The sequence below is a fragment of the Zunongwangia pacifica genome, assembly GCF_023499215.1.
Lineage (GTDB): Bacteria > Bacteroidota > Bacteroidia > Flavobacteriales > Flavobacteriaceae > Zunongwangia > Zunongwangia pacifica.
Genome location: NZ_JAKHSK010000026.1, coordinates 1 through 57,671 on the forward strand (window position 1 = coordinate 1; position 57,671 = coordinate 57,671).

At 36.3% G+C, this 57,671-nt stretch carries 61 protein-coding genes and 1 pseudogene (1 of these 62 running past the window's edge); 18 read left to right on the forward strand and 44 right to left on the reverse strand.

Translation table 11 applies throughout. The features are described from left to right. Positions 1–154 precede the first annotated feature (154 nt). From L1967_RS15740 to L1967_RS15770, 7 genes and pseudogenes are all read right to left on the reverse strand, one after another. Positions 155–856, reverse strand: coding sequence for a hypothetical protein (locus L1967_RS15740; RefSeq protein WP_249602463.1), 702 nt, complete (start codon positions 854–856; stop codon positions 155–157). A gap of 142 nt (positions 857–998) precedes the next feature. After that, positions 999–1,154, reverse strand: a complete 156-nt coding sequence (locus tag L1967_RS15745) for a lmo0937 family membrane protein (protein WP_249602464.1) — start codon at positions 1,152–1,154, stop codon at positions 999–1,001. A gap of 163 nt (positions 1,155–1,317) precedes the next feature. Next, a pseudogene (locus L1967_RS15750) lies at positions 1,318–2,865 on the reverse strand (cryptochrome/photolyase family protein). Beyond that, a complete protein-coding gene (locus L1967_RS15755; RefSeq protein ID WP_249602465.1) occupies positions 2,850–4,139 on the reverse strand; it encodes a DASH family cryptochrome in 1,290 nt (429 codons plus the stop codon). Before L1967_RS15755 ends, L1967_RS15750 begins: the two are co-directional and overlap by 16 nt. Next, positions 4,132–4,290: a DUF2256 domain-containing protein gene (locus L1967_RS15760; protein ID WP_249602466.1), complete on the reverse strand. Its 159-nt coding sequence runs from the start codon at positions 4,288–4,290 to the stop codon at positions 4,132–4,134. The genes L1967_RS15755 and L1967_RS15760 overlap by 8 nt, the downstream gene beginning before the upstream one ends. Further along, positions 4,287–4,943 (reverse strand): flavin reductase family protein, encoded by a 657-nt coding sequence (locus tag L1967_RS15765; RefSeq protein WP_249602467.1) that lies wholly within the window; start codon positions 4,941–4,943, stop codon positions 4,287–4,289. The genes L1967_RS15760 and L1967_RS15765 overlap by 4 nt, the downstream gene beginning before the upstream one ends. A 115-nt stretch (positions 4,944–5,058) precedes the next feature. Continuing rightward, complete coding sequence (locus tag L1967_RS15770) at positions 5,059–5,304, reverse strand: hypothetical protein (protein WP_249602468.1); 246 nt, start codon at positions 5,302–5,304, stop codon at positions 5,059–5,061. Between the two features lie 272 nt (positions 5,305–5,576). Here L1967_RS15770 and L1967_RS15775 point away from each other — a divergent pair, with 272 nt between their 5' ends. Further along, on the forward strand, positions 5,577–6,932 hold the full coding sequence (locus tag L1967_RS15775) for an FAD-dependent oxidoreductase (protein WP_249602469.1): 1,356 nt from the start codon (positions 5,577–5,579) through the stop codon (positions 6,930–6,932). Positions 6,933–6,944: 12 nt separating this feature from the next. Here the strand turns inward: L1967_RS15775 and L1967_RS15780 are convergent, their stop codons facing one another. The 5 genes from L1967_RS15780 to L1967_RS15800 form a co-directional block, all read right to left on the reverse strand. Then, positions 6,945–8,426 carry a potassium/proton antiporter gene (locus L1967_RS15780; RefSeq protein ID WP_249602470.1) on the reverse strand — a complete coding sequence of 494 codons (1,482 nt, stop codon included), beginning with the start codon at positions 8,424–8,426 and terminating at the stop codon, positions 6,945–6,947. Between the two features lie 140 nt (positions 8,427–8,566). Further along, the gene (gene msrA, locus L1967_RS15785; protein WP_249602471.1) at positions 8,567–9,229 is read right to left on the reverse strand and encodes a peptide-methionine (S)-S-oxide reductase MsrA; all 663 of its coding nucleotides are present in this window, start codon (positions 9,227–9,229) and stop codon (positions 8,567–8,569) included. Positions 9,230–9,236: 7 nt separating this feature from the next. Further along, complete coding sequence (locus tag L1967_RS15790) at positions 9,237–9,809, reverse strand: UBA domain-containing protein (RefSeq protein ID WP_249602472.1); 573 nt, start codon at positions 9,807–9,809, stop codon at positions 9,237–9,239. Positions 9,810–9,986: 177 nt separating this feature from the next. Next, positions 9,987–10,766 carry a zinc ribbon domain-containing protein gene (locus tag L1967_RS15795; protein WP_249602473.1) on the reverse strand — a complete coding sequence of 260 codons (780 nt, stop codon included), beginning with the start codon at positions 10,764–10,766 and terminating at the stop codon, positions 9,987–9,989. 2 nt (positions 10,767–10,768) lie between these two features. Next, positions 10,769–11,863, reverse strand: a complete 1,095-nt coding sequence (locus L1967_RS15800; protein ID WP_249602474.1) for a Nif3-like dinuclear metal center hexameric protein — start codon at positions 11,861–11,863, stop codon at positions 10,769–10,771. A gap of 191 nt (positions 11,864–12,054) precedes the next feature. Between L1967_RS15800 and lpxK the strand changes: the two genes are divergently transcribed. Then, entirely contained in the window at positions 12,055–13,056 is a 1,002-nt protein-coding gene (gene lpxK, locus L1967_RS15805; RefSeq protein WP_249602475.1) for a tetraacyldisaccharide 4'-kinase, read from the forward strand. A gap of 72 nt (positions 13,057–13,128) precedes the next feature. Here lpxK and L1967_RS15810 read toward each other — a convergent pair whose 3' ends face one another. The 6 genes from L1967_RS15810 to L1967_RS15835 form a co-directional block, all read right to left on the reverse strand. Then, complete coding sequence (locus tag L1967_RS15810; protein ID WP_249602476.1) at positions 13,129–15,360, reverse strand: tetratricopeptide repeat-containing hybrid sensor histidine kinase/response regulator; 2,232 nt, start codon at positions 15,358–15,360, stop codon at positions 13,129–13,131. Between the two features lie 43 nt (positions 15,361–15,403). Further along, positions 15,404–16,405, reverse strand: a complete 1,002-nt coding sequence (gap, locus tag L1967_RS15815; protein WP_249602477.1) for a type I glyceraldehyde-3-phosphate dehydrogenase — start codon at positions 16,403–16,405, stop codon at positions 15,404–15,406. Between the two features lie 4 nt (positions 16,406–16,409). Then, complete coding sequence (lipA, locus tag L1967_RS15820) at positions 16,410–17,288, reverse strand: lipoyl synthase (protein ID WP_249602478.1); 879 nt, start codon at positions 17,286–17,288, stop codon at positions 16,410–16,412. 75 nt (positions 17,289–17,363) lie between these two features. Further along, the gene (locus tag L1967_RS15825) at positions 17,364–17,933 is read right to left on the reverse strand and encodes an RNA polymerase sigma factor (RefSeq protein ID WP_249602479.1); all 570 of its coding nucleotides are present in this window, start codon (positions 17,931–17,933) and stop codon (positions 17,364–17,366) included. Further along, a complete protein-coding gene (locus L1967_RS15830; RefSeq protein WP_249602480.1) occupies positions 17,924–19,027 on the reverse strand; it encodes a glycosyltransferase in 1,104 nt (367 codons plus the stop codon). Before L1967_RS15830 ends, L1967_RS15825 begins: the two co-directional genes overlap by 10 nt. A gap of 6 nt (positions 19,028–19,033) precedes the next feature. Further along, positions 19,034–19,237, reverse strand: a complete 204-nt coding sequence (locus tag L1967_RS15835; RefSeq protein WP_249602481.1) for a membrane or secreted protein — start codon at positions 19,235–19,237, stop codon at positions 19,034–19,036. Positions 19,238–19,426: 189 nt separating this feature from the next. Here L1967_RS15835 and L1967_RS15840 point away from each other — a divergent pair, with 189 nt between their 5' ends. After that, entirely contained in the window at positions 19,427–19,951 is a 525-nt protein-coding gene (locus L1967_RS15840; RefSeq protein WP_249602482.1) for a fasciclin domain-containing protein, read from the forward strand. Here L1967_RS15840 and murB read toward each other — a convergent pair. The 3 genes from murB to L1967_RS15855 all read right to left on the reverse strand — a co-directional run bounded on the left by murB (position 19,948) and on the right by L1967_RS15855 (position 22,837). Beyond that, complete coding sequence (gene murB, locus L1967_RS15845; RefSeq protein WP_249602483.1) at positions 19,948–20,955, reverse strand: UDP-N-acetylmuramate dehydrogenase; 1,008 nt, start codon at positions 20,953–20,955, stop codon at positions 19,948–19,950. The two genes, L1967_RS15840 and murB, sit on opposite strands and share 4 nt — an antisense overlap. Positions 20,956–20,961: 6 nt before the next feature. Continuing rightward, a complete protein-coding gene (locus tag L1967_RS15850) occupies positions 20,962–22,155 on the reverse strand; it encodes a pyridoxal phosphate-dependent aminotransferase (RefSeq protein ID WP_249602484.1) in 1,194 nt (397 codons plus the stop codon). 265 nt (positions 22,156–22,420) lie between these two features. Further along, positions 22,421–22,837 (reverse strand): DUF1573 domain-containing protein, encoded by a 417-nt coding sequence (locus tag L1967_RS15855; RefSeq protein WP_249602485.1) that lies wholly within the window; start codon positions 22,835–22,837, stop codon positions 22,421–22,423. Positions 22,838–22,970: 133 nt separating this feature from the next. Between L1967_RS15855 and L1967_RS15860 the strand changes: the two genes are divergently transcribed. Continuing rightward, on the forward strand, positions 22,971–25,601 hold the full coding sequence (locus L1967_RS15860; protein ID WP_249602486.1) for a valine--tRNA ligase: 2,631 nt from the start codon (positions 22,971–22,973) through the stop codon (positions 25,599–25,601). Positions 25,602–25,950: 349 nt separating this feature from the next. Here L1967_RS15860 and L1967_RS15865 read toward each other — a convergent pair whose 3' ends face one another. The 6 genes from L1967_RS15865 to rsfS form a co-directional block, all read right to left on the reverse strand. Then, on the reverse strand, positions 25,951–26,226 hold the full coding sequence (locus L1967_RS15865) for an acyl-CoA-binding protein (protein WP_249602487.1): 276 nt from the start codon (positions 26,224–26,226) through the stop codon (positions 25,951–25,953). Between the two features lie 16 nt (positions 26,227–26,242). Then, the gene (locus L1967_RS15870) at positions 26,243–26,893 is read right to left on the reverse strand and encodes a phosphatidylserine decarboxylase family protein (RefSeq protein WP_249602488.1); all 651 of its coding nucleotides are present in this window, start codon (positions 26,891–26,893) and stop codon (positions 26,243–26,245) included. Next, positions 26,883–27,686, reverse strand: a complete 804-nt coding sequence (locus tag L1967_RS15875) for a phosphatidate cytidylyltransferase (RefSeq protein ID WP_249602489.1) — start codon at positions 27,684–27,686, stop codon at positions 26,883–26,885. The genes L1967_RS15870 and L1967_RS15875 overlap by 11 nt, the downstream gene beginning before the upstream one ends. A gap of 6 nt (positions 27,687–27,692) precedes the next feature. Further along, complete coding sequence (locus tag L1967_RS15880; protein WP_249602490.1) at positions 27,693–28,310, reverse strand: LUD domain-containing protein; 618 nt, start codon at positions 28,308–28,310, stop codon at positions 27,693–27,695. 99 nt (positions 28,311–28,409) lie between these two features. Next, the gene (gene ftsH / locus L1967_RS15885) at positions 28,410–30,455 is read right to left on the reverse strand and encodes an ATP-dependent zinc metalloprotease FtsH (RefSeq protein ID WP_249602491.1); all 2,046 of its coding nucleotides are present in this window, start codon (positions 30,453–30,455) and stop codon (positions 28,410–28,412) included. A 26-nt stretch (positions 30,456–30,481) separates the two neighbouring features. After that, complete coding sequence (gene rsfS, locus L1967_RS15890; protein WP_084841435.1) at positions 30,482–30,853, reverse strand: ribosome silencing factor; 372 nt, start codon at positions 30,851–30,853, stop codon at positions 30,482–30,484. A 93-nt stretch (positions 30,854–30,946) separates the two neighbouring features. Here rsfS and L1967_RS15895 point away from each other — a divergent pair, with 93 nt between their 5' ends. Next, the gene (locus L1967_RS15895) at positions 30,947–31,678 is read left to right on the forward strand and encodes a biotin--[acetyl-CoA-carboxylase] ligase (protein WP_249602492.1); all 732 of its coding nucleotides are present in this window, start codon (positions 30,947–30,949) and stop codon (positions 31,676–31,678) included. 60 nt (positions 31,679–31,738) lie between these two features. Here L1967_RS15895 and L1967_RS15900 read toward each other — a convergent pair whose 3' ends face one another. Both L1967_RS15900 and pyrE read right to left on the reverse strand, forming a co-directional pair. Continuing rightward, positions 31,739–32,128 (reverse strand): SRPBCC family protein, encoded by a 390-nt coding sequence (locus L1967_RS15900; RefSeq protein ID WP_249602493.1) that lies wholly within the window; start codon positions 32,126–32,128, stop codon positions 31,739–31,741. Position 32,129: 1 nt separating this feature from the next. Then, the gene (gene pyrE / locus L1967_RS15905) at positions 32,130–32,774 is read right to left on the reverse strand and encodes an orotate phosphoribosyltransferase (protein ID WP_249602494.1); all 645 of its coding nucleotides are present in this window, start codon (positions 32,772–32,774) and stop codon (positions 32,130–32,132) included. A 7-nt stretch (positions 32,775–32,781) separates the two neighbouring features. Here pyrE and L1967_RS15910 point away from each other — a divergent pair, with 7 nt between their 5' ends. Beyond that, the gene (locus tag L1967_RS15910) at positions 32,782–33,408 is read left to right on the forward strand and encodes an NUDIX hydrolase (protein WP_249602495.1); all 627 of its coding nucleotides are present in this window, start codon (positions 32,782–32,784) and stop codon (positions 33,406–33,408) included. Here L1967_RS15910 and L1967_RS15915 read toward each other — a convergent pair. Next, positions 33,392–35,143: a M14 family metallopeptidase gene (locus tag L1967_RS15915; RefSeq protein WP_249602496.1), complete on the reverse strand. Its 1,752-nt coding sequence runs from the start codon at positions 35,141–35,143 to the stop codon at positions 33,392–33,394. The genes L1967_RS15910 and L1967_RS15915 overlap by 17 nt on opposite strands. A 242-nt stretch (positions 35,144–35,385) precedes the next feature. On the opposite strand from L1967_RS15915, the gene L1967_RS15920 reads away from it, so the two are divergent. Together L1967_RS15920 and L1967_RS15925 are read left to right on the forward strand one after the other, a co-directional pair. Next, positions 35,386–36,678: a PQQ-dependent sugar dehydrogenase gene (locus tag L1967_RS15920; RefSeq protein ID WP_249602497.1), complete on the forward strand. Its 1,293-nt coding sequence runs from the start codon at positions 35,386–35,388 to the stop codon at positions 36,676–36,678. Positions 36,679–36,708: 30 nt separating this feature from the next. Next, positions 36,709–38,997: a TonB-dependent receptor gene (locus tag L1967_RS15925; protein ID WP_249602498.1), complete on the forward strand. Its 2,289-nt coding sequence runs from the start codon at positions 36,709–36,711 to the stop codon at positions 38,995–38,997. 155 nt (positions 38,998–39,152) lie between these two features. Here L1967_RS15925 and coaD read toward each other — a convergent pair whose 3' ends face one another. Next, positions 39,153–39,605 (reverse strand): pantetheine-phosphate adenylyltransferase, encoded by a 453-nt coding sequence (gene coaD / locus L1967_RS15930; protein ID WP_249602499.1) that lies wholly within the window; start codon positions 39,603–39,605, stop codon positions 39,153–39,155. Positions 39,606–39,728: 123 nt separating this feature from the next. Between coaD and L1967_RS15935 the strand changes: the two genes are divergently transcribed. Together L1967_RS15935 and L1967_RS15940 are read left to right on the forward strand one after the other, a co-directional pair. Beyond that, the gene (locus L1967_RS15935) at positions 39,729–40,517 is read left to right on the forward strand and encodes a hypothetical protein (protein ID WP_249602500.1); all 789 of its coding nucleotides are present in this window, start codon (positions 39,729–39,731) and stop codon (positions 40,515–40,517) included. Positions 40,518–40,522: 5 nt separating this feature from the next. Beyond that, positions 40,523–41,089, forward strand: a complete 567-nt coding sequence (locus L1967_RS15940; RefSeq protein WP_249602501.1) for a hypothetical protein — start codon at positions 40,523–40,525, stop codon at positions 41,087–41,089. Positions 41,090–41,093: 4 nt separating this feature from the next. On the opposite strand, the gene L1967_RS15945 is transcribed toward L1967_RS15940, so the two are convergent. Then, the gene (locus tag L1967_RS15945; RefSeq protein ID WP_249602502.1) at positions 41,094–42,068 is read right to left on the reverse strand and encodes a D-alanine--D-alanine ligase; all 975 of its coding nucleotides are present in this window, start codon (positions 42,066–42,068) and stop codon (positions 41,094–41,096) included. A 106-nt stretch (positions 42,069–42,174) separates the two neighbouring features. Between L1967_RS15945 and L1967_RS15950 the strand changes: the two genes are divergently transcribed. The 6 genes from L1967_RS15950 (at position 42,175) to L1967_RS15975 (ending at position 46,954) form a co-directional block, all read left to right on the forward strand. Next, positions 42,175–42,792, forward strand: coding sequence for a PASTA domain-containing protein (locus L1967_RS15950; RefSeq protein ID WP_249602503.1), 618 nt, complete (start codon positions 42,175–42,177; stop codon positions 42,790–42,792). After that, a complete protein-coding gene (locus L1967_RS15955; protein WP_249602504.1) occupies positions 42,792–43,850 on the forward strand; it encodes an RluA family pseudouridine synthase in 1,059 nt (352 codons plus the stop codon). Before L1967_RS15950 ends, L1967_RS15955 begins: the two co-directional genes overlap by 1 nt. A 349-nt stretch (positions 43,851–44,199) precedes the next feature. Continuing rightward, positions 44,200–44,961, forward strand: coding sequence for a peroxide stress protein YaaA (yaaA, locus tag L1967_RS15960; protein ID WP_249602505.1), 762 nt, complete (start codon positions 44,200–44,202; stop codon positions 44,959–44,961). Between the two features lie 7 nt (positions 44,962–44,968). Continuing rightward, positions 44,969–45,523, forward strand: a complete 555-nt coding sequence (locus L1967_RS15965; protein WP_249602506.1) for a hypothetical protein — start codon at positions 44,969–44,971, stop codon at positions 45,521–45,523. 94 nt (positions 45,524–45,617) lie between these two features. Then, a complete protein-coding gene (locus L1967_RS15970) occupies positions 45,618–46,283 on the forward strand; it encodes an HAD family hydrolase (protein ID WP_249602507.1) in 666 nt (221 codons plus the stop codon). Positions 46,284–46,294: 11 nt separating this feature from the next. Next, positions 46,295–46,954, forward strand: coding sequence for a uracil-DNA glycosylase family protein (locus L1967_RS15975; protein WP_249602525.1), 660 nt, complete (start codon positions 46,295–46,297; stop codon positions 46,952–46,954). 84 nt (positions 46,955–47,038) lie between these two features. Here the strand turns inward: L1967_RS15975 and L1967_RS15980 are convergent, their stop codons facing one another. The 12 genes from L1967_RS15980 to L1967_RS16035 form a co-directional block, all read right to left on the reverse strand. After that, positions 47,039–47,173, reverse strand: a complete 135-nt coding sequence (locus L1967_RS15980) for a 30S ribosomal protein THX (RefSeq protein WP_249602508.1) — start codon at positions 47,171–47,173, stop codon at positions 47,039–47,041. 2 nt (positions 47,174–47,175) lie between these two features. After that, positions 47,176–47,319, reverse strand: coding sequence for a hypothetical protein (locus L1967_RS15985; protein ID WP_249602509.1), 144 nt, complete (start codon positions 47,317–47,319; stop codon positions 47,176–47,178). A gap of 77 nt (positions 47,320–47,396) precedes the next feature. Next, complete coding sequence (gene trpA, locus L1967_RS15990) at positions 47,397–48,164, reverse strand: tryptophan synthase subunit alpha (RefSeq protein ID WP_249602510.1); 768 nt, start codon at positions 48,162–48,164, stop codon at positions 47,397–47,399. Positions 48,165–48,339: 175 nt separating this feature from the next. Continuing rightward, positions 48,340–49,521 carry a tryptophan synthase subunit beta gene (gene trpB / locus L1967_RS15995; RefSeq protein WP_249602511.1) on the reverse strand — a complete coding sequence of 394 codons (1,182 nt, stop codon included), beginning with the start codon at positions 49,519–49,521 and terminating at the stop codon, positions 48,340–48,342. 572 nt (positions 49,522–50,093) lie between these two features. Beyond that, complete coding sequence (locus L1967_RS16000) at positions 50,094–50,741, reverse strand: phosphoribosylanthranilate isomerase (RefSeq protein ID WP_476756504.1); 648 nt, start codon at positions 50,739–50,741, stop codon at positions 50,094–50,096. Between the two features lie 368 nt (positions 50,742–51,109). After that, on the reverse strand, positions 51,110–51,895 hold the full coding sequence (gene trpC / locus L1967_RS16005; protein ID WP_249602513.1) for an indole-3-glycerol phosphate synthase TrpC: 786 nt from the start codon (positions 51,893–51,895) through the stop codon (positions 51,110–51,112). A 7-nt stretch (positions 51,896–51,902) separates the two neighbouring features. Continuing rightward, positions 51,903–52,895 carry an anthranilate phosphoribosyltransferase gene (trpD, locus tag L1967_RS16010; protein ID WP_249602514.1) on the reverse strand — a complete coding sequence of 331 codons (993 nt, stop codon included), beginning with the start codon at positions 52,893–52,895 and terminating at the stop codon, positions 51,903–51,905. A gap of 53 nt (positions 52,896–52,948) precedes the next feature. Beyond that, positions 52,949–53,560, reverse strand: coding sequence for an anthranilate synthase component II (locus tag L1967_RS16015; RefSeq protein ID WP_249602515.1), 612 nt, complete (start codon positions 53,558–53,560; stop codon positions 52,949–52,951). Positions 53,561–53,675: 115 nt separating this feature from the next. Further along, positions 53,676–55,073, reverse strand: coding sequence for an anthranilate synthase component I family protein (locus tag L1967_RS16020; protein ID WP_249602516.1), 1,398 nt, complete (start codon positions 55,071–55,073; stop codon positions 53,676–53,678). Positions 55,074–55,320: 247 nt separating this feature from the next. Next, entirely contained in the window at positions 55,321–55,890 is a 570-nt protein-coding gene (locus L1967_RS16025; protein WP_249602517.1) for a YceI family protein, read from the reverse strand. A gap of 20 nt (positions 55,891–55,910) precedes the next feature. Then, positions 55,911–56,543: an NAD(P)H-dependent oxidoreductase gene (locus tag L1967_RS16030; protein ID WP_249602518.1), complete on the reverse strand. Its 633-nt coding sequence runs from the start codon at positions 56,541–56,543 to the stop codon at positions 55,911–55,913. Between the two features lie 105 nt (positions 56,544–56,648). Further along, complete coding sequence (locus L1967_RS16035) at positions 56,649–57,098, reverse strand: MarR family winged helix-turn-helix transcriptional regulator (protein ID WP_249602519.1); 450 nt, start codon at positions 57,096–57,098, stop codon at positions 56,649–56,651. Between the two features lie 153 nt (positions 57,099–57,251). Here L1967_RS16035 and L1967_RS16040 point away from each other — a divergent pair, with 153 nt between their 5' ends. Together L1967_RS16040 and L1967_RS16045 are read left to right on the forward strand one after the other, a co-directional pair. Continuing rightward, a complete protein-coding gene (locus L1967_RS16040; RefSeq protein WP_249602520.1) occupies positions 57,252–57,566 on the forward strand; it encodes a rhodanese-like domain-containing protein in 315 nt (104 codons plus the stop codon). Then, a protein-coding gene (locus L1967_RS16045) for a rhodanese-like domain-containing protein (protein WP_249602521.1) crosses the window boundary here: on the forward strand, positions 57,566–57,671 show its start. The gene runs 284 nt beyond the window's last position; the window shows 106 of its 390 coding nt (coding positions 1–106); its start codon is at positions 57,566–57,568; the stop codon falls past the right edge of the window. The genes L1967_RS16040 and L1967_RS16045 overlap by 1 nt, the downstream gene beginning before the upstream one ends.

Consider the following 57,671-nt stretch of genomic DNA (forward strand, 5'->3'; position numbering starts at 1 on the left):
GACAATGCCTGTTAGAAAATGGGGGATTATCCTCAATCAGTTCTTGACCATATATGAAGAAAGGGTTCAACTTTAAGTTATAAAATCAAACCCCTTTATTTAAAACTTACACACTTTACGGGATAGTGTCTTAATATTCTATAAATAATGCAGCTTATTTTATCACAATATCAGTAAAATAGAGTTGAAAGCTTCCATCCTTAGATTTGTGCATTTTGGCAATTGGGATGCCTTTAAATTCTTCGTAATCTTCCCAGGTCGTAGCCATTTGTCGATCACCGCCTGCAGCTTTATAAACCCATTCTTCGATCATGTGATCGTCACCATAGTAAATATCGTAAGTGTCTCCAGGCGTGTAACCACCATCTGCGCTATAAGACACTTCTAATTTATTCAGGGTATCACCGCTAATAGGCGCGGGTACTTCTTTTTCTTCCGTAAGTGTTGCATCGCTCCATACCAATTGATAAGGAAAAAGCAGCCAGTAAGAGTCATTTATAAACTTCTGGTCGATACTAACTTTACTTTCAGGAATCGAATCGTTTTGAGTGTAAGTTGCTGTACTGTCGTTTTCCGTTAAGCTAATTTCATTGGTCTTGGTATTCCATTTCCAGTGTCTGGAAGAGCGTAGCGTATCGTTTACTTTTACATTAAAGGTAAATTCAACTTCCGTAGCGTTTTTAAACTTATCAAGCCCATTGGCCATCGCTATGGTATTTCCAATGCCGTCTTTTTCTTCTGATGCAGCTACTTCAGTATTTTTAGTATTCATTTCAGAATTGCTTTTGTCACTTTCAGCATTTTTACAGGAAAGAATACTTAATGCAACTAAAAGGGGGAACAATGTTTTTTTCATAATTGAGTGTTTAGCCGTAAGTTTTAAAGGTACAAAACAATTAAATAGCTCGCAGAGCGAGCTTTAAATTTTATATTAAGATAATAGAAAAAGAAAACCTCCCGATTTTGGGAGGTTTTCAATAGATTCGATTTTATAAAAATTATAACCTGCGTCCTGTAAGTAGTCTATAAAGTAATAGAATTACCGCCAGTACAATTAGGATATGTATAATACTTCCTAAGTCTGGAAAGGCAAAATAACCTATAAGCCATCCAATAATTAATAGTACAATGATTAGCCAAATTATATCTCTCATTTTAGTTGGTTTTTAGTGACTTTTGATCACATTAGTTAATTGTTAGTTTTAATTTTTTGGTTTTGATAAGGCTTTAAAATCCATTATCAACCAGTTAGTTAAATCTAATTTATAGAATAGCCTGTCTGGCTAAAAACTATTTAACTCGTAATTAACTCGTTTGTTAAAAATCTGAGGGATTTTTAATAATTTGGGAGGCTCGTTCTTTAATTTTAGAGATTTCTTTAGCCTCTTTTTTTTCCAGTAAACTCATCATCATATTCATTCGCTGGTTGTTTTTAAAGAATTCTTTTTTATCGTCCAGAAAATTCCAGTATAGGCTATTAAAAGGGCAGGCATCCTCTTCGGTCTTTTTACTCACTTTGTAATGACAGCTTTTACAGTAGTTACTCATTTTATTAATATAACTTCCGCTGGATACATAAGGCTTTGTCGCTACAATGCCGCCATCAGCAAATTGGCTCATGCCACGGGTATTGGTGATTTCTACCCATTCGATCGCATCGATATAAATTCCCAAATACCAGGCATCAACTTCATCGGGATGGCATTGGGTAAGTAATGCATAGTTTCCTGTGATCATTAAGCGCTGAATATGATGTGCGTAAGCATTATCTAAACTTTGCGTGATGGCATGATGTAAACAATTCATTTTCGTGTTACCATCCCAGAAAAAAGGAGGCAATTTATTCTGATTATCCAGCTTGTTGCTTCTGCGATATCCTGGCATTTTTAGCCAGTAAATGCCCCGCATATATTCCCGCCAACCTAATATTTGCCGTACAAAACCTTCTACCTGAGAAATATCGATATCATCTTTATGATCGTAATAATAATTAACAACCGAATTGATCACCTCTTTTGGGCTTAGCATTTTTGTATTCATGCAGAAGGATAATCTGGAGTGGAAAAGGTAGGCCTCATCGGTATGCAATGCATCCTGAAAATCACCAAAATGCACCAGTAAATTTTTACAGAAATAATTTAGAACTGAAAGACTATCTTCTCGTGACGTTGGCCAATTAAAGCTTTTCGTATTGATGTTTCCTATGGTTTTAATGCCGGCTTTTTCAATCTCTTTTACCAGATTAAAAACATCTTTTCTAAAACCACGCTCATGCGGAATATCAGGTTTACCGGTCCATTTTTTTCGGTTCGATTTATCAAAATTCCATTTTCCACCTTCAGGATCATTTTTGGTGGCCATCATAATGTCATATTTCTTCCGCATATCGCGGTAAAAATATTCCATTGTCATTTGCTTTTTGCCTTTATAAAACTTTTCCAGATCATCACGGCTGGTTAGAAAATGTTCGGTATCATAAGCTTCAGATTCGATCGAAAGCGAGTCACAAATTTCCTTTAATTGTTCATCAAGACGATATTCATCGGGAAGCTGATATTCGAATTTTTCGATATCATTTTTTTTAATCAGCTGCTTTACATTTTCAACCAGATCCTGATTATTTTCTTAATCGTTAATATGATAATAAATCACCTCATGCTCTCTTTCCCTAAGATATTCAGCAAAATTTCGCATCGCTAAAAAGAAGCCCACTATTTTTTGAATATGATGTACGGTATAATCGGTTTCCTGGCGCATTTCCATCAAGATGTAAATGATATCGTCTTGCTCTTCTTTAAACCAACTATGCTGATGGTTTAATTGATCGCCTAAGATTAACCGTAATTTCTTTACTTTTTTAGCCATGTATGTACATATTCGTTGTCAGGATCGTAATGCGCTGCCTGTTTTTTGATGTTAAATTTTCGATCTCGGGGATCGTTACCCACGCCGCTATTGTACATCCAGTTGCCCCAGTTGCTATGCACATCGTAATCGATCAAAACACTTTCAAAATAAGCGGCACCTGCTCGCCAGTCTTGCTTTAATTCTTTTGCCCAAAAACTATTAACGTTTTGCCGACCACGATTACTCATAAATCCGGTAGCGGCGATTTCGTTCATATTCGCGTTTACAAACTCTTCGTTGGTTTCGCCATCGATCCAGTTTCGCAATTTTTCTTTGCTGAAGTTCCAATCCAGTTCTTTATCTAAAATTCCGCCCAAACAGAAGATCGAGTTTCCATGTTTTTGCGAGATGTATTTAAAAAAATCACGCCAGATCAGCTCAAAGATCAGCCAATACGTATCCTGATTTTTGGTGATTTCTTGCTCAAATTTTTTGACTTCGTGATAAATACTTATTGCAGAAATGCTTCCGTTGGCCAACCAGGCCGAAAGTTTAGAGCTGTAGTGTTTACCCAGCAATCCATTACGTGTTTCTTTGTAGTCTGAAAGCTTCTTCGTTTTCCAGAAGTAGTGGTCAATTCTTTTCCAGGCTTCAGCTTCGCCACCTTTAAACGGAAATGCAGATCTAGGATCTTGCTGAAAATCTTCCAATCTCAGATCCTTAAGATTGGGGATTTTTGAAGTGTTTTCTATAAGATTGCTTGCTGGTTTTTGCGGTGGAATTTCAATTTCTTTGCGAACCTGAACGTATTTTTCGCATTTCTTTCTGAATTCAGTATACACCTTTGGGATTTCACTAAAATCATCGTAAGGAATATCTTCTGGATGAAATAAAAATTGCGTGTAAAAAGACCGAAAATCGATAGTTGGAAGTTCCTTTTTTAACGTATCGATCACCTGTTTTTCTTCCGCAGTCCATTCTTCCTGAAAATAAATTGCTTCAATCTGGTGATTTTCTATAATTTTAGGAATAATTTCTTCCGGCTTTTTATGGAATGTGAGTAAGCTGATATTTAATTCCTCTAACTTCTTCCGAAGTGGAGCAATGCTTTCCATTAAAAATTTAGCTCGGAATTTACCGGTTTTTGGAAATCCGTATTTGGTTTCTTTAAATTTTCTGGGATCAAAACAGTACACTGCGATTACATTTTTATGCTTTTCGCAGGCCTCAAATAATGCCTTATTGTCTTTTACTCTTAAATTATTTTCAAACCAGATTAATCCTTTACCCATTAATTATTTTTTCACTTTTAGTTCTTCGGCATTTTTCACTACAATAAATTACATTTTCCCAATTTTTCGCCCATTTCTTACGCCAGCCAAATGGCCTTTTGCACACGGGGCAAATCTTTTCTGGTAAGTGCTTTTTCTTTACATTCCTCAATCTCTTGATTCATTTTTATCAAAAAAACTCTTAATCTCTTGTCCTGGTCTTGCGTAATGAAATCGGTCTAAAAGTGTTGGCAAAGCATAGCCGTCTAAACCATTGATGGTAACGGTACCGGCATCTTCTAATCGCAACCAGCCATCTGGCGTTTGGATGCTTTCATCAAAATAAACATGCTTAATCGCACCAATAACCAAAGCCGTTCCGTTTTCTTTGATCTCATATTCATTTACATATTCGCAGCCAATTTTAACCGCGCATTGTTTTACGTAAGGCGCAAAGAATTCATCTAGATATTCTTCTTCAAGTCCGGTTTTGGTGAATTCAGAGATTTCTTCGTCGTATTTCGCCGCGGTTTGATGTGCTTTGGCGATCATATCCTGATGAATATGATTTACCGTGAAATATTTAGTGTCTTTAATGTTTTTGTAGGTGTTTCGTGGTACGGTGGTTGGTCGGGTTATAAATCCAATAAGCGCGGGATCACTACCAAGATGGGTAACCGAACTAAAAACGGCGACATTGGCTCCTTTTTCTTTAGATTTTGTGGCGATAAGGTTGGCGCTTTTATATCCAGAGATGCTATTGATAAGGTTTAACCTAAAGATCTTTTCCATACCTTCAATATCGCTGGCGTTAACATGTTTCATGAGAAATTCTATTTTTGAAGTGATACTTTTATATTCAATAAAAAAGAGGCTAGTTTTTTAAACTAACCTCAATTTACAATTCTGTTTTTAGACGTGCTGTTAATGGATTTTTAAATTAATCCTGTAATTCTAATTGATTAATTTTCATTTCAAAAGCTTCGATGGCTTCATTCACGGTCTCGATATTATCTGAAGATCGCTGATGCGCATTTTCCATAGCTTTTTCTAATTCTTTATCAGGATGCTCAAATAAATCGGTGATTACATGATTTATCTTATCGATAATGCTTTCCTGACTGTTTTTAATGTCTTCCAGCTTGCTTAAAGTGGAACGCATATTATCAATTTTCTCTTGATCCATAATTTTTGAATTTTAATTAGTATTACTAAAAGTAGGATTTAGAACTCTTTAAAATCAATCAATTAACCAATTTTAGTAGGTTTTTAATGAAAGATTATGAATTGTTGCGTAATAACTCCCTTTGTAAAATCAGGCGTTTATTTAGTAATGCATAGCTTCCAAATGTTGCATAAATGCTAAAGAACAGGGTCTTTCGTAAAATATCTGTATTTTTGTATTCTAAATTGTATTTGTTTTTTTATAAAAGCAGATCGCGTACTTCAAAATAATTCATGCAACAATCCAAGAATATTGCAATCGTAGGTTCTGGCCTGGTAGGTTCTTTACTAGCTATTTATTTAAGAAAAGCCGGTCATCAGGTAACTATTTTTGATCGTAGACCAGATGTTAGGAAGGTCGAATTTTCGGGCAGATCCATAAATTTGGCGATGTCTAATCGTGGATGGAATGCGTTGCGAAGGATTGGTTTAGAAGACGAAATTAGGAAAATTGCCCTGCCTTTGGATAAGCGTGCCATGCACGTAAATGACAAGCCTCTTTATTTTCAGAAATATGGGAAAGAGGGCGAAGCGATCTATTCGATCTCACGCGGAATTTTAAACCGAAAAATGATCGACCTCGCTGAAGAGGCCGGTGCGGTTTTTAGATTTGAGGAGAAAGTGTGGGATATCGATCTAAAGCAAGCTAAAATTTATACCGGCGCTGCAGAAACAACACCGTGGACCGAGTATAAATTCGATCTTATTTTTGGTGCAGATGGAGCATTCTCCAGGGTTAGGCACAAAATGCAGCGACAAAGCAGGTTCAATTATTCGCAACATTTTATCGATGTGGCTTATAAAGAACTTACCATCCCTGCAAACCCTGATGGTTCGCATAAGCTGGATAACGCGTCTTTTCATATCTGGCCACGTGGTAAATTTATGCTAATTGCGATGCCTAATTTAGATGGGAGTTTTACCTGTACCTTATTTATGCCGTTTGAAGGTGAAGTGTCTTTTGAGAGTATCGATACCGAGGGGAAAGCTGAGCGCTTTTTTGAAGAATATTTTCCAGATATCAAAGAAGATATTGCTAACTTGAAGAAAGACTTTTTTAATCATCCTACCAGTGCTATGGTGACTATAAAATGTTTTCCCTGGCGCTACGATGATAAAATTGCTTTAATAGGCGACTCGGCGCATGCCATTGTGCCGTTTTACGGGCAGGGAATGAATGCTGGTTTTGAAGATATTTCAGTGCTTTTTGATAAGATGGAAGAATATGGTGATGACTGGGATAAAATATTTTCTGAATACCAAATGGCCCGCAAACCAAATGGAGATGCAATTGCTGAATTAAGCTACAGGAATTTTGTAGAAATGAGTAGCAAAACGGCAAATCCTAAATTTTTACTTCAGAAAAAAATAGAAAAGAAATTTGCTGAAAATCATCCTGAAGCCTGGGTACCCCTTTATTCTCGCGTAACTTTTTCGGATCATTCTTATGCTGAAGCTTTAAAAATAGGTGATAAGCAGGAAAAAATTATGGCAGAGATTTTAAAAATCCCAAATATTGAAGCCAAATGGGATAGTGCGGAAATTGAGGAAAAAATCCTGGAATTATTAGGAGAAGAAATCCCTGTTTAGGAGGCATAAATTTTAGACTTCTTCCATTTCACCTTTTACTTCTAAGGCATCATAAACATGTGTCATGGTGCGTTTATCTTCACTAAGAACGATAAGGATATCATCTGCTTCAATCTCTGTAGTTCCTTTTGGAGTAATAAATTGTTCGTTTCTAGAGATCATGGCGATGATCGCTTTTTTAGGGAAACCAATTTCTACAATTCGTTTTCCCACGGCCTTATTTTTGGGCGATATATGAATTTCCCGAATTATAGATTTAGCCCCATCAGATAAGAAAGTTTCTACCTGGCTTTTGGGTTTTACCTGATCGGGAAGCGCGACATGCAGCCATTTTGCCACTACAGATAGCGTTGTTCCCTGGATAATTACAGAACTTAGCGAAACAAAAAATACAATATTAAAAATGAAGTTGGCTTTATCTACACCGGCAAGTAATGGGTAGGTGGCAAATACAATGGGGACAGCACCACGCAGTCCCACCCAGCTTACATACCAACGCCTGCGCATTTTCATTTTAAAAAATGAAAGACTTATAAGAACACCAATTGGCCTGGCGATAAATATTAAGAATATAGAAATTACCAGTCCGATTCCCACAACCGGTACAATCTGGCTTGGATATACCAGTAGGCCTAAAGTAAGGAAAAGAACGATTTGCATGAGCCATGCAAGTCCATCAAACATTTGCATGATGGTTTTTTTACGGATAAGGTTTTGATTGCCCAGATAAACCCCACTTAAATAAACGGCTAAAAATCCGTTACCGCCCATAAAATTAGTTGCTGAAAAAACAATAAACATCAGCGCAATGGCCAGTACCGGATACAATCCGTCGAAATCTAATCTTATTTTATTGATGACGATTTTGCAAAGTTTCCCGAAAATAAAACCTAACAATCCACCAATTAATATCTGCTGGATAAAAAGGGGAATAATGCTCCAGATGCTTTGCTCAGGGTTTAACACTATGCCAAGAAAGGCAATGGTGAGAAAATAGGCCATGGGGTCGTTACTACCACTTTCTAACTCTAAGGTGGGTCGTAAATGTGATTTTAGAGCCAGATTTTTAGATCTTAAAATAGAGAAAACTGCCGCGGCATCTGTAGAAGAAACAATAGCACCTAGCAATAATCCTTCATAAATAGAAAAATCGGTAATAGCCCAAACAAAAGTTCCTACTCCAAGTGCCGTAAATAAAACGCCAAGCGTAGATAGTGAAATTCCCTGCCAAACAACAGGTTTTATACTTTTCCAGTTTGTATCTAATCCCCCTGAGAATAGAATAAAATTTAAGGATGCAATCCCAATGAATTGAGCGATTTCAGGGTCGTTAAAATAGATACCGCCAATGCCTTCACTTCCAGCTAAAATCCCTACAGAAAGGAATAAAACCAAAGTAGGAACACCAAATCTATAGGATGTTTTACCAGCAAGAATACTTATAAAAAGTAGTAGGGAACCTATTAAAAGAATGTTCTCTATGGTGATGCTCATGGGGTATTTCAAATTTTTTACTAAAATACACTTTTACGCGATAATTGATGTTGAAATGATTAGATGCTTATGCTTAAAGTTGAAAAAAAAGCAGCCCGAAGTTAGACAATTTCGGGCTGCTTTTTTAGTATCTTTCGATTTTAATGAGCTCCTTCTTTTAAAAGCTCTGGGAATTTTTTCTTGAACCTGTTAATCCTTGGAATAGATACTTTTTGGATGTATGGATTTTCTGGATGATACTTTTCATAATCCTGATGATAATCCTCGGCTACCCAGAATTTCTGAAATGGTAAAATTTCAGCTGCAATAGGCTTATCATAGTTTTTAGCTACCTGGGCTTTTACGTTCTCTATAATTTGTTTTTGTTCTTCATTTTGATAGAAAATTATAGAACGATACTGTGAACCATGATCGGGTCCCTGCCCGTTAACTTGAGTAGGGTTTTGGGATCCAAAATAGACTTTCACCAAAGTTTCAAAGCTCACCACATCTGGATCATAAATAACTTCTACACTTTCAGCATGACCGGTTCTCCCGGTATTGCTTTGTTCGTAAGTAGGGTTTTTAGTATGACCGCCAGAATATCCAGAAATTGCTTCATCTACACCTTTTACGCTTTCGTAAACAGCTTCAACACACCAAAAGCAACCACTGGCAAAATAAGCTTTAGCCATGCCATTTTCTAAAGGAACTTCAACAGGTTTGGCATTTGCGATTTCAGGTTTTGTAGCTGGTTTGTTTTGGGCATTATTTCCGCAGGCAAAACATATTAAACATACGGTAGTTAAAAAAAATGATCTCATATTATAATTAACTTTTTGTGAAATTTCCTTCTAAGGTTTTTTTTCCGAAAATGGCATAATCTGTTGCGATTTGGCCATCTATCTTAAAACCTAACCAATCAAGTTCCAGGCCATTATTTGTAGCTTTAAGGCTTGCAATGGCATCTTCTTTAGAGAAATCTTCCCAGGGTAAATCTCTATTCTTATTTCTTGAAGAAGGACTTACATAAAAGGCATCGTAACCATTAACAGTTTTCTTAAACCTAACATTGATATACATACGATCGGGTTGAAGGCAAAACTCTGAATTTCCGGTAAGGCTTACTTCTATGCAGTAACAATTGCAGGCTTCATCTAATTCTCCCTGCTTAGTATATCTTCCTGAAATTTCACCGGCACTGCTATTGGTTTTAGAAGTGTCTACAGATTCTTCAAGGTTGTCGATATTATCGTAGCGATTAATATCACTTTCTTTATCTGCTGCTGCTTCGTTACTTTCTACTGGAGCAATGTCATTAGGCTCAACTTCAGATTTGTCACTGTTGGTATTTTTACAGGAAAAAGCTATAAAAATGAATAGGAGTAAAATTGTTTTTTTCATTATAAAGTAAGTGCTAGTTATAAAGTAAAGTTAGCTTTTTAAGCACTTAAAATTGTGAAATCCTTGTTAATCAATGTTATTACTGGGGTATTGCTGATTTTTGGGTATAAAAAAACTGCTTAAAAATATCCAATATCTTTAAGCAGTTTTATGAAATTTTGATCAGTTTCTAAGCGATTACATGCTTTGGAAAAGTTGATCCATTTTTTCTTTTTCTTCTTTCGCTAAGTCTTCATCAACAAGGATACGACCACTGTGCTCATCGGTAATGATTTTCTTTCTACCGGCAATTTCCATAATCACCTGTGGCGGAATGGTAAAGTAAGAACCTCCAGAAGCACCACGCTCTACCGGTACAATTGCCAATCCATTCTTTACATTACTACGAATACGCTTATACGCCTTTACTAAACGCGCATCGATTTCTTCTTCGTACTGTTCAGATCGGTCAATAAGTGCCTGCTCTTCTTTTTCTGTTTCAGCAAGTATCGCATCAAGCTCACCTTTTTTGTGATCTAAATGCGCCTGGCGATCTTTTAAACGTTCTTTAGTTTGTTCGATCACCTGTTTCTTTTGCTCAATCTGAACTTTATATTCTTTGATGTGTTTTTCAGCAAGTTCGATTTCCAATTCCTGATATTCAACTTCTTTTGTTAAGGCATTGAATTCTCGGTTGTTACGAACATTTTTTTGCTGCTCAGAATATTTTTTAATAGTGGTTTTAGACTCGTCGATAAGATTTTTCTTATTCTTGATATCGTTGTTAATCACTTCGATATCACCGTCTAATTTTTGTAAACGTTTATTCAATCCGGCTACTTCATCTTCTAAATCCTGTACCTCTAAAGGAAGTTCGCCTCTCACGTTTCGAATTTCATCAATTCTGGAATCTACCAACTGAAGATCGTATAAAGCTCTTAACTTCTCTTCTACAGTAAGATCATTTTTCTTTGCCATACTTAAATATACTTGATAGGATTGCTATTTGTCTCTGCTAAAATAAGTGCAAAATTACTAAATTTTTTCGTTAAAAAAGAATATAGTAAATTTTTTGTAAATTGTTCGCTTTCATAGTGTCCAATATCTGCTAACACTATATTTTTCTCGGCTTTATAGAAGTCGTGATATTTTAAATCTGCCGTGATGTACACATCTGCTCCGGCTCTTTTTGCATTTTCGATGGCAAAAGCGCCACTTCCACCCAAAACGGCCACCTTTTTAATCGGTTTTTCTAATAATTCTGAATGGCGTATACAGCCAGTTTTAAAAGTCGATTTTATCGCTTTTAGAAAGGCTTTTTCTTCCTGCGGTTCTTCCAGCTCGCCAATCATTCCCATCCCAAGATGCTGATTACTATTTTCCAGGCTGGTAATCTCGTAAGCAACTTCTTCGTAAGGGTGCGAGGTAAATAGGGCATTTAAAATTTTACCTTCTAAATGAGAGGGGAACGTAATCCCAATTTGGGTTTCTTCTTCATAATGAAGATTTCCGCGTTCTCCAATTACAGGATTAGAGGATTCGTTTCCTTTAAAACTTCCCTGCCCATTTACATTAAAACTACAGTGATCATAGTTTCCAATACTTCCGCCGCCTGCATCAAAGATTGCTTTTCGAACTTTTTCAGCATCATTCTTGGGTACAAAAGTGAGTAGCTTTTTGATACTTTTTTTCTTCGGAATTAATATTTGCCGGTTTATGAGTCCGATTTTTTCGCAAATCATATCATTAACTCCTTTATACTGGTTGTCTAATGCAGTATGAATAGCGTAAATAGCGATGTCATTTTTTATCGCTTTTAAAACCACACGTTCCACATAATTTTTTCCCGTAATTTTCTTAAGTCCGGAAAATATAATGGGATGGAAGCTTACAATAAGATTACAATTCTTTGCGATAGCCTCGTCTACGGTTGCTTCAAGCGTATCTAAGGTGATAAGCGCTCCGGTAACTGTGGTATTTTTGCCACCAACCAAAAGTCCCACATTATCAAAGTCTTCCGCATAATTTAATGGAGCAAATTCCTCAATTTCTTTTATGATATCCTGAATAATCATATTTTTAAATTTTAAATGCCTTAATACAGGTTTTTTGCTAATTCTATAAAAATTTAGGTTGTTGTTAAAAACAATGTATTATTGGTGAAATTAGCGGTTGCTATTTAATGGACTTTCTCGATGTAAAAGCTGTTTTTAATAGTGAAACCTAAAAATTAGATGTCAAAGATAGATATTATAGCCTGCCTTATATGAATTTACTACGAAAATTCCTTTTGCCTTTTGCCTTTCTCTATGGTATAATTGTATGGTTTAGAAATAAATTTTTTGATGCAGGCATTTTAAAAAGTACCAGTTATAACTTCCCGGTGATCTGCGTAGGAAATATTAGCACCGGCGGTACTGGGAAATCACCAATGATCGAATATTTACTGCGGAAATTAGACTACAAAAACATGGCTGTTTTAAGTAGGGGCTATAAGCGATCTACTGATGGTTTTTTATTGCTTAAAGGGGATGAAAAAGCTATTGAGACAGGGGATGAGCCTTTACAATTCAAGAATAAATTTCCAGCGGTAATGGTTGCTGTAGATGCCGATCGTAGAAATGGTATCGCTGAATTGCGAAAAAAACATGCAAAAATTGTTCTTTTAGACGACGCCTTTCAGCATCGAAAAGTAAAAGCGGGTTTTAATATTTTGCTTACCGCTTATGGCGATCTTTATGCTAACGATTTTTTATTGCCTACGGGGAATCTTCGTGAAACCTATTCGGGTGCCGATAGGGCGCAAGTCATTATCGTTACTAAATGTCCCCCAAATATTCCCCTTAAAGAGAGAGAACATATAAGATTTAAGCTTCAGATTAAACAATATCAGAATTTGTTTTTTTCGACCATTCAATATGCTGAAACCATTTCAGATGGTACAACACAATATTATTTTAGTGATTTGTGTGATAACTGCACGGTGGTAACGGGGATCGCTAAGCCGGCCCCTTTTATTCAGCATTTAGAAAAACAAAATATACAATTTGAGCATCAAAAATTTCCAGATCATCACAATTTTACAGAAACAGAAATAAACCTATTGAATACTAAAGCATGCATTCTTACGACCGAGAAAGATTTTATGCGGCTAAAAGATAAAATTACGGTTCCGCTTTATTATCTGCCTATAGAAACGTCTTTTGTAGAAAATGAAGCATATTTTTTAAGCAGGATAAATAAGTTTATAACTGAATTTAAGCAGTAGGACCAAATAAAAGTCGAGAAACTTTTAGAGATCTTATGTGCCCCAACCTAAAGGATAGCTGTAGGTCTGGCTTTATGCTTGGGGCTCCTGTTTTGCTAAATACTTGTTGATCTTTGCAAAGAATTCCTCGGTTTTATAGGGTTTAGGGATAATATCATTAAATCCATTAAGATAAAATTCATCCAGATTTTCATCTAAGGTTACCGCAGTTAAGGCAATAATCGGTATCTCTTTATTGAATTTTCTAATCTCTTTTGTGGCTTCGATACCACTAATGCCAGGCATGTGAATATCCATTAAGATCAGGTTAAAATCTCCTTCTTTTACCATTTCGATCGCGGTAGTACCATTATCGGCCACTTTACAAATTGCTTTATGTTTCTCAATAATTTTTTTAGTGATCATTTGGTTAATCTTATTGTCTTCTACCACCAAAATCTCTTTACCTTCTAAATAATCCTCTTTTTCAGCAGGTAATTCTTCTTTTTGTTCTTTTGCAAATGTAGCAGGCTCTATAACCAAGAATTTTAAATCGAAAGAGAATTTAGAGCCTTTGCCTAAATCACTTTCCAGCGTGATTTCGCTTTCCATTAAACTCAGCAGGTTTTTAACAATAGAAAGTCCTAGGCCGGTGCCACCAAACTTGCGATTAATTTGTGTAGAGCCCTGGGTGAAATTCTCAAAAATCTCCTTTTGTTTTTCTTTTGAAATTCCTTCGCCATTATCTTCAATTTCAAAATGAAGAAGCACTTCGTCTTCTACTTGTTTTAACAGCCCAACTTTTATCCAGATATCTCCGTCTTCAGTGAATTTGATAGAGTTTCCGATGAGATTGATTAAAATTTGCGATAGTTTTAGCGGATCTCCCTTTAATTTCTTCGGAATTGTTTTTTCGAAATTGAAATGTATTTTAATATTCTTATCGTCGGCAGAATTTTTAAGGGCTACCAGGACATCTGAAATTCTTTTCTTCAGATCGAAGGAAGAATTTATAATTTCAACTTTATTGGCTTCAAGTTTATTAAGGTCTAAAATATTATTGATTAAACTCAATAAATATTCCCCTGAGAATTTTAAAGAATTAAGATGCTCTTTTTGATTAGGAGTGGGGTTCTCTTCTAATAATAAATGCGTTAATCCTGTAACGGCGTAAAGCGGAGTTCTAAGCTCGTGCGTTATGGTGCTTAAAAACTGAGCTTTAGCGGTGGTAGCTCTTTCAGCATTTTCTTTAGCCAAAGTAAGTTCACGGTTTTTCTTTTGTAGTAATCCGTTGGCCCTAGCTCTAAGATTATTGTTTTTATATAACGATAGAGTTAGTAAAGATAGAATAGTGATTAGGGCTACACTCAAAATAGTAGTAAGCTTATTTACTTTTAAAGAACGTTCGTTTTCTTCTTTTTGGGCAGAGAGTTCCTGTATCTCACTTCGGAGCGCATCAAGGCCATATTTGCCATAATGATCTTCTGCTAATACTTCTTTGTTAATATCAAAGATCTTGTCTCTCTCCTTATTCGAAAGTTTTAAATATTGCAGGGATTCAGTACTATTGCCTTTAGATTCGTAGATCTGGCTAAGAATTTCGTAGCAGCTCATGGTCATACCATTAAACTGGTTTTGCTTAGAGATGGTTAAAGAAGCATTTGCATACTTAATGGCCTCATCAGGATTTTTCCTTAAAAGTTCTGTTTTGGCTAAATAATAATTGAGCCGGGCGCATTCGTAAGGATTGGCAATGGAATCTAAATTCTTCTGGGATTCTTTTAAATAAAGAAAGGCTTTATCGGGTTGCTCTTCTAGATTTAAGGATAAAATAGCGCGTTGCAGGTTTAAGAGCGCAAGGTAATCGGGTATGTTTTTCTCTTTAGATTTTTTATAATGACTCTCGGATAGATTTAAATAATCCATGGCACGCTGCCGTTCTTGTTGAGAAATAAGGATTTTAGAGAAACTAAGATAACTGTAAGCAAGACCTGTCTCATCCTTAATTTCCCTTTGGATGGCGATAGCTCTATTTAGTGAGGTTGTAGCATCACTATAGTTGTGACGAATGTAATCGAGCTTGGAGGATATGCTGCTAGCTAAAGCAATATACCTCTTATGATTACTATCCTTAGCTAATTCTAATGATCGGTTAAGTTCATTTTTGGCTTTGTCGAATTCATATCTATTTATAGAAAGTTCTGCACTCGTTAATAGACTATCAATTTGACGGGTAATTTCTTCTCTGTTCTTATTTTGGGCACTAGATGAAAAAATTAAAAAGCATGAAAAAAGCAGGAAAAACGTAAGCTTTAACTTATTCATTTTACAGCTAAACGGCTTAAAATTGGAACTAAAGATACTTAAATTAATAGAAAGTTGAAATTAAATCTATTAATCTGCTGGAATACCCAATTTCATTATCGTACCAGCCAATAAGCTTGATTAATTTACCACCAATTACCGAGGTCATTTCAGCATCAAAAATGCAGGAATTGGTGTTTCCAGAGATGTCCTTTGATACAATGGGATCTTCGGTATAACTTAAGATTCCTTTTAAATTTGTTTCAGCCGCTGTTTTGAAAATTGTATTAACTTCAGTTATGGAAGTTGGTTTAGAAACATTAATGGTCATATCGGTTAAGGAACCGTTGGGAACGGGTACTCGTATACCACAACCGCCAATAACGGCACTTAGATCTGGGAATATACCGGTTAATGCCTTCGCGGCACCGGTAGTTGTAGGAATGATAGACTGAGTTGCAGCACGGCTGCGCCTTAAATCGCGATGTGGCTGGTCATGTAAACTTTGATCTGAAGTAAATGAATGTACTGTGGTGATGTAAGCCTGTTCTACCTTAAAGTTATCATGAATCAGCTTTAGCATAGGAGCAGCATTATTCGTAGTACAGGATGCATTTGAAATAATGTCTTCACTGCCGTCCAAAATATGGTCATTAACACCAAGAACTACCATTTTAATGCTTTCGTCTTGTGGCGGAACAGATAAAATAATCTTTCTTACACTTCCGCCTAAATGATTTTGAAGTTCTGGCCGGGTCTTGAATTTTCCGGTAGCTTCAACCACTACATCTGCTTTAGTGGAATTCCAATCGATTTTAGAAGGGTGGTTTTGGTTAAAAACCGTGGTCTTTTTTCCGTTAACTACGAGCTTGTTTTCTTCCGCAGAAATTTCAGCATTAAAGATTCCATGGATGCTATCGTATTTTAATAAATGGGCCAATGTTTTTGCATCAGCCAGGTCGTTGATAGCGACTACATTTATTTGAGGATGGTCAACAAGTAACCTGAACAAATTTCGACCAATGCGGCCAAAACCGTTTATTCCAAGATTAATGATTTTAGGCATTTTCTTAGTTAATGTGCTTTTGCGCTTTGTAAGAAGATCTTACCAGTGCACTACTTTCTACATGTCTAAATCCAAGATCTAAACCAATAGCTTCGTACTTTTTAAATTGATCTGGTGTGATAAATTGCTTAACCGGTAAGTGGCGTTTACTTGGTTGTAAATACTGTCCAATAGTTACCACGTCTACGTTAGCTTCTTTAAGATCATGAAGGGTTTGGATCACTTCTTCTTCTGTCTCACCAAGACCAAGCATAATTCCCGATTTTGTACGGTTTATGCCTTGCTCTTTTAAATAACGTAAAACTTCTAAAGAGCGATCATATTTTGCCTGGATTCTAACTTCGCGGGTTAATCTACGAACAGTTTCCATATTGTGAGAAACAACTTCAGGAGCTACTTCTACGATACGATCTATATTTCTGGTATTTCCCTGGAAATCCGGGATAAGTGTTTCCAGCGTAGTTTCAGGGTTCATTCGGCGAATCGCTTTTACCGTCTCGGCCCAAATGATCGATCCCATATCTTTTAAGTCATCACGGTCTACACTTGTTACCACCGCATGCTTAATTTTCATTAATTTAATAGAGCGTGCTACTTTTTCGGGCTCGTCCCAATCTACGGTTTCCGGTCTGCCGGTTTTTACACCACAAAAACCACATGAACGGGTACAAATATTGCCCAAAATCATAAAAGTTGCGGTTCCTTCACTCCAGCATTCCCCCATATTTGGGCAACTCCCCGAGGTACAGATCGTGTGTAGATCGTATTTATCTACAAGACTACGTAATTCGGTATATTTTTTACCTGTAGGAAGCTTAACTCTAAGCCATTTTGGTTTTCCTTTAGGTGTTGTTTTTGTGGGTGTAAGTGTCTCTGTACTCATAGCAAAAATCTCTTGTTCAAAGATACAATATTATGTCTAATTGCATAATTAGACGCAAGTAGTTTAAAAACTTAACTAGCTTTTACGATCTTCGATAATTTCTGAAAGTAATTTTTTGGCTCTTAGTAATTTAACCTTCACATTATTCATAGGTTCTCCCAAAGATTCTGAAATTTCTTTATAAGATTTTTCCTGAAAAAACCGAAGATTTAAAACTTCCTGATAATGCGGTTTTAATTTTTTGATATCCTGAAGGAGTTGCGCCAGGTTCTGTTCGGTAATTAGTTTGTCTTCGATTGAGGGGGTTTCGTCTACAATCGTATTTACTTTATCAGTCGATTCAGAGATGGTATTTATACGTAACTGGCTATTTTTCTTACGGAGGATGTCTACATGAATATTTTTAGAAATCGCGATAAGCCAGGTGCTAAAGGAATAGTTTTCATCAAAAGTCTCTAATCTTTTAAAAGCTTTAGAGAAGGTTTGGATCGTAATATCTTCAGCTTCGTATTCATTCTGCGTTTTTTTTAGCTGAAATCCATATACATCGTTCCAAAATTGATCAAGCAAATAATTGAAGGCCGACTGACTTCCTTTTTTTGCCTCTTGGATTTTTTGTAATAATAACTCTTGATTTATTTCCAATGTGAGGGTTTTGAAATGATGTTGGCTATAAATATACCTAATTGCGAAATGATTAAAAAGGGTTCTAAAACCGGAAATAACCAAATTATATCTTTTTCATCTAACTTTTTAGCCGACTGAAAATATACGGTTCCTTCAATAACTAAAGTAAGCCCTAAAACACCTAAAGTGAATGGCCAGTAGATTCTGAAAATCAATGAAATAATAAGTAAAATCCAAAATAATAATCTGCTGGCATAAAATAATCCCAGTAAAAATTTATGCTTCGATTTATAGAATTTCGCTACAGAAGCATGTCTTCTTTTTTGCCTAAACCATGCAGAAATACTGGTTTTAGGAACACTCCTGGTGATACTTTCTTTATGATCGCAAAGCGCTACGTTTTTAGTTGTAGCGGCTTCGTTTACAAAAAGATCATCGTCGCCAGATCGAATTTGTAAGTGAGAGGCAAAACCGTTTAATTTATAAAACTGGCTAGAGGTATACGCAAGGTTTCTACCTACTCCCATATAAGGATTGCCAAGTTTTGCGTAAGAAAAGTATTGGATAGCTGTTAAGAGCGTTTCAAAACGAATTAACTTATTGATAAAAGATTTTTTATACTGAAAGTATCCCCCATAGCCTAAAATAATAGATTTTTCTTCTGAAAATCCTGAAGCCATATGCCTAAGCCAATGAATGGATTGAGGAGCGCAATCGGCATCGGTGAAAATTAAATGCTCATTTTGGGCTTTTTTGATTCCCAGCGTGAGCGCATACTTTTTATTGGCCCAAAAAGCTTCGTTGTTTACAACATTTACGATTTTGATTCGGGGGTCCAGTTGCTTGAATTCTTCAATAATATCTAAGGTATGATCCGTAGAAGCATCATTAATAACGATAACCTCGAAATCTGGATAATCCTGCTCTAAGATGGATGGCAGAAAGTTTTGAATGTTTTCAGCTTCATTTTTTGCGCAAACAATCACCGAAACCGGAAATGTTACTGGTTTAGCCTCAGAAGATTTTGCTCCCGAAAAACTAAAAAAAGCTAAAAAATAACCAATATTAATTGCCGCGAATAGAAGAAAAAGGGCAAATAGAACTGTTGCCATTCAGCATTAATTGGACTGTTGCTTTGGATTTTTACATTTCTCGTCGGGCATCTTTCCGCAGAAACTGCAAGGCTCACCTTCTTTATTTAAAAATGGACTCTGGCTGGCACAGGTTCCTGCAAACTCGCCATCTTTCTTTCCCCATATTTTAATTGCAATACCTGCAAAGGCTAATCCTAATAAAACTGCTGTGATAATAAATAGCTCCATAATTAAATCTTGTAGTGCAAAAATACGAATTATTCGCTCTTTTTTAAAATAAGTCGAAGGTTTAGTAATTGCTTTACATTCTTTAACGAACTTTTACAGTAACAGGGTTTTAAGTGTCTGTATTTTAGAAGGATGAAAAAGATATTATTGATTTTTTTAATCCTTTTTTTACTGTTGAGCTGTGATAAAATGAAAAAACAGCAGCAACGAAATATGATTGATGAGGTAAAAGTAGAGGATAGTTTGCTTAGTGTTCGAAATGCACAGCGAATAAAAGCACTTGCAGAATCACGCAGTATTGCCATTATTGCGATGGAAGATGTTACGCTTTCTAATTTTAACAGGATACTTCAAAATGGGGATTTAGCGGCCACTTTACTAAAGGGACGCGGGCCTTACACGGTTTTTGCCCCAGAAGATGAAGCTTTTGGAGAGATAAATTATGCGGAATTCGACGAATATGAGGCAGCAAGCTTTTCTAAGTTATTTATACTGAATACATCACTGCCGTATGAAAAATTAAAAGCGGGAATTATAGAAAATCAGCATCCATTATTGCTGGAAAATATGGAAGGGTCTACATTGAAGTTTGTGGAAAAAGAGGGTGAAATTTATATAATATCGACTTCAGATAAATTGCTGAAAGTGAGTCTGCCCATTAAAGCTTCAAACGGATTTTTATACAAAATTAAAGGAGTTGCAAAGCGTAATTAAATGATATTTACCTCGGGTTCTAAATCGATCCCGAATTTTTCTTTTACAACTTCCCTAACCTTTATAGAAAGCATTAAAATGTCACTTCCGCTGGCATTACCATAATTCACTAAAACTAGGGCTTGTTTTTTATGTACGCCGGCATCGCCATCACGATAGCCTTTTAATCCGGCTTTATCGATAAGCCAGCCTGCAGGAATTTTTACTTCGGTATCGCTAATTGGGTAATGAGGTATTTCAGGGAAGTCACGATGTAGATTTTTAAACGCTTCCGAAGAAATTACAGGATTTTTAAAAAAACTTCCGGAATTACCAATCTCAGACGGATTAGGTAGTTTACTTTCGCGAATTCGAATCACTGCATTTGAAATATCTTTGATCGTTGGATTTTCGATCTCCTGTAATTCAGATCTTATAGCACCATAGTCCATTTTAAGCTGATGGTTTTTGGTGCTTAGTTTAAAATTTACACTGGTGATAATGTATTGTGCTTTCAGTTTATTTTTAAAAACTGAATTTCTATACCCAAATTCGCAATCTCCAAGCGTAAAAGTTCGACTTTCTAAAGTCTGAATATTGATGGCTTCGCAAGACACAAAACTATCTTTAAGTTCTACGCCATAAGCGCCAATATTCTGGATAGGAGAGGTGCCTACATTTCCAGGAATGAGGGAAAGGTTTTCTAGGCCGCCAAAATGCTGTTCCAGCGTCCATAAAACAAACTCATGCCAGTTTTCGCCGGCATGAGCTTTTACAATTGCATAATCGTCTTTTTCTTCAATAACTTCTTTTCCTTTTAGATCGATTTGGAGTACCGTTTTATGGATATCTCCCGTAAGTAGCATGTTGCTACCACCACCAAGGATAAAAAGTTCTTCAGCATAGGTTTTCCTTAAAATCTTCTTTAAATCTTCAATAGATTTGATTTTGATGAATTTACTGGCTCTAGCATCAATCCCAAAGGTATTATAGGGTTTTAAAGAGACATTGTGGATTACCTTCATGATCCTCTATTTACTGCTATATTGTTTAATGGCTACTTCTAAGATTTTCAATGCACGTTCAAGATTTTCTCTTTTTAACACATAAGCAATGCGAACCTGGTTTAATCCTGTATTTGGAGTAGAATAAAAACCGGCAGCGGGAGCCACCATTACGGTTTCACCTTCGAATTCAAAATCTTCTAAAAGCCATTGCGCAAAATCATCTGCACTTTCTATGGGAAGTTCTGCGATACAATAAAAGGCTCCTTTAGGTTTTGCTACTTTTACACCTTCAATTTTTTCAAGACCTTCAACAAGAATGTTTCTGCGTAAAGTATATTCCTCATTTACTTCTTCAAAATATTCCAATGGGGTATCTAAGGCAGCTTCACTGGCAATTTGTGCTAAAGTTGGCGGGCTAAGTCTTGCCTGCGCAAACTTCATTGCTGTAGTGATTACTTCTTTGTTTTTAGAAACCAAACAACCAATACGTGCACCACACATGCTAAAACGCTTAGAAACCGAATCTACCATAATCGCGTTATTCGCTAGCCCGGGAATGCTCATAATGCTATTATGTTTTACTCCGTCGTAAGTGAATTCACGGTACACCTCATCTGCTACTACAAAAAGATCATGCTTTAAAGCAAGATCGGCAATTTGCTGTACTTCTTCTTTGGTGTAAAGGTATCCTGTTGGATTGCCAGGGTTACATAGAAGGATTGCTTTTGTTTTTTCTGTGATTAGTTTTTCGAATTCTGATATTGGAGGTAATGCAAAATTATTTTCAATAGAAGATTCTATGGGTACGATGGTTACTCCGCTTGAAGTCGCAAAACCATTATAGTTGGCATAAAAGGGTTCAGGAATAATAACTTCGTCGCCCGGGTCGGTGATGGTTCCCATGGCGAATAAAAGTGCTTCAGAACCTCCGGTAGTTACAATAATATCTTCGGCAGTGACATGAATGTCATTTCTTTCGTAATATTTAGCCAGTTTTTCGCGGTAACTTGCAAAACCTGCAGAATGGCTATAGGATAAAACTTCAATACTGTTATCCCTCACAGCCTGCATGGCAACTTCAGGAGTTTTAATATCGGGTTGTCCAATATTTAACTGGTAGATCTTTTTACCTTGTTTGGCCGCAGCTTCTGCAAACGGAACTAATTTCCTTATCGGAGATTCGGGCATGCTAAGCCCTTTTTGAGAAATTGAAGGCATTCTTGTGCATTTTATATTCGTTGCAAAAATGCAAAATTAAAGTAAGAATCTAAGGAAGCTTTTATCGAAATTTGACTCGATAATCGAGATTAAATGTTCAGGTGCCGTTAGTATAGCTATAGAGATACCTTGAAATAAAATAATTTTTTAAGAACGGTCTCATGGGCTTGCCTTTAGGCAGTTTACTTTTAAGCACAGTATTTTATATAGCACAAAAAAACTCCCGAATTTCGGGAGTTTTATAAGTTGTTTGTTATTCTTCTACTCATTTGGTGTCGGTATCACCATCATCGGTTTTGGCAGGTTCATCGTCTAGAACTCTACCTTTTATTTTTAATGCTTTGGTAGGCTCCTCTGCATTAGAATATACCGTAACCGTTTTTCTGATGGGGCCAACACGTCGGGTATCATATTTTACCTCAATTTTACCAGATGCTCCCGGTTTAATAGGTCCATCTGGTTTTTTAGGAATGGTACAGCCACAGCTAGAAGTTACGTTAGTAATTACCAGATCGATATCACCGGTATTTGTAAATTCGAAAACACGAACGCCGTCGCTTCCTTTTTTAATATCACCATAATCTATCGTTTCAGACTTAAACTGCATTTTGGCAGTCTTTTGTGCCATAGCAGAATTAAATCCTACAAAGGCTAAAATGGCAATTAATGCTAGTTTTTTCATAATTCAAAAAATTTCGGAACAGTAAAGGTACGCTGAATTGCAAGAGTTTCAAAAATTATATTCAATTCAACTTCTTTTAAATTCCTTCACTTATAATTACTTTTGCTTTTATTTTTCAAAAATCAGACCAAATATGGCAATCGCTTCACAATACAGCGCAAATAAAGTAGAAGATAAATGGTATAAATACTGGATGGATCATAAATATTTCCATTCAGAAGTAGACGAAAGAGAACCGTATACCATTGTAATCCCGCCACCAAATGTAACAGGAGTACTTCATATGGGGCATATGCTTAACAACACAATTCAGGACGTATTGGTGCGAAGAGCCCGTTTAAAGGGGTTTAACGCCTGTTGGGTGCCGGGTACAGACCATGCTTCTATCGCTACTGAAGCAAAAGTTGTGGCAAAACTAAAAAATGAAGGGATTGATAAAAGTGACCTGTCCCGTGAAGAATTTTTAGAACATGCCTGGGAATGGACGCATAAACATGGCGGAATTATTCTGGAACAGCTTAAAAAATTGGGGGCTTCTTGTGATTGGGATCGTACAAAGTTTACGATGGACGACAATATGTCTGCTTCTGTAATTAAAGTTTTTGTTGATCTGTATGAAAAAGGACTGATTTATCGCGGATTTAGAATGGTAAACTGGGATCCTGAAGCGAAAACAACACTGTCTGACGAAGAGGTGATCTACCAGGAAAAAAAAGGACATTTATATTACCTGAATTATAAGATTGAAGGGAGTGATGAGGTAGTGACCATTGCCACAACCCGTCCTGAGACTATTCTTGGGGATACCGCGATTTGCATAAATCCTAACGACGATCGTTTTACACACCTTAAAGGTAAAAAAGCAATTGTGCCAATTTGTGGAAGGGTAATCCCAATTATCGAAGATGAATATGTAGATCCTGAATTTGGTACAGGTTGCTTAAAAGTGACTCCCGCGCACGACGAGAATGATAAAATGCTTGGCGATAAGCACAATCTTGAAATTATCGACATTTTTAATGATGATGCTACACTTAATGATTTTGGGATGCATTACGCCGGAAAAGATCGTTTTGCGGTAAGAAAAGAAATTGTAGCTGAATTAAAAGAATCTGGTGTTTTAGTTAAAACCGAAGATCATACCAATAAAGTAGGAACCAGTGAGCGTACCGGTGCGGTAATTGAGCCAAAACTAAGCGATCAGTGGTTTTTAAAAATGAAGGATCTGGCACAACCGGCGATTGATGCTGTGGTTGGTGACGATATAAATTTGGTTCCTGAGAAGTTTTTAAGTACTTACCGCCACTGGATGGAAAATGTACGCGACTGGAATATTTCACGTCAGTTATGGTGGGGACATCAAATCCCGGCGTATTATTATGGCGATGGCACTAACGACTTTGTAGTTGCCGAAACTCTTGAAAATGCAGTGAAAAAAGCCCAGGAAAAAACAGGAAACCCGGCATTAACGGCAGATGATCTTACGCAAGATAAAGATGCATTAGATACCTGGTTTTCTTCGTGGTTATGGCCAATGAGTGTTTTTAACGGGATATTAGAGCCAGAAAATAAAGAAATTCAATATTACTATCCAACCAATGATTTGGTAACCGCGCCAGAAATTTTGTTCTTCTGGGTAGCAAGAATGATTATCGCAGGTTACGAATATCGCGGGGAGCGACCATTTAGAAATGTGTACCTAACCGGGATTGTGCGTGATAAGCAACGTCGCAAGATGTCTAAATCTTTAGGGAACTCACCAGATCCGCTAGGATTAATCGATCAATACGGTGCTGATGGGGTTCGTGTTGGGATGTTGCTAAGTTCTCCTGCGGGGAACGATCTAATGTTCGATGAAGACCTTTGTAAGCAGGGCAGTGCGTTTGCCAATAAGATATGGAATGCATTCCGTTTGGTGATGGGATGGGAAGTTTCTGCGGAAATTGAGCAGCCGGAAACCTCTAAAATTGCCATCGACTGGTATAAAGCGAAATTCCAGAAGAGTTTGGCTGAAATTGAAGATCATTATTCTAAATATCGAATTAGTGATGCGTTGATGGGAACCTATAAACTCATTTGGGACGATTACTGTAGCTGGTTTTTAGAAATGGTGAAACCAGCTTATGGCCAGCCAATCGATAAGAAAACATTTGATGCGGTAATCGCTATTTTAGAAGATAATTTAAGGATTCTTCATCCTTTTATGCCTTTTGTTACTGAAGAAATTTGGCAAACCATTAGTAATAGAACGCCAGAAGAAGCTTTAATCGTAGAAAAATGGCCAGAGCAGGTTTCCTATGATGAAAACATCATTAATGAATTTGTTTTTGCTTCTGAAGTAATATCAGGAGTAAGAAAGATTAGAAAAGATAAGAATATTGCCTTTAAAAATGAAATTGATCTGAAGGTTCAGAATAACGATAATGTTTCAGACTCGTTTGATAAAGTAATTGCCAAAATGGGGAATATCGCTAATCTTGACTATGTAAATGAACAGGTAGAAGGAGCTTTATCTTTCCGTGTAAAGTCTAATGATTATTTTATTCCGGTTGGTGGAGCAATAGATGTGGAAGCTGAAATTGCCAAACTAGAGGAAGAATTAAAATATACCGAAGGTTTCTTAAAATCAGTAAATAAAAAGCTTTCTAACGAGCGTTTTGTGAACAATGCGCCAGAGAAAGTTGTAGCGGTTGAAAAAGCCAAGCAAGCAGATGCTGAAGCTAAAATTGACGCTTTAAAAGTGAGCTTAGCGAGTTTGAAATAGAATTATAGATCAAATAAAAATTGAGCCTCACGATTAAGTGGGGCTTTTTTATTGGCACCGGCAAAGGGTGTGATACCTCAAAGCTTGCCTTGAAATTAAAAATTTATTTCCAAAGAATGCATTATGAGCTAGCCCCGACGTTTTTTACTTGATTCTTTTTTGAGAATACAGATTGCGGTAGGTCTAGAATCAAGAAGATGGAATAGAGAGTAGAGGTGATAATTTAACTGCTGAAATAAAGAAGCTAAAAATCAGTAAAGAATGCAGTTTAAATAAAATCTAAAATTGTTGAGAGAATTTTTCCCAGCTAATGATTTAAAATATTCAGAATTCTAATTTCCCCTTAAACCTATTCAGGAACTTTACCAATGTGTTCTTCAACAAGCTCGATATATTTTTCTTCAGCTTCCTTTCGGCTTAAGCTTTTAACCTGTACAAGGGCATTCACTTTAAACGCACTGCGAAGATCTCCACTTTCAGAAGGCGGGATATAAAAACCATTTTGTTCTGTAGCTCTTTTGTAGTAAGAGTAAAAATGCAGCAATATATCTGGAGGGAATTTTTTATCTGTTTTGCTGGCCATTTCATAAGCTTTTAAAAAGCGTTCCCTGGTCTTTTCAGGCATAACTAAAAAATAAAGATTAAACTTCAGCAATAACGGTTATTCCGCCCTTTACCTTTTCATTTAATGAAACTTTAACCGGAGTGCCAACAGGTAAAAATACATCTACGCGGGATCCAAATTTTATAAATCCGCTATCACTTCCCTGTACTACTTCTTTACCTTCCTGGGCATAATTTACAATTCGCTTGGCAAGTGCTCCAGCTATTTGACGATAAAGTACTGGTCCTGTTACAGCATTTTCTACTACAACGGTGGTTCTTTCGTTTTCTTCACTCGATTTTGGATGCCATGCCACCAAAAATTTTCCGGGGTGATATTTACTGTACTTCACAATTCCACCAACGGGATGACGGGTAACATGTACATTTAAAGGAGACATGAAAATACTTATCTGTAATCTTTTTTCCTGAAAATATTCTTTTTCAAAAACTTCTTCAATAGCAACTACCTTACCGTCTACCGGCGCAACCACATGATCGTCGTTTAACGCTGTTCTTCTTGATGGATTTCTAAAAAACTGAACAATAAGGATAAAGAAGACTATAGAAACTAAAAGGATGGCAAATTTTAACCAATATTGGTTAATTAAGGAGTAAGATCCAATATTTATTACCAACAGAGAAACTGCGGTAATAGCCATGATTTTGTATCCTTCTTTATGAAACATAATTTACAAGGTATAAGTAAGCATATATAAAAGGGGCAGCAAAAATAATACTATCTAGTCTATCAAACAAGCCTCCATGGCCGGGCATCAGGTTACCACTGTCTTTAACACCTGCCTGTCGCTTAAATTTTGATTGGATAAGATCACCTAATGTTCCAAAAACACTAATAAAAATGGCTAAGCCTATCCAGTCTTTATAGCTTAAGAAATCGGTGTAAATCGAAATGAAATAACTCACGATAGCGGTAAAAATTATTCCGCCAATAAAACCTTCAATAGTTTTATTTGGTGAAATTCTTTCAAATAATTTACGCTTTCCAAAGTTTTTACCTATAATATACGCAAAAGTATCGTTAGTCCAAATTAAACCAAAAATTCCTACGACAAGTTTTGGTTTAAACTCGCCTTCAATAGTTGGGATTAACGTAAGGAAGATGACCGAAGAAATAAGATAAAATATGATAATGATATATTTTTTCTTTTCGAAAACCGGAATCTTACGAATAACCAGTAGATCTTTTACAAGAAATAAATTCACAAATATGGTCACTGCCAATAGGAGCAGGGTTGCATTTTGATCGAATTTTAGAAAACTGAAAAGATAAAAAAGTAAAGCCTGTACAGCATATAATGCATAACTTTTAAGATGTAAAAGTTTTTGCATTTCGATAAGGCAAATAAGCCCTAAAATATAAAAAAGGCCAATAAAGATTAACTCTGAAGAAAGGATAGATGCTACTAAAATAGAAATATAAAGTAGCCCTGATATGGTTCTTATAATCGCTTCCCTCATAAAATATTAAAGATCTTCCAGAAGAAGTAAATATAAATTTTTGCTACTGCTACCGTAGCTCATAAAATCACTTTCTTTCTGTGGTTCAAAGTTTTTAATGGTCGTAATGTTTGAGGGAATACGCTGTTTATTCTTAAATTTTATACCCCGTAAGCCTTCTCCAATAGTGTCTATAAGCTGACTTGTAGAAGACAATATTATAAAGTCTGATGGTAATTCTCTTAACTTTCTTTCTTTAATCTGGTTGCTGGAAATTAAAATCGATCCATCATTGGCTACCAGATATTCACAAGTTGAAAGAAAAAAAGAAGCCCCCGCTGATGAATTGAAATCTAAGTTAAAACCATCAAATTTATTTTTTAGATTTTCATCAAAGCAACAGCATTGTTTTTCGTACCAGTCGTTTTCTAATAAAATATTATCAAATGCTTCCTGTACTTCTTCCTCGTCTTCACAATACAAAAATTTCCCCCCGTTGTTTTTAAAATTAAGCATAAAACGCTCATCTGTAGGAAGTTTTACGTCTGGCATATACTTCCCACGATCAGCATTATCAGGAATATTTTCCTGACTTTTATCTGATTTAGACTTGTTAGGGTTCAAGAATCTCCTAAATAGATTCATATAGTTTTGGGTGTGGTTCTAAATATCATTTTAACCAAAGGTAAAAAATCTTAATTTAACGCTTACGTAAATTAAGATTTTTTAGCATTAGTCCAAATTTTATTTGTCTAGGGAAGCGTTGCCTTTTAGGTCTTCGCTTTCTGGTTCTTTAGGGGTGCTTTGGTTAGAAGTAGGAGCTGATTGTTCACTTTCTCTAACCTCACTTAGATGGTGCCCATCTTTTTTTGCAAAGGGACGCTCACCAAAGATATTTTGTAAATCGTCTTTAAAGATAACTTCTTTATCCAATAAGATTTCTGCTAGTTGCGTAAGCTTATCTTTATTTTGAGTGAGAAGATCGATAGCTCGTTGATATTGACTTTCAATTAAGTTTGAAATTTCTTTATCAATAAGCTCTGAAGTTTTTTCACTGTATGGCTTGGTAAAGTTATATTCACTTTGCCCTGAAGAATCATAATAGGTTAAATTCCCTACTTGATCGTTAAGGCCGTAAATGGTTACCATAGCTTTTGCCTGTTTAGTCACTTTTTCAAGATCACTAAGTGCTCCTGTAGAAATTTTGTCGAAAATAACTTTTTCAGCAGCACGACCTCCAAGGGCAGCACACATTTCATCCAGCATTTGTTCCGGTCTCACGATTAAGCGCTCTTCGGGTAAATACCATGCTGCTCCCAAGGATTGTCCACGAGGAACGATTGTTACTTTTACCAGTGGCGCAGCATGCTCTAGCATCCAACTTACCGTAGCGTGCCCAGCTTCGTGAAAAGCGATTGCTTTTTTCTCATCTGGAGTGATAATTTTATTTTTCTTTTCAAGACCTCCTACGATACGGTCTACCGCATCTAAGAAATCTTGTTTTCCAACGGCTTTGTTTCCTTTTCTAGCGGCAATAAGAGCAGCTTCGTTACATACGTTAGCAATATCCGCTCCAGAGAATCCGGGAGTCTGTTTGGCAAGAAATTCAGTATCAAGCTCGTCAGCTACTTTTTTAAGTGGCTTTAAATGAACTTCAAAAATTTCTCTTCTTTCATTAAGGTCTGGTAAATCTACATAGATCTGTCGATCAAAACGACCAGCACGCATTAAGGCTTTATCCAATACATCGGCACGGTTGGTTGCAGCAATTACAATTACGTTAGTATTTGTGCCAAAACCATCCATTTCGGTTAATAACTGGTTTAATGTATTTTCACGTTCGTCGTTAGATCCAGAGAAGTTGCTTTTTCCACGAGCACGACCAATGGCATCGATCTCATCAATAAAAATGATCGATGGCGATTTTTCTTTAGCTTGTTTAAACAAGTCTCTTACCCTGGAAGCACCAACTCCCACAAACATTTCAACAAAATCTGATCCTGAAAGTGAAAAGAACGGTACTTTCGCTTCGCCGGCAACAGCTTTTGCTAATAAGGTTTTACCAGTTCCGGGAGGGCCAACAAGCAAGGCTCCTTTTGGAATTTTACCACCAAGACTGGTGTATTTTTCGGGTTGCTTTAAGAAATCTACTATTTCCTGAACTTCTTCTTTTGCACCTTCAAGACCGGCAACATTTTTAAAAGAAGTTTTTACATCGGTATTCTGATCAAATAATTTGGCTTTAGATTTACCAATATTGAAAATCTGTCCGCCAGCACCACCAGCACCACCAGAACTCATTTTTCTCATGATAAAAATCCAAATACCAATAATAAGTACAAAGGGTAATAAGGTAATTAAAATATCCCCAAGGTAATTTGGATCGTCATCAAAAGTTAAATTGGCCTTTACATTGTTTTTCTTTTCGATTTCTTCAATGTCGGTTTCAAATTTTTCTAAACTACCAATATTAAAACTATAATCTGGGGAAGTACCAGTGCTTAAAAAGTCACTATCACCAGATGATTTTTTATGTGCAGGTTTTTCTTTAGCTTCATTTGTAAGATAAACGTGAGCAACCCTTTCATTGATTACCTCAGTTTTTTTAACATCACCTTCAGAAAGGTATTTCATATAATCTGAAGGAGTGATTTTAGCAGGCCCGCCAAATCCGCTTCCGCCAAAAAAGTTGATTCCTAAAAAGATTAAAATGATGAGGGCATATATCCAGTATGCGCTAAACTTAGGTTTCTTAGGATCTAATTTTTTATTTGATTGCTGTTTCGCCATTATTGGTCTTTCTTTCTTCTAAATAATTAATACTTTGTCTCGATAGAGGTTATTTTAGCATCACCCCAAAGACTTTCGATGTCGTAAAACTCTCTAATATGTTTTTGAAATACATGAACTACTACATTCACATAATCCATTAAAACCCACTCAGCATTCTCGCTGCCTTCGATATGCCAGGGCTTATCTTTTAAAGCTTTACTAACGGATTTTTGAACGGAATTAACGATGGCGTTAACCTGAGTGTTAGAAGTACCGTTGCAGATAACAAAATAATCACAAACTGTATTATCAATCTCTCTTAAATCGAGGATGTCTATATCATTTCCTTTTACGTCTTCAATTCCCTTAATGATATGCGCTATAAGTTGATCGCTGTTTGTTTCTTTTTTCGTCATTAAATTTATTTATTTGTGCAAAGTTATGTTTTTTTGGCTTTTTATAGACCTACTTAACACAACATTTAGCGACAATCTTTTCTTTATTATTATATGCGTATAATCAAAGTTGATGCCATCCCCTCTACAAATGACTTCGTAAAGCAATATTATACGGGGAATTCTAGCTTCGAACCGGTTTGTGTTTCTGCCCGTTTTCAAACTAAAGGAAAAGGGCAAAGAGGGGGTTTTTGGAAGGTAACGAAAGGCAAAAATCTAACATTCAGCTTACTTTATCCTAAAATTAAGGTAACGGCTAATCAACACTTTTTATTGAGTGCTGTGGTTTCTTTAGCTGTAATAAATGTACTACAGAAATTTGATATCCCTAAATTAAGTGTAAAATGGCCTAACGACATAATGTCAGGTAATTTTAAGATTTGTGGGATTTTAATTGAAAATATCCTTAAACAAGCTGACATCGCTGCCAGTATTATTGGGATCGGGTTAAATGTAAATCAGGACGATTTTGGCGATTTAAAGCAGGCTTCTTCATTAAAATTACAAACCGGAAATGATTTTGATCTGGATGAAATCTTAAATGCAATTTTAGAAGAACTTTCTGTACGCCTAAATGCCCTGTCTGAAGGAAAAAAGAGCCTTGTTTTAGAGGAATATGCTGCGCTAATGTTTAAAAAAGGTGTGGTCTCTGCGTTTCAATACCCAAACGGGGACTATTTTAATGGGATTATTCGTGGAGTGACTACCAAAGGACTTTTAAATGTTGAAATTGAAGATGCCGTGTTTAAAACCTTCGATTTAAAAGAAGTCAAATTGATGTATTAAAAAAGCTGTTTTAAAATATTCAATTTCAAAACAGCTTCTAAATTTATCGAATATCAAAATCTATAATTTCGAAATGTTTTCACTTAGATTATTGATGAACTTTTGCAACGGACTTTTTACCATCATCGCCATCATGGCATTAAATTCACCATTAAATAAAAACTGAACTTCACTTCCTGCCGCGGCTTCATGAATATGAATGCTAAGGGTAAAAGGAAATTTATCTGATCCAGAACCTAAAACTACCAGATTTGGTTCGTCTGTATTTACAATTTTAAGAACGATTTCTGGCATTCCTTTTAGCTGAAAAAGAAATTTCTCTGAAGATAAAACCTCAAATTTCTCTTTGCTGCTAGGCATAATTTGCTCGTAGTTCTCTACATTGGTCAGGAAATTATACATTTCCTGCTGGCTTTTACTGGCAGTTACTTTTGGGCTTTCTAAATTCATTTTATTCCGGGTTCCATTTTGCCGGATCTTTTCTCCAGCTTTTTAGTAGTTCTACTTCAGATTCTTTAATGTAACTGGTGCGTTTTGCCGTCTCGATTAAATAATCGTAATTGCTTAGTGTGTGCACCTCAAGATCTGCGTTTTTAATATTTTCTTTGGCAATATCAAATCCGTAAGAAAATATGGCTAACATTCCTTTTACATTGGCGCCGCTATCGCGTAATGCTTTAACAGCGTTTAAGCTACTTCCGCCTGTGCTTATTAAATCTTCGATTACAACAACGGTTTGTCCAGCTTCAAGATTTCCTTCAATCTGGTTTTTTCTTCCGTGAGATTTTGCTTCAGGCCTCACGTATACAAAAGGAAGACTTAGATACTCTGCCACCAGCATCCCAATACCAATAGCACCGGTAGCTACAGCAGCGATAACATCTGGTTTTCCATAAATTTCTTCCACCTGTTTCGCAAAATTTTCGCGTATAAAGTTTCTAATCAAAGGATAAGATAACACGATGCGATTGTCGCAGTAAATAGGAGACTTCCACCCGCTGGCCCATGTAAAAGGCTCTTGTGGTTCTAATTTAATTGCTTTAATTTGCAATAATACTTCAGCAGTTTTTATTGCTGTTTCTTTATTTAAAATCATACTGCAAATGTATAAAGTTTTTGTGAATGATACCCCGATAATTCTTTCTACAAAAAAAGATTTGGGAGGCGAATATAAAACCTATTCCATCAAAACCGTAAGGTTAAAACGTTTAATTAGAAAGATTGTAAAAGGAAAAATTACTCATGTAAATCTTTATCATAGAAAAGAAGAAAAGCTTTTAAAATTTCTGCGGAAGAAAATAAGAGTGGTTATAGCCGGTGGTGGTAAGGTTTATAATAAAAATGGCGAGATTCTTTTTATCTACCGAAATAAAAAATGGGATCTGCCCAAAGGAAAAATAGAAAGAGGCGAAACCATAGAAGAATGTGCAATTCGTGAAGTTGCTGAAGAAACTGCGATTACCGGTTTGCAAATTACCGGTTTCTTAAGAACGACTTTTCATATTTTTAAGCGAAGGGGCAAATATCGCTTAAAGGAAACGCATTGGTATAACATGACGAGTGATTATGAAGGAGAATTGATTCCGCAGGAAAAAGAGGGGATCCAAAAGGTAAAATGGAAAAATCCTGAAAAGGCCGAAAAAGCCCTTAAAAATTCTTACGCCAATATTAAATTACTATTTGAAGAAGACGAAATTACAGTTCCTAAAACCACTAGCGTGGAATCCTGAATATGGGATAACGAAGGTGCGCACTTTCGTAATATTTTGAATGTTTATGGATCCAGTCTAATTGTGCATACCAGTTTTTAGCAAAATCTGGATCGCTGGTTTTCTTTTCTTCAAAAGCAGCCTTTAAATCTGGATTTTCAGCTAGAAGCTCTTTAGCAATATCTTCAAAAACGTAGGGTGAGAAATGCTCTTTTTGCTGAAGTACAGTGTCAAAATAATTCCAGTTAAAGAAAGAATCCTCAGCAGCGGGCTCTAACATTTCAAGAAGGTATCGAACGCCATCCTGAAAAGTACTAACGTAATAATCTCCTTTTCTAAATCTTATAGAATCCATACTTACAGAAACTTCAGTCTTGCTGTGCATATAATGTCCTTCGTAAGCTGAATTTCCTGTTTCGTAATTTTCTATTTTATATTGCTGTACATATAAAGTGGTGTCTTTTTTAAAGGCCTCCATTTTAATGTTATTTAGTTTTAGCAGCTCAATAACATTCCACCAGCCTTGCGGAATCACATAAGCTCTTGGGATATCTATACGGTCTTCAGCAACAAAATTGTTGAAATATTCGATGTCTTTTGTAAAAGGTTTGCTGCGATCGTATTTTAAACGCTCAGCACCGGTAACCTCACTAGGGATCATATCACCTTCATATCCTTTGAATTTACGGATGCTTGGGTTTTCCATATCGGGCTTATAATGGATAGGGTACCAGCGTTTGGTAAGGTACTTTTTATTTTCAGCAGCTCTTAATTCTTTAATTTTTTCAGATTGATTATCGGTAATATCGACCAAAGAGCGCATTAACTCGTAGGTTCCCAAAACACGTTTGTCGTAAGGTTTTAACATGTGCGTTTCTACCATCATCCCTAAGGTATTCCAGAGTGTGGTATAACCGGTAGAGTATCTTGGATAATCTATAAATTGCGAAAATCCATTATCGGGGACCTCATTAAAAACATTCACGTAAGGTGTGATGTCAAGTTTTTTTGATTTCAGGGAATCCTCTAAAGCAGGCATCATGGTTTCATCAAGATATTTGCCCATATCACCGCCAAGTCTGTTATGCTGAGTAAAAAGATGCGTTAATACGTATTGATAGTCGGCACCATTACTAACATGATTGTCAATAAAAACTTCAGGATCCAGATAATGATATATTTTATAAAAAGCCTTCGCATTTTTAGTATCGGCTTTCGCAAAATCACGATTTAGATCGTAGTTGCGGGCATTACCTCTAAATCCGTATGCTTTTGGTCCATTTTGATTGGTTCTTGAAGATGAGTTTCTGTTTAAAGCACCGCCAATATTATAAATCGGGATAGTAGCGATAACCACATTTTTTGGAACTTTTATCGAATCCTGCGCCATATCCCTAAACATCATCATCGTTGCATCGATACCGTCACTTTCCCCGGGATGGATACCGTTTAAGATGAGTAAAATACTTTTGTTTTCTTTGATTTTGCCAATGTTAAATTGTGCATCTGGATTAAAAATGGCCAGGTGTAAAGGTTCACCGCTATCTGTGGTGTCAAATGTTTTTAGTTGTACAGAAGGATATACTTTAGCAAGATCTTCGTAAAACTGTATAACGTTTGGATAGGTATCGGTTTCAGTTCCGTTAGAAATTTCAAAACGAGTGGTAAAATCATATTCGTCCTGAAGCTGATATTTTGAAAAATCGCAGGAACCAAAAGCAATAATGATAAAGCCTAAGAAAAGAATTCTTTTCATAAATACTAACTAACAAGAAAAATAGGTTGTAAACATACTTAAAATATGCTAAAGCCACTAACTTCACATGCTAATAATAGATTCTTGTAAGATAATACGCTGTCTTATTTTACGATTTTTATTTCCTCTTTTTTCACAAAACATTTTGTATTGGTCCTTTTGGTTGTTAAACTATACATAATCCTTCTTTATGATTTTTCTTACCTGTTATTTCAGATTATTTTAGAAAGAAAAGCTAAGAAATGAGAAAGAAATTATTTTTAAACGCAGGTTTATCGCTACTTACAGGTATTTCTGGTATTGCACAAATGCAAGAAGATTTACCAGAGAAAATGAAGCAGGAACTGGCAAAACAGCCACCTGTAAAAGTTGAAACTGCGGTGGGAACATTAGAGTTACCTTCACCGTTTTCAACCAAATCTGTAGAGAATAATAGTAAAATTGTTCCTTGGCCCGCAGGCCAAATGCCTACGGCGCCGGGAGGTTTTAAAGTTACCAAATTTGCAGAAGAGCTGGATCATCCAAGAAGATCGTATGTAGCACCTAGCGGGAAAGATATTTTTGTAGTAGAAAGTGATGATGCTAAGAAAAGTGCCAATCGAATCACGCTGTTTAGAGATGTAAATAAGGATGGGAAACCAGAAGAGCGTTTTGTTTTTGCTGAAAATCTAAATCAGCCTTACGGAATGTTGATTTTGGATAATTATTTTTATGTGGCGAATGTAGATGCCATTAAAAGATGGCCATACCAAGAAGGAATGACCGCCCTAGAAGGAAAAGGAGAACTCATTAAAGAGCTTCCCGCCGGCGGTTATAACCATCACTGGACGCGTAATTTAATTGCCAGTAAAGATGGTAAGAAATTGTTAGTTACTGTAGGATCTTCCAGTAATGCCGGGGAACATGGGATGGATAAAGAAGAGCGAAGAGCCAATATTTTAATGATGGATCCCGATGGTAGTAACGAAATTGTGTATGCCGCAGGATTACGTAACCCTGTAGGTATGGATTATAATGCCATTACCGGCGAACTTTGGACAGCGGTTAACGAACGTGATAAACTTGGGGACAATTTAGTGCCAGATTATGTGACCAGTGTAAAACAAGGTGGTTGGTATGGTTGGCCATATTCCTATTACGGTGATATCAAAGATCCAAGATGGCATAAAGAACCACATAACGAAATGGTAGAAAAAGCCATTATTCCAGATGTTCCGGTAGGATCACATACGGCTTCTTTGGGAATAACTTTTTACGATAAAGATCAATTTCCTGCCAAATATAAAAACGGCGCATTTATAGGGCAGCATGGTTCCTGGAACCGCTCTAATTTTTCAGGTTATAAAGTAGTGTTTATCCCTTTTGACGAGAAAGGAAAACCGCAACAACCCGAAGATTTCTTAACCGGTTTTATTGCCAGTGAAGATGGTAGTAAAGTTTATGGCCGTCCTGTTGGAGTTACCACCTTGCCAAATGGTGATTTATTGGTGAATGATGATAACGGTGGTGTTGTGTGGAGAGTTTCTGCGGAATAATAAGTAATTTGGTTTTCTAAAAAAGAACAATTGAAGAAATTAATTATTGCACTGATATTCATTGTTGGTGCACAAACATCATTTGGTCAAAATCTGAAAGGACAAATTTTAAATGAAGCAACCTCTAAAGGTATTGCAAATGTGAATATCATCGTAACTTCAGAGGTTGTTGCTGTTTCAGGTTCTGATGGATCTTTTAGTATTGAAAATGTTGAATTTCCAGTAGTTTTAAAATTTAGCGCTATAGGTTTTGAAACACAATCCGTAAGATTCGATAAAAATCAGCCAAATTTTAAAATATACCTGAGTCCGTCTAACGAATCCCTTTCTGAAGTACAATTAAGAAGCACGCTAATTCCAACCGAGTTACAAAAAACTCCGGCAGCAATAAGTTTATTGTCTAAAAATGATCTGGAAAGGACGGATGCCGTAAATTTCGTTGATAATCTTAATTATGTGCCCGGTGTTTATGTAAATCAGGGTGCGCTAAATACCAACAAGATCAATATTCGTGGAATTGGGGCTAGAGCCCAATATTCCACCAATCGAATTCAGGCGTATTTCGACGGAATTCCTCTTGCCACAGCAGAAGGAGAACTTACTTTAGATGATTTCGATCAAGAATCATTAGAGCGAGTGGAAGTGATAAAAGGCCCTACCAGTAGTATCTACGGAGCAGGACTTGGCGGTGCCATTAATTTGTATTCCGCAGATCCTGAAAAAAAAGGAAATAAAGGAACGGTAAAAGTTCAGGGAGGAAGTTACGATACCTGGAAAAAGTCGGCCATAGTTTCTGTAAATGGAGAAAAATCTTCAGTATTTGCAAATTATAATCATGTGCAAAGTGATGGCTGGCGGGAGAATAGCGCTTATGATCGTAAAGCTGGCCTGGTGAATGCAAAGGTGCGGACTTCAGGAAAAAATAGTCTGTCGTTTTTAGCCAATTTCGTCAAGCTAAAAGCCTATATCCCAAGTTCGATAAATGAGGATGATTTTTTAAACGATCCCGAAAGTGCGGCTTACACATGGAAAGCTTCCAGAGGTTATGAAAGTTATAATCGCGGACTTTTGGGCGTAAGTTATAAGCATCATTTTTCTGAAAATTTCAGCAATCAAACCAGTGTGTTTTTAAGTTTCAGAAATGCTTATGAGCCCAGGCCATTTAATATTTTAAAAGAAGAACGTTTATCTGCCGGCGCCAGAACCAATTTTAGTCTTTCTACAATGATTTTTGAATTGCCCTCAGCATTAAGTTTTGGAGCGCAGTATTATAATGAATGGTATGAAACCGGGACGTTCGAAAATTTATATGAGGATTTCGACAATCGTGGTAGTGTGCGTGGAAAGCGCTTAAGTAATAACGAGCAGGATCGTCATTATGCCAATTTCTTTGCACAGTTAAATATGAACCTAACCGAACGTTTGTTGTTAGAAGCTGGTTTCAATTTAAATACTACAAGCTATAGTTTAGATGATTTTTATGCTGAAGATAATAGCGATCAAACCGGGAATTATACTTTTGATGCCGTTTTTTCACCAAGATTAGGCTTGTCGTATGAAGTGGCTGAACGGAAAAATCTATACGCTTCTATAAGTCATGGGTTTTCTACACCAACCGTTGCCGAAACTTTAACGCCAGAAGGGCAAATAAATACCAATTTAAAAGCCGAAACCGGGTTTAATTATGAGATAGGTTTTAAGGGTAACTGGTTCAATAATCGTTTTTATACCGAAGTTTTGCTGTATAGCATTCAGGTTCGAAATTTACTGGTGGCACAACGAATTGCTGAAGATCAGTATGTAGGAATTAATGCCGGTAAAACCAATCATAACGGAATAGAATTCTTCGGGAAATATACGTTAGATCTAACTGAAAACTGGCAAATGAGTCCGTTTGTAAATGCCACTTTTAACTTTTTTGAATTCGATCGATTTGTAAATGAAGAAATAGATTATTCTGGCAACGAGCTACCCGGAGTTCCAAAACATACCATAAATGCCGGTATCGATTTACATACCGATGTTGGTTTTGCTTTTAATGTATTGTATCGAAATGTAGGTGAAATTCCGTTGAACGATGACAATGCTTTGTATACTGATGCTTACAATCTGGTGAATTTAAAAGCTGGGTATACCTTCGATATTCTTAAAGATCTTCAGCTTAATGTTTATGGCGGAATAAATAATGTTTTTGATAAACAGTATGCGGCAAGCGTATTGCCAAATGCCGTTGGTTTTGGCGGAGCAGCACCCCGATATTATTATCCTGGGTATCCCAGAAATTATTTTACAGGACTGGCGGTTAATTATTCTTTTTGAGTACGCTTTGAGCAGTTTTTAAAGACACACTCTGAAAGGAATTAAATTTGGTATCGAATGAAGTGAGCTGAATTCTGTAAATTAAATTGTTCAGAAGATTTTCGAAAACTACTTCAGTCCTTCCTACCTAAAGTTTTAAAACTTTAGTTCACTATTTATTTTCTAACTTCATCTGGCACCATAAATTCATATTTCCCGCCATGCTGCATAACGTCCCTCACCACGGTCGAAGAAATATGTTCTAAGCCAGAAGAAGCGATAAGAAAAACGGTTTCAATTTCTTCCATTTTATAATTAGTTTGTCCAATAGCTTTTTCAAACTCAAGGTCGATCCCGTTCCTTAATCCGCGAAGTAGAAATTTAGCCTCTATCTCTTTACAAAAATCAACGGTTAGTCCGCTGTAGGTGGTTACCTTAATTTTAGGTTCGTTTTTAAAGGTGTTTTCGAGAAATTCAAGTCGCTTTTCTAAAGAAAATAGATACTTTTTACTGCTATTGGTACCAATAGCCAGAATAATTTCATCAAAAAGCGGAAGGCCTCTTTCAATAATATCCACATGCCCTAAAGTGATGGGGTCGAATGATCCCGGGAATACTGCTCTTCTCATATAAAATCGATTAACGATACTAAGGTCTTATAAAAAAAGAAGGAAACAAAATTCAAGTTAATGTTATATGTGTAAACGTTATTTTTTATATTTGAAAAATATCATATAAAATCATCATTCATTATGAGAAAGGTTTTTACTTTAACCATTATTTTTTTTATTATAAGTAGTTCTTATGCACAGCAACAATTGACAAACAATTCAATTCTGGAGTTAATGGATTTAGGCTTTGGAAAGGAAGTGATATTATCCAAAATAAATGCTTCAGAAGTAGCTTTTGACACTTCTATAGCGGCATTGAAAAAACTGAAAGAAAAAGGTGTTCCTTCAGAAGTTTTAGCTGCGATGATCGATAGTGACAATGAAACAGCTGAAGTTGGAGTGTTTTTTAAAGAAGATGGAAAACTTATTAAGATTTTGCCTTCTATTTTTTCTGGGAATAGAACCAGTACGTTAGGATCTTCATTAAGCTTAGGTATTGCACCAGCAAAGAAAAAATCTTATGTTAATAACTCCGTCTCGGATAATCATATACATCAAAATAAACCAGAATTTATTTTCCAATTTGATGCTGAAGATCAAAATGATTTAAATCAAGTTAACTGGTGGTTTAAAACGGCATCTTCACCTAATGAATTTGTATTAACGCAGTTGAAACAAAAAAAGAACAGAAGAGAATTAGTAGTCGCTAAAGCAAGAGAAATAACAGGAACCAGCCAAACCGGAATCGATGATAAAGATACCATAGATTTTGAAATCGAGGACTTAGGGAAAGGGCGTTATAAAGTAACTCCTAAATACGCCCTCGAGCCTGGAGAGTATTGTTTCTTTTATCAAGGTAATATGTTAGCAAAAGGCTATACCAATACATCTATTTTCGATTTTTCAGTAATCAATTTGTTCAGGCAATAAAGTAGATGAAAAAAGTCATCGTATTATTTTTATTCCTGGTTTTAGGGAATTCAAATATAAAAGCACAAAATTATTCAGTAGAAAAATCTTTATATGGTGTTCAAACCGGTGTTTTAGGAGTTTGGGGATATAATGAGTTACGATTGGCTGATGAGTTTTCATTCAGAACAGAATTAGGTCTTGATGGTGCCTTATGGGCCAATTCTTTTTTTTCTGATGGAGATGTACACTATCTTTTGGCTCCGGTAATCACTTTAGAACCCCGATGGTATTATAATCTTAATAAACGTGCCGATAGAGGTAGAAAAACCTGGAATAATGCGGCTAATTTTTTAAGTTTAGACGTTAGCTTGCATCCAGATTTATTTGTTATCTCAGATCGAGATCATGTAGGTGTACCTAACCAAATTTCATTTATTACAAAATGGGGGATTAAAAGAAATATCGGTAAACACTTTGGTTACGAATTTGGTATTGGGTTTGGCTATGGCAGTTATTTTAATGAAAAAGGTTACTACGATAGCGACGGTACCGTAGTAAGTCTGGATCTTAAAATTGGCTATAACTTTTAATTATTTAAGCTATAGCCGTTTCAATGGCGCTGCCATACAAATCTTGCAAACTAATTCCTGCTTTTGCCGCCTGCTGAGGTAAAATACTGGCCCTGCTTAATCCGGGTGTGGTATTCATCTCAATAAAATGAGGTTCGCCGTTGTGAAAAATAAATTCAGATCTCGAAAAACCCTTCATTTTTAATTTTTTGTAGATCAGTTTAGCGATTTCCTGAACCTTTTTGGTGTCTTCTTCTGAAATTCGGGCCGGAGTTATTTCCTGGGATTTACCAAGATATTTAGCCTCATAGTCGAAAAACTCATTTTCAGAAACTATTTCGGTTACCGGGAGCGCAAGTAATTCACCATTATAAGTGATTACACCTACAGAAACTTCGGTGCCATCAAGAAAAGATTCAATGATCGCTTCATCGTCTTCCTGAAATGCATTTTGTGCAGCGCGGTATAATTCATTTTTTTTCTTCACTTTGGTGATTCCGAAACTGCTTCCGGCACGGTTTGCTTTTACAAAACAAGGTAAACCTACTTTCTCGATAATTTCATCTGGATTAATTTCATCTTCTTTATTGAGAAAATAGTTTTTGGCGCTTTTAATTCCGTAAGGTTTCAGTACACTTATTAAATCTCTTTTATTAAAAGTTAATGCCGACTGGTAATGATCGGCTGCCGTTTGTGGGATATTCAGCAATTCTAAATAAGCCTGTAATAATCCATTTTCGCCGGGTGTGCCATGAATGGTATTAAAAACACAGTCAAATTGTATAATTTCAGTACCGATTTTTACTGTGAAATCACTTTTATTAATGGGATAAGGGGTATTGTCTTCCGCAACTACAAACCATTCGTTTTGTAAAATATGTACGCGATAGGGCTCGTATTTATCACGATCCAGGTTTTCGTAAACCATGTTTCCACTATTAATAGAAATGCGGTATTCACTTGAAAAACCGCCCATTGCGATGGCAATTTTTTTCTTCATATTCAATATATAAGATGATGTAGCGTTTAAAACAAAAATATCACGAAAAAAGGGTGTCACCAAAACCAAGGTGTTTTTATATCTTTGCTTTTTATTTTGTAAATATATGGGATTGTTCAGATTCATTTTCAGTAAAACATTTTTAATTCAGCTGGTGCTGGCGATTATTGTTGTTGTTGTTTTAGGTTATGCTGCCATGCAGTGGTTAGATTATACGACCAACCAGGGAGAGCGTATAGAAGTTCCAAATCTTGCCGAATTGTCCTTAAGCGAAGTAGAAACGATGTTGAAGGAAAAAGACCTGAGGTACGAGATTTTGGATTCTGCTAACTTTAACCCAGATTACCCAAGGTTTTCAGTGATCGAGCAGGTGCCTAAAGCAGGAAAGTTTGTAAAAGAAAATAGAAAAATATACCTCACTTTAAATCCTTCGGGTTATCGTAAAGTATTAATTCCAGATCTTATTCGTCGTACCCGTAGACAGGCAGAACCTACGTTAAAATCTTTAGGGTTTGAAATAGGGGAGATTACCTACAAACCAGATATTGCCGAAGATGCCGTATTAGAACTTCGCCATAATGGAGAACTAATAGAGCCGGGAGACGAATTAATGAAAACGTCTAAAATCGATATGGTGTTGGGTGATGGCTCTGGAAGTTATAGTCGCCCTGTACAAGATAGTATTGAGACTGAAGAAACGAACGAAGACCAATTTGATTTTTAATGAGCGAACATCCCGAAGAAAATAACGAGCTGGAAGACCAGAACGACGAAACGCTTTACGAGCACCATAAATTTATTGCCGAAAAAGGTCAAAATCCATTACGTGTCGATAAATATTTGATGAATTATATCGAGAAAGCAACTCGTAATAAAATTCAGAAAGCGGCAAAAGATGGGAACATTTATGTGAACGATGTTCCGGTAAAACAAAACTATAAGGTAAAAGCCGGTGATGTGGTGCAGGTGATGTTTGAGCATCCGCCGTATGAATTTTTACTTACGCCAGAGAATATTCCTTTAGATATTGTTTACGAAGATGATACCGTTCTTGTTGTGAACAAACCGGCGGGAATGGTGGTGCACCCGGGACATGGGAATTACAGCGGAACCTTAATTAATGCCCTGGTGTATCATTTTGAAAATCTACCTAATAATAGTAGTGATCGCCCTGGTTTGGTACATCGAATAGATAAAGATACCAGCGGACTTTTAGTGATCGCGAAAACCGAGCATGCCATGGCGCATCTCTCCAAACAGTTTTTCGATAAAACCAGTGAACGCGAATATGTAGCTATAGTTTGGGGAAATGTAGAGGAAGACGAAGGCACCGTAGAAGGTAATATTGGTAGGCATCCAAAAAACCGACTTCAGAACACCGTTTATGAAGGGGATGATGCTGAAAAAGGTAAACCGGCTGTAACCCATTTTAAGGTATTAGAACGTTTCGGCTATGTCACAATGGTGGCATGTAAGCTGGAAACCGGTAGAACGCATCAGATTCGTGTGCATATGAAACACATTGGGCATACCCTTTTTAATGATGAGCGATATGGTGGGGAACGAATTTTAAAAGGAACGACCTTTACCAAATACAAGCAGTTTGTAGAAAATTGTTTTAAGATTTTACCTAGACAGGCACTTCATGCGAAGACTTTAGGCTTTACCCATCCAAAAACAGGAGAGTGGATGAGTTTTAATTCAGATTTGCCAGAAGATATGATTGGCGCTATCGAGAAATGGCGCAACTACGCTAAAAATCAAAAAGAAATGCTGGAGTAGTTTAGCGTAATTCGATATAATATAAGACCTTTTTATTGCTGTATAAATAAGTAATTAAAGGTGTTTTTTATTTTCGGAAAGCGAAGTCTTATCTTTACTTTATAAACGGAAAATGTTCGAAGTTTGATTTGAAATTATATCATAAAATAGTTCAGTTTTATGACTTCTTTTTCTGAATAATTTGATGTCGTCACCCTGAACTTGTCCTCGATAGCTATCGGGACAGGGTCTCATCTTCATGATTTTTTAATTTACTATGAGATTCCGGATCAATTCCGATAGCTATCGGAACGGAATGACGAAAATATCAATTATTAAAAACTACGGATAATTAAAAAAAGAAAAGAAAATGAAAATAGTTGTTTCACCGGCAAAAAGCCTGGATTACGAATCAAAATTGCCTACCACGCGAGGAACGCAACCAGCTTTCCTGGAAACCACCGCAAAACTGAATCGAAAATTGGCCAGAATGACCAAAAAAGAGATTTCAGAATTAATGGATATTAGCGATAAGCTGGCCGATTTAAATTATACGCGATATCAGGAATTCGAAGAAGATCATACTAAAAAGAATTCACGTCCCGCTATGTATGCTTTTAATGGTGATGTTTATAATGGGCTGGATGCCTATACGCTTCCCGAAGAAAAATTAGATGATATCCAGAACACCCTGCGAATTCTATCCGGTTTATACGGAATTTTAAGGCCACTCGATTTCATTCAGCCCTACCGTTTAGAAATGGGCACTAAAATAGGAATTGAGAGCACAGATACACTTTATGAAGTGTGGAAAGAAAAAGTGACCAATTATTTGAATTCCGAATTAAAAGATGATGAGCTGTTTGTGAATCTTGCCAGCAACGAATATTTTAAAGCAGTAGACACTAAAAATTTAAAAACCCCGGTGATTTCTCCTGTTTTTAAAGATTATAAAAACGGAAAATTAAAGATCATCAGTTTTTATGCAAAGAAAGCTCGTGGTGCTATGGTGCGTTATATTATAGATTCTTCTGCTAAAACTCTAGAGGATATCAAAGGCTTTGATTACGAAGATTATAAATTTAGCGAAGAGCATACCGAAAAAGAAAACGAACCGGTGTTTATTCGATAATAATAGTATGAAGCAAAGATATTATTTTATATTCATTGTTATATTTTTTTCTATTGGATGGAAAGAAACCAATCAGGTTAGAAAACAGAATTTGACCGATTATTCGCTGAAAAAGATAGAGAACTTAGGTAAATTACAAGAAGATACTTCTGCAATAGATACTCTTATAAATGATGATTTCGTACATTCCTGCATTAAGGGGATGTTTGTCAAAGCCAGAGATAAATCGTTTCGAAAAGTTATGATTTTTGTTGAAAATAAACACAATAAAGATATTACAGATACTGTAATAAATCTTAGTTTCAAACTTGATGAGATTGTAATATATAGCTCGAAAAATAATAAAATTTTGAGATCTGCTAGAATCAAAAATGATGGTTCTGAATTGAATAATATTAGAATTGGAATGAAATTATCAAATTTTAAAGATATTCTAGGTGAAGACATTTCTAACCAAATAGAATTATTAACGGTGAGCAATTTAGAACAAACTAATAGGTTCGATTTTCAGTTTAGGAACAAAATTCTTGCTGAAATAAATTACGATGGATACTTAGATTAAGATTTTTACAATCACTTACTAAAACTTAATATTAGCTAAAATTAGCTTTATTTCTACGGAAGTATTTTCGTAGAAAATTCCAAAAACAACAACAATGGCTGAAATAAAAGCAGCAATTTTCGATTTCGACGGTACATTAGTAGATTCAGAACATTATCATTATAACTCGTGGGTAGAAGTTTTAAAAGATTATGGTGCCGAACTGGATTACGATTTTTATATAAAAACTTACGCCGGTACGCCTTCTCCCATCAATGCAAAAGCAATAATAGAACAATTTGATTTGCCGATTTCAAGGGAAGACTTAACCTATAAGCGTGAGCGAATGGCCGAGAAACTGGTAAAAGAATCGGAAGTAGAATTTATGCCTTATGCCATAGAAACTTTAGATCTCTTTAAAGAAAAAGGCATTCCTATTTATCTGGTTACCGGTAGTCCACGTAATAATGTTGAGTTTCTTTTAGAGAAAACAGGGATCGTAAAATATTTTGAATTTGAGATTACCAGAACCGATGTAAAAAACAGCAAGCCCGATCCCGAAAGTTATTTAACTGCTATCGAAAAGATCGATTTGCCAAAAGAAAATATGATCGTTTTTGAAGATACCAGAACAGGCGTAGCTTCAGCGAAAGCTGCCGGATTAGAATGTTTGGCGATTCAGGGGAATCCTAATTTAATAGAGAATGTAAAAGCTGCCGATCAAATTTTTAAGGATCTTCAGGAAGCCACACAATACTTAGAAAAAGAAGGCAGAATTTAAACAATATCGATATTTTTTACCATAAACATCCATACAAACCATTTATTCCTAAAGGAGCAACCAAACTTATTGTAGGTACTTTGCCACCGCCGCGTTTTACCCAGCGCAGATTAAAAGAGCGCGATGTCGATTTTTGCTACGGAAGTCAGGACGGCTTACTTTGGCCAATTTTAGACCGAATTTTTAACCTGAAGTTGATCTATGATAATTCAGAAGAAGCCGTTACCCAAAGGAAGGATTTTCTTCGTAAACGCGGAATAGGAATTTGTGATGTGGTTGAAAGTAGTTTCAGGGATAAAATCGATGCTTCAGATCTGGGGATGAAAGATGTGGAGCTAAGAAATATGCTTCAGATTTTGCGAAATTATCCAAAAATAGATACGCTTTTATTTACTGGAGGCAATAGTAAAAACGGCCCGGAATATTTCTTCCGAAGACATTTAAAAACTTCCGAAGAAAACATACAACTTAAGATTGTAAATAACGAACCACCACGAATTCATCAATTTGTTTTAGAAGGACGGTTAATAAACACCGTGTCTTTAATCGCACCATCTGGAGCAGCAAATATGGCAATAGGTAGTAACCAGCTTTACAAAAAATTAAAAGCTAAAAACCCTAATTTTAATACGCTGGATTTTAGAGTGCTTCAATATAAAGAGTTCTTTTGAGTTCTAAAAAAGAAAAAAACCTCACAGTCGCGATAATTATCGGGATTCCTGTGAGGTCTGATAGAGTTCTTTTATACTAAATTCTTACTGTAAATCTTTTTTATCCTGCTCTGCAAGAGTGGTTGGCTTTACTTTAAACTTTTTACGTTTGGGGCGTAGTTTTCCGGTAGTACCGATTGCTATTTTCCCTCGTTTAGTTTTTTTATCGCCTTTTCCCATATTTACTTTTTATTTTGTTGATCTTTAACGGTAGATTCATCAATGTCTACTTTATTTGTAGGTTCATTTCTGTTACCAGTTGGATTAGTAGGATTTTTTTGTTCTGTTTTTCTCGTTCTGTGATTATCTTTAATAGGACCTGCCATAATATTATTTTTTAAGGTTCAATATAAAGATACAAACAGATGTTCTTAAAAGCTGCTAATGGCTTGTTAGACTTAGGTTAAACCGGTCGAACTGATTTTATAAAATCCTGAATGTTATTTTTACCATTTTTATTTAAATGCTTAATAAACGCACTACCAATAATGGCCCCTTTGGCATATTGGGTAGCATCGTTAAAAGTATCCTCATCACTAATTCCAAATCCAACCACTTGCGGATTTTTAAGGTTCATTTCTGAAATTCGTTTAAAATAAGCTTTGGTTTCTTCGCCAAAACCTTTGGTGCTTCCGGTAACGCTGGCCGTACTTACCATATAAATAAATCCATCTGAAACCTCATCGATAAAACGAATACGATCTTCAGGCGTTTGTGGTGTGATAAGGAAAATATTCTTTAGTCCGTGCTTATCGAAAACCGACTTATATTCTTCGTTATAAACATCTACCGGAAGATCTGGGATTATGAGTCCGTCGATACCCACTTCCTCACATTTTGCACAAAATTTCTCTACTCCAAACTGAAGAATAGGATTAAAATATCCCATGATAATAAGGGGAATAGAAACTTCTGAACGAATATCTTTTAGTTGTTCAAAGAGTTTGTTGCTGGTCATTCCGCTTTTTAGCGCAATCGTAGAACTTTCCTGAATGGTAGGGCCATCAGCCAAAGGATCACTAAATGGGAGTCCAATTTCGATAAAATCGACACCGTTTTCTTCCAGACTTTTGATGATCTCTACGGTGTCTTCAATTTCAGGATATCCTGAAGTAAAATATATGGATAGCAGTTTTTTATCTTCCTGCAATTTTTGTTTGATTCTGTTCATTTTTTAGCTATTTATGATTTTAATTTTATCTCGTCAGCCTGAACTTGTCCTCGATAGCTATCGGGACAGGATCTCATGTAGTAATTTCGTTAATTGATTACTTCCCGTTATGAGATTCCGTGTCAAGCACGGAATGACGAAAACACTAAAACTTTCAGCATTTTAAACTTAATTTCTAAAGGTCAAAATAATCGATATACGTATTAAGGTCTTTATCCCCACGACCAGAAAGATTTACCACAACTACATCATCTTCTTTAAATTTACGATCTTCAAAAATCGCAAGAGCGTGAGAGGATTCGATCGCCGGAATAATTCCTTCCAGTTTGGCTAATTCCAGCCCGGCTTTCATCGCAGCATCATCGGTAATCGAGATAAATTCCCCGCGACCGCTTCTAAATAAATGCGCGTGCATAGGACCAACGCCGGGATAATCCAAGCCTGCCGAAATCGAATAGGGTTCAGTGATTTGTCCGTCATCCGTTTGCATCAGTAAGGTTTTACTTCCGTGGATAATACCTTCTTTCCCCAAAGCTGAGGTTGCTGCACTCTCACCGGTGTAAATTCCTTTTCCGGCAGCTTCCACCGCGATAATCCCAACTTCAGGATTGTCTAAATAATGAAAATAGGCACCGGCAGCATTGCTTCCGCCACCAACACAGGCCACTACATAATCTGGATTTTCACGGTTTTCTTTTTCTTTTAGCTGTGTTTTTATTTCTTCGGAAATTACCGCCTGAAATCTCGCGACCATATCGGGATAAGGATGCGGTCCAACCACAGATCCAATAATATAATGCGTATCTACCGGATTATTGATCCAGTCACGAATGGCTTCATTCGTTGCGTCTTTTAAGGTTTTACTACCCGATTTTGCCGGCACAACTTTAGCACCTAGCATTTTCATGCGGGCAACATTTGGTGCCTGGCGTTCAATATCGATTTCTCCCATGTAAACGATACATTCGATACCCATTAACGCGCAAACTGTAGCCGTAGCCACTCCATGCTGGCCTGCACCGGTTTCAGCAATAATCCTGTTTTTGCCAAGACGTTTGGCCATTAAGATCTGCCCAATGGTGTTATTCACTTTGTGTGCGCCGGTATGGCAAAGATCTTCACGTTTTAAATATACTTTGGTATTGTATTTTTTACTGAAACGCTCGGCGTAATAAAGTGGAGTAGGGCGACCTACATAGTCTTTTAAAAGCGCCTTAAATTCTTTTTGAAAAGAATTTTCTTTCATAATGTCTAAATACTGCCTGCGCAATTCTTCAACATTAGGATATAGCATTTCGGGAATAAAGGCGCCACCAAATTCGCCGTAGTATCCTTTTTCGTCTGCCTGATATGTCATTTTATTTAGCTTTTTAGCCTACAGCTTTTAGCTTTCAGCTTCATTTTTTTTATTTATATAAAAGTTTATAGTGAACAGCTTTTTTAAGCTGTTCACTTTATTTGTTTTGTCATCTCGACCCTGCCTGCCGGCGAGGCAGGCGCAGTGGAGAGATCTAATTTTCATGTTAAGAGATTTCTCGACTTCATTACATTTCGCTCGAAATGACATTATTTTCTATTCAAAAGTAATTTTGAACTTCCCTGATTCTTGGTTCTTATCTCTTGTCTCTATATTAACATTTTTAAATTACCACATCATCAAATTGTCTTTTCTATTTAATGGCGATCAATTTTACTCCTTAGCTAATTAAAAAGTAGGATGAGATGCCGTCCCGATAGCTATCGAGGACAAGTTCAGCATGACGGCCAAGATTAATTTCAAAAATTAAAAGATGCAGATTCTATTATTCATTCTCTAAATTCTTTTTCCGAACCATTTTATATTCAACATTTAGAATTCGAAATAATTTATCCTGATTCCTGGCTCTTGCTTCTCATTTCAAATTTTCAAATCAGCATATTGCCGCATTATCAAATCATCACATCAACAAATTGTCTTAGTTTTTCAATATCCTTTAGACCGGGTTCGCTTTCAAAAGCACTGTTTACATCTACGGCATAGAGTAAATGTGCTTTTCCGATTTTGCTGAAATAGTCATAGAATTCTTTTAAATCCTCTAGCTGATCTAAACCAATACCTCCGCTTAGAAAAAATGGTTTTGCTGAAGGATATTCTTTTAGTAGCGTCCAATCGAAAGTTTTGCCATTTCCTCCTTTGTGTTTGCCTTTGGTATCAAAAAGAAAATAATCTACGTCATCTTCAAAAGTTGCGAGTTCACTAAAGTTGAATTCCGATTTAATCGAAAAGACTTTGATGATCTCAATATTGGTTTCTTTTAAAACCGATTTTAATTCCGCACAAAACTCAGCCGACTCTCCGCCATGAAGCTGAATAGCGTTAAGATCAAATTCGTTGATTTTATCCAGAATTTCTGCAATCTTAGCATTCACAAAAACACCGGTCTTTTTTATCGAATCTGCGATTTTGGGAATTTCAGCATCAAAAAAACGTGGTGTTTTTTCATAGAAAATAAAACCCATATAGTCGGGTTGCAGTGTAGCGACCTCCTGAATATTGCCAGGTTGCTTCATTCCGCATATTTTGAGTTTTAGGTTCATGTTTTTAGTTTTTAGCCATCAGCCTTAAGCTGTCAGCCAATATTATTTATATGTGAAAATTATAATTTTACTTTAGTTCCTGATTTGAATTGTTTTATTCTATTTAAAAATCACTTGAAGTGGCATTTAGCTGAAAGCTAACAGCTGACAGCTTTTTTTGATCACCTCCTCAAATCGTTTATTCTCTATGTTCTAAGAGTGAAACGATAAGAGATTTCTCGACTTCATTGCATTCCGCTCGAAATGACAATATTTATTAATCAACATTCAAAATAATTCTCTCTGATTTTTGATTCTTAAATCTTGTCTCTAGATCAATATTTTCAAATTACCATATATTAAATGGTAGATTTTCTCACTACTCAATTCTAACTACTAAGTTCCTCAATAAACTTCTTCGCACTTTCACCGGGATTGCCGGTTTTCATAAAGTTTTCTCCGATTAAGAAACCTTCGTATCCATATTGTTTTAAATCTTTAATCGCTTCTACCGAACTGATACCGCTTTCGCTAACCTTCACAAAATCATCTGGAATTTTAGCGGAGAGATCTTTGCTGGTTTGGGTGCTGACTTCAAAAGTTTTTAGGTTTCGATTATTTACGCCCAACATATCTAAACTCGGCATGATCGATTTTTCCAGTTCTTCCTGATTGTGAACTTCTAAAAGCACATCTAAACCGAGATTCTTGGCAAATTGAGATAATTGTTTAATCTGTTCGCGTTCTAAAACCGCAGCGATTAATAATATCACATCGGCTCCATGAGCTTTGGCTTCCAGTAGCTGATATTCGTCGATTATAAACTCTTTTCTTAATACTGGCATTTTCACCGCAGCGCGAGCATATAGCAAATCGTCTAAAGAGCCCCCAAAATATTTTCCATCGGTTAAAACGGACATTCCGCTTACTCCGGCATTTTCGTAACCCCTGGCCACGTTTTCTACATTTAAACTTTGATTGATCACCGATTTTGAAGGAGAACGGCGTTTATGTTCTGCGATTATGCCGCTTTTGTTTTTTCTAAGTGCATCGGCCAAAGAAACGGTTTCTCTTTCAAATAAGGCTGAACTTTCTAATTGTGATACCGGTACTACCATTTTTTTTAGTACCAGTTCTTTATGTTTATCGGCGATGATTTTATCAAGAATATTCATAGCTATTTTATTCACTTAAATCCTGTAATTTTTTTAATGCCTGTAATGCTTTTCCAGACTTTATCGATTCCTTTGCTGCTGAAAAACCTTCTATTATACTTAGGTTTTTAGCGGTGGCAATAGCCATACCGGCATTAGCACAAACCACATTTTCCTGAGCCTCGGTACCTTCACCACGAAGAATTTTTACTAAAATCATGGCTGATTTTTCTATACTGCCGCCACCGTAAATTTCTTTTTGTTCTAATTTTCGAACTCCGAAGTCGGCAGGTTTTAACATGCTTTCCGTATTATTTGAAATTATCTTGGTATCGCTGGTTAACGATATTTCGTCATAACCATCTAAAGCATGGAGAATACTAAAATTCTTATCGGTATTTTGATACAAATAACCATACATTCTGGCTAGTTCTAAGTTAAAAACCCCAACTAATTGATTTTTTGGAAATGCGGGATTTACCATCGGGCCAAGCATATTAAAAAATGTTTTTACCGCTAAGCTTTTACGAATTGGAGCTACATTTTTCATGGCCGGGTGAAATAGGGGAGCGTGCAACACGCAAATTCCTGCTTTATCGATACATTTTTCTAAAAAAGAAGGATCGTTACTAAAGCGTATGCCCAGATGCTCCATGGCATTAGAACTACCGCTTACTGATGATACCCCGTAATTACCATGCTTTGCGACGTTAACGCCGGCACCGGCAGTGACAAAAGAAGAGGTTGTAGAAATATTAAAGGTGTTTTTACCGTCACCACCGGTTCCACAAAGATCGATAGGATTATAAGCGCTAAGATCTACTGCTACGCAAAGTTCTAAAAGAGCATCTCTGAAACCTTCAAGCTCGGCAATAGTAACACTTCGCATCATATACACCGTAAGAAAAGCGGCAATTTGACTTTCGTTATATTCTCCGTTAGAAATATTGAATAAAGCTTGTTTTGCTTCTGCTTTACTAATCGTTTCGTGGTTAATAAGCCTGTTTAGTAATTCTTTCATTTTATACTGATGACCCGGTTGAACCGAATCTAAATTTATAGGTTTTGAAAATTCTATGCCTGGTCTGCTGCCGGTTTTTCTGAAGTTGTTTTTTCAGTATCTGATTTTACCCAATTGGCGATCATTTTTTTTCCCTCGGGAGTTAAAACCGATTCTGGATGAAATTGCACTCCTCTTACATCGAATTCACGATGGCGTAATGACATAACTTGTCCTTTATCGTCAAAAGAAGTGGCTTCTAAAGCATCGGGTAATTCTTTTAAAACTACCCAGGAATGATAACGTCCCACTTTTATTTTTTTATCCAAACCTGCAAATAGAGGTTCGTCGTCTACCACAATATCGATATCTGTAGCAACGCCATGATATACCGATTCTAAATTGCCTAAAGTGCCCCCATAGACTTCGCCGATGGCCTGTTGGCCAAGACAGACTCCGAAAATACTTTTGGTAGCACCATATTTTTCTATGATGGGTTTTAAAAGTCCGGCTTCAGACGGAATTCCCGGGCCTGGAGATAATAAAATTTTATCGAAATTTTGTACAAAATCGATATCCAGCTGATCGTTTCTTTTTACGGTTACCTGGCAATCCAGATCTTCCAGGTAATGTACCAGGTTATATACAAACGAATCGTAATTATCTATAACTAATACTTTTTTCATTTTAAAAGGTTCTTTTCGCGTTAGGGATTGAGGTATTGTTGGAGCTCTTTTTAAGTGTTTAGCATTAAAAAAGCGACTACCGAAAGCCCGACCTACCCTTAGGGTGGTAACGCCATTATTCTATATTTTCAGCGATTTCTAATGCTTTGGTTAATGCCCCAAGTTTGTTATATACTTCCTGAAGTTCGTTTTCGTCTTTAGATTCTGAAACCACACCGGCACCGGCCTGATAGTGTAGCTGATGGTTTTTACTTACAAAAGATCTAATGATAATGGCATGATTGAAATTGCCGTGAAAATCCATAAAGCCAATCGCGCCACCATAGGCATCGCGGTTTACATTTTCGCATTGCTCGATAAGCTTCATGGCACTGTGTTTTGGAGCGCCACTTAGGGTACCTGCAGGAAAAGTATCGGCCACCACCTGCATGGTTGGCGTGTCTGGATTTTTGGTACCGGTGACTTTGCTTACTAAATGAATGACATGCGAGAAAAACTGAATTTCACGATACGTCTCTACTTTTACATTGCTGCCGTTGCGGCTTAGATCGTTGCGCGCAAGATCAACCAGCATGACATGTTCGGCATTTTCTTTCTCGTCGGCGCTAAGTTGCTTGGCAATTTCAGCATCTTTCTCATCGTTTCCGGTACGTTTAAATGTTCCGGCGATAGGATGGATTTCGGCCTTACCTTCGTCGATGATCAATTGGGCTTCAGGTGAACTGCCAAAGATTTTAAAGTTTCCGTAATCAAAATAAAAAAGATAAGGGGACGGGTTGATGCTTCGTAAAGCACGGTACACATTAAATTCGTCTCCTTTAAATTTTTGAGAAAAACGTCTGGAAAGGACAATTTGAAAAACGTCACCACGGTGACAATGTTTTTTACCGAATTTTACCTGCTCGATAAATTCCTCGTCGGTAAGATTGCTTTGGGTGTCACCCTGGCGATGGAAATCGTAAGTGGCAAAATTCTTAACGCTGATAAGCTGCTCTATTTCTTCAATTTTATTGTCGTTGTTATAGGAGTGGTTAAAAATGAACGCCTGATTATTGAAGTGGTTAATGGCAATGATGTTTTGATATACCGCATAGTACATATCTGGTAGTTCAAGATCGCCTTTTTTCTTGGTGATGTTTATATCTTCAAAATAACGAACGCCGTCGTAAGAAATATAACCAAAAAGCCCGTTGTTTATAAATTTGAATTCAGATTCCTGGGTATCGAACAACTTGCCAAAATCCTGAATTTTTTCAGGAAGGTTAATCTCTGAAGTGATCTTGGTTGTCTGTGAGAAACCATCTGGAAATTCTTCAGTGATTTCCTCGTTTTGTACTCGTATCGAAGCGATAGGATTACAACATATATACGAGAAACTGTTTTTGTTAGCGTGGTAATCACTACTTTCCAGCAAAAGGCTATTTGGATATTTATCCCTTACTTTTAAATATACACTCACCGGGGTGATGGTGTCTGCAAGTAGTTTTTTGTAATTGGTTTTTAAGGTGTACATAATTTTAAAGCATCTTGAAATAAAAAAAGGCTTGTCGTGAGACAAGCCTTTTTCCTATATGTTTATATAATGGCAATTTAGCTCACGAAGTTTGAACGTAAGTTAGACCACCACCAAGTATTTGCAATTCTATTTTTCATTGCTTCAAATATAGCTATGAATTTTTAAATCACAAACAATTTATTGAAAAAATAAATCCCGCAATCTTTGAGGATGATTACGGGATTAAAATACAATGTTGGGGATTTTAGAATTTTAAATCTACGGCGATTTTAAATTCGTCGTAAATAGTTTTGTCTCCTAGGTTATCAAAGAAACTTCCTGAACCATAACGTACTTCGTATTTTGTACGATCGATCGTAAGATCTGCGCTTGCAGATTTCCCGTCATAATTCATGTCAAAAGTTACGGGATTGGTAATTCCTTTAATAGTAAGATCACCTACAATACCGTAAGTTTCATCTGATTTTTTTGATGCTGTGGTAATCACAAGTTTTGCTTCTGGATGTTTTGCAACACCAAAGAAATCATCAGATTTTAAGTGACCTTCTAGTTTAGTTTTATACTCACCTTCAAGATCGGTAGATTGAAGAGAGGTCATATCGATTACAAATTCTCCACCCAGGATTTTATCTCCTTCTACATTTAAGTATCCAGATTTTAAATCGATGGTACCCTCGTGGCTTCCCGTTACCTTTTCACCTTCCCAGGTCACTTTACTTTCTTTTACATCAATCTTTTTAGCGATACTTGTAAAAGCAAGTGTAGCAATTACAAAAACTGAAGCTAAAGCTCCTTTAATAACATTCTTTCTCATAGCAATTTTAATATTTGATTTTATATAAAGTTGAATAAATCCTCTGTTGATTTGCGCACTTTGGCAGCATGCTGATAGTCGTCTTGTTTACTGCGGTACCCTATACAGGCGATTACAGCAGTATGAAGCCCTTTTTCTTCCAGTCCAAGAATTTTATCAAAATCCTCAGCCGAGAATCCTTCCATAGGGCAAACATCTATTTTAAGGTGCGCAGCAGTGTTTAGCAAAAAGCCTAAGGCCAGATAACTTTGTTTTTGAGCCCATTCGTTTTGCTGATCGGCCTCCATTTTTAACGTAGTATTTTTAATCATATCTGCCATGCCTTGTAGGTCTTCTACACTCATATCTCTGGTTTCGGCAATGTTTTTAATATAGTTGTCTACATAAGTTTCATCCAGATTTTTATGGTTCGCAAAAACTATAACCTGTGACGCATCGGTAAGTTGGGTTTGGTTCCATGCTGCAGCTTTTAGTTTTTCCCTGATCTCTGTATTTTCTATAACGAAAATCTGATAGGGTTGTAAACCATAAGAAGACGCAGATAATTGCACACCTTCTAGAAGGGTTTCCAGGTTCTCTTTAGCTATTTTTTTGGTAGCATCAAATTTCTTTGTGGCATACCTCCACTTTAGGTTTTCAATAATAGAACTCATGATTTTTTGTTTTATTGGCGCTTCCAAAAGTGGTAATGCACTTTGGCCTGCCGTGAAATTATAAAAGGTTTTTCAATTCATACCTCGTGGTTTTCCAAGAGGTTTTTAATTTCTTACTTTTTCAAGTATCTCGTTTAATATGATTAATTCTTCTTTTGTGATGTGCCCAGAAAAATCATTTTCCAGACGGTCTACAATTGGATCTAATTTTTCTAATAATTGTAAGCCTTCTTTAGTAATTATGATTTCAATTTTTCTTCGGTTTTCTTCGCAGATATATCGATCAACCAAGTTCTTCTTTATAAGCTTATCGACCAGTCTCGTAGTATTACTCATTTTATTGACCATACGCTCCTGAATAGTACTAAGATTGGCAGGTTTTCCCTTTTGGCCACGTAAAATGCGTAATACATTAAACTGCTGGATAGAAATATCGTAAGGCTTAAGAGTGTCGTTCATCATGGTTGTTGCTTTACCAGCACAGAGCATGATGTTAAGAACCAGTTTCTTACTATCATTAAGATGGTCTGTTTTTAAAACTTCTTCTATCTTCATTGTTTCTACAACATTTGTATGTACAAATATATAATTACTTTTAGAGCTAAATATTAAATAAATGTTAAAAAAATAAGTTTGTTTATTGGGCTAAGGAATGCAGTTGATTTAGATAATGTATCTTTACATCGTTTAATTTAAAATGAACATATAATGAAAGAACTTGGACAGGAAGAATGGAGAGAACAGCTAAGTAAAGATGATAATGCGGCTATTCTTGATGTTAGAACTGAAGAAGAGGTTGAAGAAGGATATATTCCTAATTCTAAGAATATTGATATTTATAAGGGGCAGGGTTTTATTGACGAGGTAGAAAAACTTGATAAAGATAAGAATTACTATATATATTGTCGATCTGGTAAAAGAAGTGCCCAAGCCTGTTCTATCCTGGATCAGCTAGGCTTTTCCAATACCTATAATCTACAGGGAGGTTTTATGGAATGGGAAGGAGAAACGGCAGAAGACTAATGAAAAAATACCTCTTATTATTTACAATTTCATTGCTATTTGCGCAAGGATGCAAAGAAGTTGAAGCCAGTGAAATTAACATGATTTCTCCTGAAGAAATGCTGG

Coding starts and splice junctions, on each gene's coding strand:
- L1967_RS16025 (WP_249602517.1), bottom strand. CDS start 55,890: ATGAGAAAGAATGTTATTAAAGGAGCTTTAGCTTCAGTTTTTGTAATT.
- coaD (WP_249602499.1), bottom strand. CDS start 39,605: ATGAGAAGAGCAGTATTCCCGGGATCATTCGACCCCATCACTTTAGGG.
- L1967_RS15850 (WP_249602484.1), bottom strand. CDS start 22,155: ATGCCTTCAATTTCTCAAAAAGGGCTTAGCATGCCCGAATCTCCGATA.
- trpA (WP_249602510.1), bottom strand. CDS start 48,164: ATGAACAGAATCAAACAAAAATTGCAGGAAGATAAAAAACTGCTATCC.
- L1967_RS15855 (WP_249602485.1), bottom strand. CDS start 22,837: ATGAAAAAACTAGCATTAATTGCCATTTTAGCCTTTGTAGGATTTAAT.
- L1967_RS15880 (WP_249602490.1), bottom strand. CDS start 28,310: ATGAATCTATTTAGGAGATTCTTGAACCCTAACAAGTCTAAATCAGAT.
- L1967_RS15740 (WP_249602463.1), bottom strand. CDS start 856: ATGAAAAAAACATTGTTCCCCCTTTTAGTTGCATTAAGTATTCTTTCC.
- L1967_RS16030 (WP_249602518.1), bottom strand. CDS start 56,543: ATGAGTTCTATTATTGAAAACCTAAAGTGGAGGTATGCCACAAAGAAA.
- L1967_RS15795 (WP_249602473.1), bottom strand. CDS start 10,766: ATGGCAAAGAAAAATGATCTTACTGTAGAAGAGAAGTTAAGAGCTTTA.
- L1967_RS15985 (WP_249602509.1), bottom strand. CDS start 47,319: ATGGCAGGTCCTATTAAAGATAATCACAGAACGAGAAAAACAGAACAA.
- trpD (WP_249602514.1), bottom strand. CDS start 52,895: ATGAAAGAATTACTAAACAGGCTTATTAACCACGAAACGATTAGTAAA.
- L1967_RS15920 (WP_249602497.1), top strand. CDS start 35,386: ATGAGAAAGAAATTATTTTTAAACGCAGGTTTATCGCTACTTACAGGT.
- L1967_RS15745 (WP_249602464.1), bottom strand. CDS start 1,154: ATGAGAGATATAATTTGGCTAATCATTGTACTATTAATTATTGGATGG.
- L1967_RS15950 (WP_249602503.1), top strand. CDS start 42,175: ATGGGATTGTTCAGATTCATTTTCAGTAAAACATTTTTAATTCAGCTG.
- L1967_RS16040 (WP_249602520.1), top strand. CDS start 57,252: ATGAAAGAACTTGGACAGGAAGAATGGAGAGAACAGCTAAGTAAAGAT.
- L1967_RS15780 (WP_249602470.1), bottom strand. CDS start 8,426: ATGAGCATCACCATAGAGAACATTCTTTTAATAGGTTCCCTACTACTT.
- L1967_RS15830 (WP_249602480.1), bottom strand. CDS start 19,027: ATGGCAACAGTTCTATTTGCCCTTTTTCTTCTATTCGCGGCAATTAAT.
- L1967_RS15870 (WP_249602488.1), bottom strand. CDS start 26,893: ATGTTTCATAAAGAAGGATACAAAATCATGGCTATTACCGCAGTTTCT.
- L1967_RS15895 (WP_249602492.1), top strand. CDS start 30,947: ATGCGTATAATCAAAGTTGATGCCATCCCCTCTACAAATGACTTCGTA.
- L1967_RS15980 (WP_249602508.1), bottom strand. CDS start 47,173: ATGGGAAAAGGCGATAAAAAAACTAAACGAGGGAAAATAGCAATCGGT.
- gap (WP_249602477.1), bottom strand. CDS start 16,405: ATGCCTAAAATCATTAATCTTGGAATAAACGGTTTTGGCCGCATTGGT.
- L1967_RS15935 (WP_249602500.1), top strand. CDS start 39,729: ATGAGAAAGGTTTTTACTTTAACCATTATTTTTTTTATTATAAGTAGT.
- L1967_RS15865 (WP_249602487.1), bottom strand. CDS start 26,226: ATGCCTGAAAAGACCAGGGAACGCTTTTTAAAAGCTTATGAAATGGCC.
- L1967_RS15810 (WP_249602476.1), bottom strand. CDS start 15,360: ATGAATAAGTTAAAGCTTACGTTTTTCCTGCTTTTTTCATGCTTTTTA.
- L1967_RS15945 (WP_249602502.1), bottom strand. CDS start 42,068: ATGAAGAAAAAAATTGCCATCGCAATGGGCGGTTTTTCAAGTGAATAC.
- trpB (WP_249602511.1), bottom strand. CDS start 49,521: ATGACATATCAGGCAGACGAAAAAGGATACTACGGCGAATTTGGTGGC.
- lpxK (WP_249602475.1), top strand. CDS start 12,055: ATGAATTTACTACGAAAATTCCTTTTGCCTTTTGCCTTTCTCTATGGT.
- L1967_RS15765 (WP_249602467.1), bottom strand. CDS start 4,943: ATGAAACATGTTAACGCCAGCGATATTGAAGGTATGGAAAAGATCTTT.
- L1967_RS15965 (WP_249602506.1), top strand. CDS start 44,969: ATGAAGCAAAGATATTATTTTATATTCATTGTTATATTTTTTTCTATT.
- L1967_RS15900 (WP_249602493.1), bottom strand. CDS start 32,128: ATGAATTTAGAAAGCCCAAAAGTAACTGCCAGTAAAAGCCAGCAGGAA.
- L1967_RS16020 (WP_249602516.1), bottom strand. CDS start 55,073: ATGTACACCTTAAAAACCAATTACAAAAAACTACTTGCAGACACCATC.
- rsfS (WP_084841435.1), bottom strand. CDS start 30,853: ATGACGAAAAAAGAAACAAACAGCGATCAACTTATAGCGCATATCATT.
- trpC (WP_249602513.1), bottom strand. CDS start 51,895: ATGAATATTCTTGATAAAATCATCGCCGATAAACATAAAGAACTGGTA.
- L1967_RS15875 (WP_249602489.1), bottom strand. CDS start 27,686: ATGAGGGAAGCGATTATAAGAACCATATCAGGGCTACTTTATATTTCT.
- L1967_RS15800 (WP_249602474.1), bottom strand. CDS start 11,863: ATGATTATTCAGGATATCATAAAAGAAATTGAGGAATTTGCTCCATTA.
- L1967_RS16000 (WP_476756504.1), bottom strand. CDS start 50,741: ATGAACCTAAAACTCAAAATATGCGGAATGAAGCAACCTGGCAATATT.
- L1967_RS15860 (WP_249602486.1), top strand. CDS start 22,971: ATGGCAATCGCTTCACAATACAGCGCAAATAAAGTAGAAGATAAATGG.
- pyrE (WP_249602494.1), bottom strand. CDS start 32,774: ATGATTTTAAATAAAGAAACAGCAATAAAAACTGCTGAAGTATTATTG.
- msrA (WP_249602471.1), bottom strand. CDS start 9,229: ATGAGATCATTTTTTTTAACTACCGTATGTTTAATATGTTTTGCCTGC.
- murB (WP_249602483.1), bottom strand. CDS start 20,955: ATGAAGGTAATCCACAATGTCTCTTTAAAACCCTATAATACCTTTGGG.
- L1967_RS15940 (WP_249602501.1), top strand. CDS start 40,523: ATGAAAAAAGTCATCGTATTATTTTTATTCCTGGTTTTAGGGAATTCA.
- L1967_RS15970 (WP_249602507.1), top strand. CDS start 45,618: ATGGCTGAAATAAAAGCAGCAATTTTCGATTTCGACGGTACATTAGTA.
- L1967_RS15955 (WP_249602504.1), top strand. CDS start 42,792: ATGAGCGAACATCCCGAAGAAAATAACGAGCTGGAAGACCAGAACGAC.
- L1967_RS16015 (WP_249602515.1), bottom strand. CDS start 53,560: ATGAAAAAAGTATTAGTTATAGATAATTACGATTCGTTTGTATATAAC.
- L1967_RS15770 (WP_249602468.1), bottom strand. CDS start 5,304: ATGGATCAAGAGAAAATTGATAATATGCGTTCCACTTTAAGCAAGCTG.
- L1967_RS15910 (WP_249602495.1), top strand. CDS start 32,782: ATGTATAAAGTTTTTGTGAATGATACCCCGATAATTCTTTCTACAAAA.
- yaaA (WP_249602505.1), top strand. CDS start 44,200: ATGAAAATAGTTGTTTCACCGGCAAAAAGCCTGGATTACGAATCAAAA.
- L1967_RS15915 (WP_249602496.1), bottom strand. CDS start 35,143: ATGAAAAGAATTCTTTTCTTAGGCTTTATCATTATTGCTTTTGGTTCC.
- ftsH (WP_249602491.1), bottom strand. CDS start 30,455: ATGGCGAAACAGCAATCAAATAAAAAATTAGATCCTAAGAAACCTAAG.
- L1967_RS15775 (WP_249602469.1), top strand. CDS start 5,577: ATGCAACAATCCAAGAATATTGCAATCGTAGGTTCTGGCCTGGTAGGT.
- L1967_RS15835 (WP_249602481.1), bottom strand. CDS start 19,237: ATGGAGCTATTTATTATCACAGCAGTTTTATTAGGATTAGCCTTTGCA.
- lipA (WP_249602478.1), bottom strand. CDS start 17,288: ATGAGTACAGAGACACTTACACCCACAAAAACAACACCTAAAGGAAAA.
- L1967_RS15840 (WP_249602482.1), top strand. CDS start 19,427: ATGAAAAAACAGCAGCAACGAAATATGATTGATGAGGTAAAAGTAGAG.
- L1967_RS16035 (WP_249602519.1), bottom strand. CDS start 57,098: ATGAAGATAGAAGAAGTTTTAAAAACAGACCATCTTAATGATAGTAAG.
- L1967_RS15790 (WP_249602472.1), bottom strand. CDS start 9,809: ATGAAAAAAACAATTTTACTCCTATTCATTTTTATAGCTTTTTCCTGT.
- L1967_RS15755 (WP_249602465.1), bottom strand. CDS start 4,139: ATGGGTAAAGGATTAATCTGGTTTGAAAATAATTTAAGAGTAAAAGAC.